This is a genomic window from Peribacillus sp. YIM B13477, from assembly GCF_042787955.1.
Taxonomy (GTDB): Bacteria; Bacillota; Bacilli; order Bacillales; family DSM-1321; genus Peribacillus; species Peribacillus frigoritolerans.
The window spans coordinates 1-57,671 of sequence record NZ_JBHZPD010000005.1; the positions used below are offsets into that span (position 1 = coordinate 1).

A 57,671-nucleotide genomic window follows, 5' to 3' on the forward strand; every position below is an offset into this window, starting at 1 on the left:
ATACGCAAATTTAGTATAACATGAAACATTTTAAGTGTTTATTGAAAAATGTTGACAAACTATTGGCTGGTTTAGTTTAAGTACAGCCCTTCACAATCTTTCTAACCTGCCCCGTTTGTTCCGTAAGAAAAAGGTTGCAACCTCCCAAATTAAGGGTAAAGCACCTTATTGTAGTACAAGTACAGAAATTATTTATTACCTTTTCTGCATCTTTAACTTTCGTTCATCAATATGTATAGAAAAAGAAAGTACAAGTATTGCTAATGTCACAACTATAAATAACCAAGTTAATTCTATATCTGTGAAATAATCAACCGTGAGTATAATGAAATTTAAAAAATTGAGAATTAAGAATAAATTATTCTTTTTATTAGGTATCTTTTTTTCAAAAAATAATCCCATTACATTTTTCAACTTATTTGACATTAAGTTCCCCCTATGAAACTTCAAACTGAACTTAATAAACTATACCATATTTCAAACGGGTCTTCTTCAACTAAACTGCCCCGATAGTTCCATAAAGAAAAAGCTGCCTGAAAGACAGCTCCGATCTATAGCTACGCACCCGTTAGTTCATTAGGAAAGCGATTATTATTAAAGAAACACGTCCAATTATGGAAGATTTATCAAATCATATAGGTTATGGTATTTCAAATCACTGTTTATTTTTCAGACATTTTCATTATCTCATGTGCAACAACCACTTCAGTTCCAGAAAGTCCCACGGAACAAAACAATGTAACATCACTGATTGAAGTTCTACCCGGTGTTTTTCCAGTTATAATGTCCGAAAGCTGTACAATATTCTGTTCATAAGGAGTATTGGCTAAGAAGTGAGGTGTTGAATAGGCACGTAACTGTTCAAGGGAATCTGTAGTAATTACGGAACTTTTACCAGCTACTTCTATGGGCAACTCATGACCATTCATCGATTTTGGTCCAACAGTATTGATATGTACACCCGGTTTTAACCAATCCGCATCTATCACTGGTGAACGACTATTTGTAGCACAGATGATGATATCTGCCTTCTCCACACACTTTTTGGGTGAATCCATAGAAATTACATCCATATCAAGTTTTTCAGACATTTCTTCGGCAAACTTCTTTCGATTATTATCATTGCGACTGTAAACCATAACCCTTTTAATATCACGAATAGCTATAGCTGCTTCTAACTGAGTGCGAGCTTGTATACCTGTTCCAATTATCGCTAGCTGTTCAGCATCTGACCGAGACATGACATTAATGGCAGCTCCCCCAATTGCGCCCGTGCGAAGGGCACCAAGTAAATTGCCAATAATAACGCCTTTGAATACACCTGTCACGGAATCAAACACAGATACCAGTTGTTCGTGACCCGAATGATCGTTTGAATAGGTATCGTAAACTCGAAAGCCTATAACTTTTTCAGTCTCCGTTGCGGCGCCAGCAGTGAAAACTAAGCTTCCATTCTCAGTCTCCAATTGAAATCGAGGTGGTGAAACAAGGGTTGCGTTTGCTTGTTCACGAAAAACACGCTCAATTGCTTCAATGACGGGTTTCATTCTAGTCAATCTCAAAACGTCAGAATCCGTTAGAACTTGATATGACATGTCTTATATGCCCACCTTTCATTAGAAACATAGACTAAAAATTTATGTTCCGTAATTTTTTACAGTTTTTAACTCCATTAACTAATCTTACCTTCCTGCTAGTTTAACATAAATCAGCCTTTCCTTTACTCAACAATCTGGCCCAATTGTTGAATAAAGATTAATCAGCATTCTTCAACTAAGGTAATAATCATTGGTTTAAATAGGTAAATTTAAATTTTCAACCAATGAGGCATTAAATTCAGGAGAATGTTCAATACAAAAAGTATAATTATCCCTAGTTAAAAATAGTTTCTTAGAGTCTAAAAAAGAGTTATCAATTTTTTTGGATAGGTCATTAATAAACTTTCTATTGGGTGTGCCGAATGTCACCACCATCTTTGCTGGTAATGCCTTCATAGCAATAGGGATCCAAGGTCTTTGTTTTGAAACAACTATTGCATGTGCTGTTCCACTTATTACAAAGTTAAACATATCTTGATCTTTTTCCGTTTTCATTCCCAAGTCACTTTTCAACCAATCTCGAAAATTCGGGACCGACTCCACAGGAAATCCAACCTCTCTTAAATACATTGTTTTTAACATACCGGATGTGTTTATTTCATCCTCATTTACATAATCATGTGCAATAATTTCGAGTAGATGACCATCTCCATCACGAAAATATAGATTTTTTCTCCCATTCGTTTCGTCGATAAACTGACCATGTTCTTGTCTTAAAATCAATAATCCAGATTGTTGTACAAAAGATGCTACTTCTTCAAATTGAGAATATGGAACTTGAAAAGCAAAGTGCGCTGGTGGAATGGGTTCATACGCTTCTTTAAAACTTAATGTCGTAAATGGCGTAAGTTGAAACCGAATAAAGTCTTTAGATTCAGATATAATTGGGAGCTGCAGCCGGTTAGCGTAGCATTGTTTTACACCTTCTATAGATACTGTTATTAATTCTAAATCTGAGAAATGAGTAATCAAATTCTTTCCCCCTATTAATAATTGCTGCATATAGTCTAGTTCTCTACACTTGCTATTTTTTATATTCTGCCCGTGAGTACCATAAGAAAAAGGATAGCCTCAGCATCCCTTGTTAAACTCAAGTATCCGTTACTTGAAGCAGAATCAGTTGTGAGCAGTATTTCGTCTATACCAATCCTCTAATGACATGTCTCCAAAGTATTCCTCAAAGTCCAATCTTAAAGGAGCAATCAATTCAAGAGCATTTCCGTCTGGGTCATCAAAATAAATAGCTGCGTGAGCTTGTGGATTGTTATCAAGAACTAAAGGTTGTTGTTCTTCAGTTAAGTCAAAGGTTGTACGAATTTCGATTCCTTTACTATTTAACCAATCTTTTGCTGATGTTATGTCCTCTATATCTATTTGTAAAGCTACATGTCGTATTGAAGGATGGTACGGAATTTCTACATGGTTTGTTTCCCAAAGACCAAGCCAACTTTTACCTTTCTCAATCCAGAAGAAAGCTAATCTATCATTTTGATATGCAATTTCTAAATCTAACTTTTTATAAAATTTTATTGAGTTTTCAAGATTACTTACAGGTAAATGTGCCTCGTAAAGACCCTTTATCATTTCTCGTCCCACCTCGTTATGGTATCTATAAATTCCTTATATTTACTGTATCATACTAATATTTGGATTCTCTAGATATAAGCCTGAATCAAGCTACACTTATAAAAATCGTAGTTTTTGAGTTAAATCATAATTTTGTTGAACTAACCTGCCCCTTTAGTTCCATAAGAAAAAGCTGCCTTAAAGACAGCTCCGATCTTGAGCTAACGCACCCGTTAGCTCAAGTACTTTCTTCTCAACAGTCTCGAACTGTGCATTAAAATTCTGAACTGACTATTCTATTTCCACATTTGTTGCATCGAATTGATACAATGTTTTCGCCGATTCCGTCACCATTAACAACTGCTATATCCCCAGATTCTTTTGAAAAATAATTTTCTAATTCTCCAAGACATCCGCATTCTGAACAAGTAATAGTAAAACTAATTTTCTCCTTCTTTGCGTCTGAAATCCCTGTTATGATTGCACTTAAAGCTGATGTAACAAACGATTTCATCACTTTACCCCTCCGTCGCTTTTTGCTTCAAATACACGCATTATTCGTTTTTCTTCTTCAACTAAACTGCCCCGTTAGTGCCATAAGAAATAGGCTGCCTCACCCAACCTTCCTTTAGTAGAATAAGTGCAGCCAGATATTTCTGGTTGAACCCATTAATTCACCGTCGGTCCACCATTTGGCGAATAATTCAGCATATCTCCACCCAAAAACGGAACCGATTACAAATAAGCAGTATAATCTATAATCCTACTGAGTTAATAATTCCATAATATACTAGATCTTCAAATCGATTTTCTTTCCTCACATGGTCAATTAATATCCCTTCTTTTTTCAAGCCTAATTTTTGCATCACTCTTCCTGAAGCTGGATTTGAATTAAAGTAACGAGCAAATACTTTATGGTATTGCTTTTCTTCAAATGCAAAATGTAATATAGCTTGCGCTGCCTCTGTAGCATATCCATTTCCCCAAAATTTTTCACCAATCCAATAGGCTATTTCACCATTATTAAACTTTTGGTTGTTAGATAACGCTATAGCTCCATATAATTCTCCACTTTCCTTATCTGTTATAGCAAATTCATATGATATATTAGCATTAAAATTATCAAGATGATGCTCAATCCATGATAAAGCATCCTCTATAGAGTATGGATAAGGTAGGTACAATGTATTTTTATAAATATTATAATTATTACAAAGTTTAGTAACAGCTACTGCATCAGATTTTTGAAACAGTCTTAGTACTAGCCTTTTAGAGGTAATTGTTTTATTTAGATTATCAAATATCATAAGAAATCCTCCTTAATTTTGGATACTTATTCTTGTATACATTTACTATAATTATCCAAAATTTCTTATTCAACTAAACTGCCCCGATAGTTTAAGTACTATCATTCACAATCTCAATAGAGTAGAACCTATTGAGACACATTCAAAGTACCTCTAAATTAGGCTATATAATGTCTCATAAGACTTGTATCAAAATGCTTATCGTTGTAAATGCGCATTTTCCTGACTCTACCCCAGGGAGAACAAACAAACATGGCGGGTGTCAATGGTAAATGTCTGACCGAAGGGAATTTAAGGAATTGATACCTTATCTCTCCAAGAAACTTACTCAAATTCATTGGGTTTGACGGTCTTCCAAACCGAATGGAATGGCACGTCCCGAGCGAGCCCCCAAGGATTGGGGGTTCGATGTTGTTATATTTTGGTCTTGAATATTAATTTTCAATCATTTTAAATGAAAACGACCCATTTAAACGTACCGCCACGGCGTTCTAATATTATTAGTAAGGGCTTATGTATTTAATGTGTTAAAACACAGTACAACGCAATTATGGGCGTTTAAGGAGGGGATATCATGTTTGGCAACTATTTGTGGAAACTTCGATTATTATTGTTTATTCCAATTGTGCTGTATGCAATATATACATTTTCAGCGATTGAAAAATATGAGGATTATCCAAGTTATTATTTTTTGATATTGGCAGTCTATACGATTATTTGCTCTATCATCCTGCATAAAATGGAAAAGAAGGAAAAGAAATGAGCGAGATCATGCTCAAAAGAAAAAAACCCTCATTTCTGGGGGCTATAAATTATCTTTAATATTTGATTAGGAGGTCGAGGGTTAACACCGATATTCGGTGCTTTTTCTTACGACTAAGAGATCAGTAAATTATTTTACTTTAATGACTCCACATATGAATGAACCATTTCTGGGGTAACTAATTTACGAGTAGGTATTAGCCTTTGGTTTGCAAGAACATTGATTTGCATAGTGATTTGATTAATATGGTCTGTTGTAAAATCCTTTTCAGCCTTACATAATTCTATAGCTTCTTGAATATAATCTTCACGTTGTTGGTCTAATAGGGAAAATTCAGTAAAAAGTTGATTTTGTTTTTGAGCATGTAACGTAAGGGCTTTATGTACACTCATTGTCCTTCACTCCTATAATTTTTTCTAATAGCTACTTCTATATTAACATCATCATTTTTTTAGCAATAGCAAAAACTATAAAAGATAAATCCAAAAGGTAGTTGATTCACGCATCGGATGTGATTATAAAAGAGGTCTGGAATACTAGGCCTTTTTTTGTTTGTTATCATCTCCTGGCATTGACTAACCTAAAAATGGTCTATTGAGGTTATCAAGTTTAAACAAATTCATCTATTAGTAATGCTGTACTTTAAGCGTGCTTAATTAAGAGGATAGTCTAAAAGATTCATTTTGCTTAGAAGTTTGTATTTCTACCCAAATACTTTCATTAGATTTAGAAGGATAGTAAAAACCTTTTTGATATTCTAAACCCTCTATAAAATCCTCTAGGATTTCAAATGTTTTCAAACTCTCTATAACTTGTTCTTCTTTCCAATCCTCAATAATATCCTCAAAATTCTCATAAAAAAATGAATGATTTCTATTGTCATCCCCTATATTTACACACCAATAATCAGAAACACTCTCACCTTTCACGTTAAAATTTATAACTCTCTGAAACTGTACAGACATTTGATTACTCATTTAGAAACCCTCCTTTACTCGTATGAATAACTAACTAATCGGAAATTATTTTATGTAGCAACAACCTTCAGTCGAAAATGAATATTCAATAATTGTCTCAATAATACAAGGTTTACCAAAAGTTAGGGAGGGTTAAAAAAATAACCCTCCCCTAATAAAAACCGATATGTTACAATTTACGTTTGGATTTTAGATTAACGCTATACTTACCTTTCTGTTACCATGTAGGGGTAGCGTCAGGAAAATGCGGATATACAACGTTAAGGGGTACAACCGACAATTTTAAATCAAAAAATCGATTTCCTGTACAATAAGAAAAAGGCTGCCGAAGCAACCCCTGTTAAAGAATCGCGCCCGATTGCTGAACAAGGGGTACCGCCAGCAAAACGCGGATTTACAACGTTAAGGCTATTCCAGTATTAAATTTTAATTTTGTAAAGTATTGCTCAAGTTCTTCAGTATTAGATTTTGAACTCCAATTATCTTCAATTAAAAAAGCCTTAATTAAGTCACATACAATATTCTCAAGTGAATAAAGTTGATCATAATTTATATTACTACTACCATGATGTACTACCTTAGACCTTGCCGTATATAACTTCTTCATATCACTAAAAAGTGATATCCTTCCCTCTATATCAGTTTTTAAAATGAATGCGACCCGTTCAGATAAAGTAAGTGTAATTGGATCAACAGAATTCGTCTGTACTAAACTCTCTACTGCTAACATTAACTTTAGAAAACGAGAAGGTGCTTCAAGTTCCAGGCGAGATTGTCCAAACCATTCCAGCGCTCTTATTACCTTAGTTTCAATTTCGTTTTCACTAAAATTCAACCTCTTATGTAAGAGTTCTCCAAAATCTTCTAGTCCACAATCAAATAAGTCTTTAATTGTATCTTCATCAATATCATAACTTAAATTTTCCCCTTCAATTAGTCTTGAACTAAAAAGACCTTTATCTCCTTTTTCCATAGCATGAATATATACTCCATGCCCCTGTGCTTCAATTCCAAGTAAGTTAATATTTAGCTCTTCCTCATTCCAAGTTTGACAGTCTACATATCTAATAAAATTAATAAATATTTGTGCAATATCTGCACCGATCTCCATTGCCTTTTCAAAATCACAAGCATTGACTTCTAGTTCAAGTAAACATATATCTGCCTCATCATATTTTTTATATGGAGCAACTGCTTGTGGTTCAACAACCTTAATATAATCATAAATTGGTATTGTTATACTATTGAGACGTAACCCTTTAATTGGAACATATACTGTAAATTTTTTTAATTGAGATAGCATTTGTTTCAAATCATCAATTAAGATATTAATATCTCGGCTTTCTCCCTCTTTATTTAGGATTTTTTCTATAAACGTATTTATTTTATGTAAGAATAAGCTATAAGTAACTGTTCTTTTTATCTCTTCGCTCTCATAAACCAACTTTAGAATAGCTTGATAATCACTGTCATCTAACAGATATTCAGGTAAGTAACACTTAAAATTCCTCCTATAAATACCTGTAGTAGATTGCTTCAGGTCTTTTTTTACGATATTAACTAAAAGTTGTTTCAGCGTACTAAATTTCATTCAATCACTCCTTTTTATTTACTCTTTTCAATATACTGGAAATCTTTACAATGAACAGTCTTTAAATAAATTCTGCTTAATAAATATCCAGTTTTCTTTGAAGGTGTTGTTCAATTATCTGGCCCTTTAATCGAATAACATGCTAAAGTTTTTAAACAGATGTAAGGTTTTTTTCATGTTGTAGCTACTGTCAAAAAGCATACTTTATGACACATAGAATGATAGCTCTAATCTGTATGTCAAAAGGTGAATTATCTTATTTTGACATATGTAATTTCTTTAAAGTACTTTTTGAAATAACTTTTCTGAATGAACTTAATCCTTAGCGTGGTTTTTTCGCGTTTTGCTGGTGGTACCCCAACATGAAAAAATTCTACATTATCACATCAGGATTTTTGGTTAAACTCGAATATGAACTACTTAATCTATCTTCAGCAAGATATAATATTAGGTAGAAAGTTAAGAAAATGAGGTAGCAATAGATGAATATCTTTTTGGATTCAAACGCATTTTACAAAGATCCATTCCTTATAAAAGGGAAAAATCGAATACTCCTAAGTTTAGCAAAACATGATGATGTTAAAATATATATAAATGATACAGTATATGAGGAAATTTTAAGAGCACATAAAAACCTCCTAGAAAAAGAAATTAATATTATAAGTGAGTCATTTGCTAAAATTAGTACATTTTTAGAAATGGCAAAGCAAAAAGTTGAAGTTGATGTAGACTTGGCCTTGGTATTACAGGATTTCTCCTCAAGGTTCGATGAAATACAAGATGCTGAACAAATGGAGATCATTCTGTATGATAGTGATGTATTAAAATATATTGTAGAGATTGATATGTATGAAAAAGCTCCATTTATAAAGAAAACAGAAATGAAAAATAATAAAGATCAAAAAAGAACGATAACTAAAAAAGAAATAAGAGATGCTATTATTTGGTATTCTTATCAAATCTACATTAAAAAAAACAAATTAGATGATTGCTATTTTATTTCTAACAATACTAGAGAATTTGGGGATGATGAAGCGAAAAAAAGCCCAGGAGAGCAGCCTTATAATTTGCACCCGGAAATCAGTAATAATAATCTGATTGCTTACAAAACTGTCCATGATTTTCTTGTACATAATGATGAAAGGGTAAAGAATTTATTTTATGAATTACATTCAATTAAATTGTCTGAAGAGTTGTTTGATAAACTTTATGAAGAATTAAATAAAGGGTTAGCGCAAGAGTTAGTTACCAAATTATTCACTGAAAAAATTATTTCTGAAACTCATCAGTATCTGTCAGAATTTCAACCCGATGATATACATGATGATTATTTTATGGGTGGATATGTTTCCCCATCTATGTACGGGCAGGTGAATAATATCCAATTAGTCGAAGTTGATATATATGGAGGAAACATCACTGTTGCAGTTAATCTTGAAGTGGAGATGGATGTAGAGGTTTACTTGTATAATCCAACCCATGATGACAGAAGTGATAAATTCCAATATGCAGCGACTGATACAATGGAAGTTCAAGAAAGTGTTATATTCCTTATTCCTATTAATGTAGATAAAGAATTAGACGAGGATACATTCTCTTTAAAAGAATATATTAAAGGAACTGAAATCGGCAATCTAAATGTTGAAATAATTGCTACAAAAAACATTGATCATACAGATATGTTCCGTGATTATGAATATGAATAACTAAAAAAGTCGAATTCCTGTACGTGAACTGCACCCCAATTGTTAGACACAACTAACAATTGGAGGTGCAGTTTTTTTATGGCGAGATTTTCTTCAGAAGAAAAAATACAGGCAGTAAGACAATATATAGATGGTAATGAGGGAGGAAAAACTATTGCTAAATCTACTGGTGTTCATCCGAGTTTGCTCCATCAGTGGATTAAACAATTTGAACTTTTTGGTGTTGATGCTTTTGAAAAACGCTATACACCCTACCCCGCACAGTTTAAACTAGATGTACTCAATTATATGAACGAACACGGGACGTCTATCAGGGAAACAGCGGCGATTTTTAATATTCCATCTTATGAAACACTTCGAAAATGGAAAATTGCTTATGAAACAGGAGGATTTGATGCCCTACAATCAAAGAAAAAGGGGCGTCCATCCATGAAAAATAAAAATAATAAGACATCAAATTCTCAAGTGCCCGATGAAGGATCAATAGAGGCTTTACAGGCGGAGAATGAACGTTTACGTATGGAGAATGCCTATTTAAAAAAGTTGAATGCCTTAGTTCAAAACAAGGAAAAATCACCAAACAAGACAAAGCACAAGTAGTCTATGAATTAAGGAATGCATTCTCGGTGAAAGCACTTATACAGCTCGCAGACATTCCGCGTAGCACGTATTACTATTGGGTGAAAAACTTCGGTCGTCCTGATCCAGATGCAGAACTGAAAGGATTGATTAAATCTGTTTTCGATGAACATGAAGGTCGGTTTGGTTACCGACGTATTCGTGATGAACTTAGAAATCGCGGACACAAAGTAAACCACAAAAAGGTACAACGTATCATGAAAGAACTAGGGCTAAAATGTCTTGTCCGTATGAAAAAATATCGCTCTTACAAAGGAACTGTGGGCAAGATTGCACTAAATATTTTAGATTGCAATTTCAAAGCTGAAAAACCAAATGAGAAATGGGTTACGGATATTACAGAGTTTAAATTATTTGGAGAAAAGCTATATGTATCGCCGATATTGGACTTATTTAATGGAGAAATCATTACGTATACAATCGGTTCAAGACCAACCTACTCACTCATTTCAACGATGTTAGATCAAGCTTTTGAACGCTTAACAGACGACGATACTCTCCTTATTCATTCAGATCAAGGCTGGCATTATCAAATGAAACAATTCCGTGATGCCCTTAGGGAACGTGGCATTACACAAAGTATGTCTCGCAAAGGGAATTGTTACGATAACGCTGTTATGGAAAATTTCTTTGGTATCATGAAATCGGAACTTCTTTATCTAAAAGAATTTGAAAGTGTGGAACACTTTAAACAAGAACTAGCAAAATATATAGAATACTATAATCACAAACGAATCAAGGCAAAATTAAAAGGCATGAGCCCGGTACAATACCGAGCTCATGCCCAACAGGCTGCCTAACGATATAACCTGTCTAACTTTAGGGGGTCAATTCAACGCTAAGGAAACGACTTTTTAATTTGGCTTGTTAAGCTAAAGCACCCGTTAGTTAATTAAGAAAAGGCCTGGAAAGAAAGGAATTAGCCATTTCCTGATAACATAACTAAGTCATACAAGTAATTAACAACTTTACCCATTCTCCAGGCTATTATTGCTGAACTAATTGCAATTACAGCTAAACTCACAACTTTTATTAACTCTAATTTGCCTTTATCCACCTATATCTCTCCTCAACCTGTACTATTTATGAGTATATATTCTTCAACGATAATAAATAATCCTTGTGCAACTAACCTGCCCCGTTAGTTCCACAAGAAAAAGGTTGCCGCAGCAACCCTTTATTAAACTAACTAACCTGTTGGAGGAAGAACTTTAATTACTTATTACTTTCAAGTAATGAATAGACATAGGTATCGTGTGCTTCACCATTTTGATGCATATATTTCTTCAAAACTCCCTCTTTTTGAAAACCAATTTTAGTTAGTAAATTATTAGATGCTTCATTGTCAATAAATACAACAGCACCTATACGAGTTAAATCCATAACATCAAAGCCATATGAAAGAACTTTAGATATTGCTTCTGAAGTATATCCTTTTCTCCACTGATCTGGATGGATTTCATATCCTATTTCTGCTCTTTTATGTTTAGGCAACCAAGCATTAAAGCCAATTGTTCCAATTATACCTTTGGTCTCTTTTCTTTCAATCCCCCAACGTATGCCTCTTTTTTCATCGTAGTTTTTTGAAAAGAAATCAACGAACTTCTCTGCCTGTTCTATACTCTGTAATGTTTCTTGTCCATAATAACGTGTTGCATTGTGGTTAGAAAAACAAGCAAAAATACCTTCTGCATCCTCTTTTGTTATTTCTCTTAGTAATAGTCTTTCTGTCTCTAATATTGGAAACATTAATAACTCTCCCTTGGTAGTCTCTCTTATGTATCTTATTACATATAATACCATATATTTTATTAGGTTCCTTAATGAACTAAACTGCCCCGATAGTGCCATAAAAAAAGGCTGCCTCTGCAACCTTCCTTAAAGAACTAACGCACCCGTAGTTCCATAAGGATTTAAGTTTTTATGAAACCCTTTCAACTTAGAGAAAATATCCATGCTGCTATTACTAATATAAAAAGAATTATAGCAACAATCATCATTTCTAAATTAGTCTCTTTATTGTTTGTTTCTTTTCTCATTTTCTTTCTATACTCATGCTGAATTTTATATGTATCTCTTTTATTTTTCTTGCGTCTATCCATATTTGCACCCACCTATTTGTTCCCTTTATTCGGACGGTGTTAAAAATAAGTATTAATGAACTAACGCAACTTTTAGTTCAACAAGAACATTCACAAAGCCCCTCAAAGGCTGATTCAGTAGGGGATTAACATAAATAGAGGAAGTAAAATTATAAGTTTTATTAAACTCTCCAAAATTGTGAACAAATTTAAGCGAACGTTAAGTTCTTGATAATCACCATGATAGATAATATTAAACAGATCATTGCAGGAATAATCATTACAATAGATTGATGCGCTCGAAAAATATGAGCATGTAGGGCTCCTATCATGATAAGTACAAACAATACACCTGATCCAATACCCAAGTATCTATTCCAGATACCCCCAATCATTCCTATTGCTCCAATAAGTTCAATAAATCCAATTACAGACATGAACCATAATGGATATTGATAATGCTGCCAATGTTCAACCTGAAACGGGATACGTAAAAGTTTTATGAAACCTCCGACTAAAATAAAAACTGCTAAAATTACTTGCATAACAATAGCAATCATCTAACCTCACTCCTTTTAAAGATCTATTTAAGGGTATTCTCTATTAACGATTGTATGGATATATATGTATATAATGATTCTATCATTATTAGTATCAAGAGCAGAAGGAAAGGATTAATTTTGCTTTCTTATTTAACTAAATTGCCCCGTTAGTGCCATAAGAAAAAGGCTGCCTCAGCAACCTTCCTTATTGAAGTAAGCACTCGTTAATTTAAGAAGAACATCATTAATCAATTAAAGGGTTCTTTTCAATTTTCTTTTCTTATTTAAATCTGTAATTAATATTAAAACTCAGATTATCAGGCTTATTCCAAGTATAATTGCACCTACCATACTTACTCCCATTCCTGCAAATCCCCCAATTAACATCAATCCAATAAGATGCGTTATGATACCTAAATTTACAAGAATTAATGGAGAAATATATATCTTTCTCTTGTTCTTGATTACCCAAAACAAACCCCAAATACTTAGTAATGAAATAGCAATAGGAAAATAGATAAATAGAACTGAAATAAACAGGGCTACCCCTCCCATCATTTGTTATTTTCACCTTATTATATGCCTGATTCACACTCACCTTACATATTTTAACATGAAATTACATTTCTTTATTGAACTAACCTGCCCCTTTAGTGCCATAAGAAAAAGAGCTGCTGATCAGCTCCTAATAATAAAAAAGTAAAGCACCCGTTAGTTGATTAACTTGGAAATCCATAAACGGTCTGATGTATTAAATAAACCTAAAACACTCAAAGCAACTTTCTCAAAATCTTCTTCTGTTTTTGCATTCTCAAAATCAAACCATATCCCATCTTCGTCTTCCGATTCTGCTCCTAACCTTAAACGTTTGTTTATATGATGGGCAGTAACTTTGTTAGGAGGGATTTGTTCACCCCAATACATTGTTACACCTTCTGTTGGGCAAGTCGCCAATTCAACAATAAATGAACCACCCCATCTGTTGAATTGGAAAGTAATTAAATCTATGTTATTTTCATTTTTTCTTCTAAAGTGAGGTAATGAGCCTTTAAATTCTAGTTTTCTTAAAACTGGTATCACAACTTTTTTCAAGGCATTATCCATCATTTTTCTTTCATTCGAAGCCATTTTTTCTTTCTCCTTCCTTTTGTTGTTCAACTAACCTGCCCCGTTAGTGCCATAAAGAAAAAACTGCTGCCTTAAAGGCAGCTCTGATCTTCAGCTAAAGCACCTGTTACTGTTAATTAAGAAAATTATTTTTTAGGGCTTGTGCATTATCTTTATCTAACTCTCCATAACTTTCGTTTTCATTATTGCTAATAATTGTTGCTGTACCTGAACTTTCATTAAACCAAATTTCATATTCATAAAGTCTTTCAGGTTTATTTTCATCAAAAGTATAAAACAAAGTAGCTTCTACGTCTGGGTTTCTAGCCATTTTAACCACTTTATCATCCCATTTGATTTGTTCAAATGCCTGCCTTAGCAGCTCTATTGATTCTCTATCTGTTATCATTACGACATCTTCGTATTTTCCTTCTGTATCAATTTTTTGAACATCTATTCTTGATAATTGTCCTTTTTCTTCCCCAATACATCCGACCAATAACACCATAAAGACAAAAAGAGAAGTAAAATTTATTATTTTTTTCATCATACACCTCCATAAATTTAGACGTTTACATTACAAAATAGTTCCAGCTTATCTTCAACTATCCTGCCCTGTTAGCTCCATAAGAAAAAGAGCTGCCAAAGCAACTCCCTTATTGAAGTAATGCACCTTCTTCAACTCTTGCATCTTTTAGTTGAACAAGAAATTCAATCTTTTTTCTTTATGTAGAAGAAAAAAATCATAATTAATAACCAAAAACTCCATACCTCAAAAACACCCGATGAAGACCACATTTCACTTATCCCCGGAGTATTAAAAGTAATATACGTAAGAATAAATGAAACTACAACCAACAATATTTTTAATTTCACTTTGCACCTACCCCAAAAGTATGCTTTTAATATATTACATTTTATAGTATCCGATCCAATTTTTACTAAAATCAACAAAATAATTTTATGGAACTAACCTGCCCCGATAGTTCCATAAGAAATAGCTGCCTTAAAGACAGCTCCGATCTCCAGCTAACGCACCCGTTACTTTAATTACAATCCTACTTCATTAGTCAAATTAAAAATGCCTAGCTCCTTATTGAAGCAAAGCATCTTAGCTCCTTAAGTGAGAATTTTATTTTAATACCTTTCAATAGTTATTAAATCATCAGAAGGTGTTAGATGTTTCTTTTCCTCTATTGTGAAATCAGCACCCTGCCTATCTACTTCAATATATTGAACAACCTTATCATCGTTCAAGAAAACTAATAGATATATATCGTCTCTCCAGTCGATATCACTTGGGTCATTAAAATTTACACCTAATTGTTCTTCTATTCCTTCTTGGGTACTATAAGGTGTAAATATGAATGCCTTTTCCCAATCGAAAGTCGTCAATGAGTTAATTCTTATCTCACTATTATTTTTATCTTCTACAATCGAAAAAATAGACTTTTCTAAACCTGTATTGTGTGGAACATTACTACATCCTGCTAAAAATAGTATAAGGAGGATGTAAAAAATTACTTGCTTCAAAAAAATTACTCCTTTCCCTTATCACGTTTGTTTGTATTTAAAGTTTCACTTTCGTTCTTAGTTCTTGAGCTAACCTGCCCCGTTTGTTTAATAACTAATTAAATAATTTGAATGAACTAAACCCCATAACATAACCTCCACCAATACCAATCACCATACCAAAAAGATTCCATTGTGAAATGTAAATACCGAACATAAATAACAATAACCCCAATAATCCCAATAGCCCCATTTTTTTATTCACTAAATTGTCTCCCATTTCCTCGCATATTCTTTCATGCACTACCTATCTCCAAATTATAACAGTTTATTAATGAACTAACCTGCCCCGATAGTTCCATAAGAAAAGAGCTGCCTTAAAGACAGCTCCGATCTTCAGCTAACGCACCCGTTAGCCATCCATGAAGCACAAAAATCAGCGCTTCACCACAGAGAATGAAAATTGGTCTCTATGTCGATAATGTTTTAATGGCTGGCGAAGAAGGTCGTTGAACTATGGTGCCTTTGAGCCCATCCGTTAGTCTGACTCCGACGGCCACGGTGTACCACCGACTGTCGCGCCCTTTATGGGTAGCACTCATGGGAGATTAATCCTTTTTAGGTCGTCGCGCTAGCCTCTACTTAATTTGCTATAATTGGAGGTTTTTGTTTAACGATTAACAAAACTCAATCAGATCACTCATAAGGCTCAGCCTTTTTTTAAAAAGCGTTTTTACTGGGTCTATTTTGTTGTGATTATTTCTGGATTTTGAGCTTTTTTAATTTTCATGGGAGTTGAGAAAGGTACTTACTGTATAACTTTAATTATCATAGTTAGAAACATAATAAACAATAAAACTATATGTATCCATACCATACATTTTACGATTAATCCCGCCCAGACTTTTTTTCGTAAACCATAGTGAAGGACAATAGAAAAAACTAAGAGACTGACTATTCCACGAAGGATACTACCATCTACAAAGAATAAAACTACATTTATCAATACGGATATAATAAATAAAATGACATATACCTTATATACCTTTTCTTTTCTTTGTACCTCGTGTTGGAATTGATACATTACTTTTCACCTCGTGTTACTCATATTCTTGATTAATTGATTATACCTTTTTTCACTAACCTGCCCCGATAGTTGCATAAAGAAAAAGCTGCCTTTTAAAGACAGCTCCGATCCTAAGCTAAAGCACCCGTTTGTTTGCAATGAAAGTGTTTACTCTTTAATCCACTCTAACAATTCCATACGGTTACCAAAAGGGTCGGAAATATAGAACCTTTTAGCTCCTGGAAGTTTATCGTCTTCAATAACATCAATCCCGTTTGTTACCAGATGTTTTTTTAATTCCTCTATATTTTCTATTTCAAAAGCAGGATGTGCCTTTTTGGCTGGATAAAATGGTTCTTCAATTCCTATATGTATTTGATAATTTCCAAATTCAAACCAAACCCCGCCACGTTTCTTTAATTCTTCAGGTTTTTCAACTTCGTCAAAACCTAAAATATTCTTAAAAAACTTTCTTGCAGTTTCCTCACTACCTTTAGGAGCAGCGAGCTGAATATGGTCAATTGATTTAAAAATAAAGGGCATTTATATCCTTCTCCTTTGACTTCAAATGGATATTACTTTTGCTATTTCCAATTTTACGCCAATTGGAATGATAAGGAAATTTTAAAGTTATTATTTATAACCATAAGTCTTCCTTATGGTTATAAATTTTTTTCTTCTTCAACTAACCTGCCCCGATAGTTCCATAAGAAAAAGCTGCCTTAAAGACAGCTCCGATCTTCAGCTAACGCACCCGTTAGTTTAAGTAGAAACCCTCACAATCTCTTATGTGTATCATAAAAAAGGATGGAACCAATGCGATTCCATCCTAAAATCTTTATTGTTTGTGTTGCTTTTCCTCTTGTTGTTTGTGTTTCTTTTCCTCTTGTTGTTTGTGTTTCTTTTCCTCTTGTTGTTTATGCTTCTCTTCCTTTTGTTTGTGTTGCTTTTCCTCTTGTTTATGTTTTTTACCCTCTTTATTTCCACCAATATCCAATGATTTTTCTTTATTATTTTTTGTAACTGGTGGAGCTTCTTCAGGATTTGCACCTTTAATGAACAGTTCATTATTCACCCGGTATACATCACTAGGCTGCTGGAAGCTACTTTGGTCTGTTCCAAACGCTTCCAGCATGGCCTTAAACATTTGGTGCGAGATTTTAGTTGAATTTCCATCCATATAATTTCCTGGACCATTTTTAGTATATCCAGTCCAAACCGCCATAGTGTATTGCGGTGTATAACCAGCGAACCAACTATCATTTACCGCACCGGTTGGATATCCATATTGTGCTCTGGTTTTACTGTCAAAATTGGTTGTGCCAGTTTTTCCAGCCACATCTAGTCCAAGGACATTTGCTGTTTTTCCTGTACCAGATTTTACGACTGTCCGTAACATATCCGTCACCAAATAAGCTGTGTAATCATGCATAGCACGTTTTGGCTTTGGAGTTAAATTAACAACTCTGCCATCAGGATAGACAACTTTACGAACAAAATGTGGTGTATTGTATTCACCATTATTTCCAAAAGCACTATATGCTCCTGTCAACTCTAATGGATTAACCGTATTACTTCCAATCGCATATGATTCGTACACCTTATTATTATTAAAAGTAATACCCAGATTTTCTGCAAAATTTTGTGCTTTATCCATCCCTACATCTTGAAGGGTAAGAAGTGCTGGAATATTGTATGACCATTGAAGTGCTGTTCTAATCGACATCATTCCGTGATATTGATGATCCCAGTTAGAAATAGACTGACCATTTGAGTAGGTTATCTCATGATCATTAATTTGGTGTGCTGTAGACCATTTTGAATTTTCAATAGCCGGACCATAATCAAAGACTGGCTTGAAAGTAGATCCTGGTTGACGTTTAATATCAACCGCAAAGTTGTTGCCTCGGAAGGAAGCTTTATATTGGTTTCGACCGCTTCCAATAGCTCGAATTTCTCCTGTTTTTGTATCTGAAAATACGAAGGCTCCTTGAAAATTGTCATTTGGATAAGAAATAATCGTATCGGTGTTCATTATTTTGTCCGCATAGGTCTGAGCTTTTGGATCTAGCGTCGTATAAATAGATAATCCATCCGAACTGATATCTACATTTTTCAGCTTTCTTTCAACTTCTTTTACAACAGCGTCCAAAAACGCCTCGTACGGCATTCCTTGCTGTTTCGTTTTTGGAACAAGTCCTGCTGTAACTGAAACCTTCTTTGCATCCTCCAATTGCTTTTTCGTAATATACCCTTGTTTATACATAGCTTCTAAAACAATATTACGACGATTTGTTGCAGCTTTCACATGTTCTGGTTCAGTGGGATCGTAATTACTTGGACTCTGTGGGAGCCCCGCCAACATAGCGGCCTCCGGAAGCGTTAATTTATTTAGATGATCGGCATCGATTCCGTAGTAATTTTTGGCGGCAGCTGCTACACCATATGTCCCGTCTCCAAGGTATATCTTATTTAAATACATCATTAAGATTTGATGTTTGGAATACTTTTGCTCAAGCTGATAGGCCAAGCTCCATTCCTGTACCTTCCGCTTTATTGTTTTCTGAGGTGACAAAAAGGAGTTTTTAATGACCTGCTGTGTAATGGTACTTCCGCCTTGAGATCCGAAATCCCCTATTAGGTTCTTGGAGATTGCTCTCGCAGTTCCTTTTATATCAATGCCATTGTGTTCATAAAAATGTACATCCTCCGTGGCAATGAAAGCATGTTCCAACATTTTTGGAACTTGAGAATACTCAATTTTTGTCCGCTTTTCTTTACCATATTCGTAAAGGAAATTCCCGTTTTTATCGTATAATTTGGTAGAAAGCGGATCGACTAGTTTTGAAGAATCTATTTTAGGTGCATCCTTAATCATTGCTGCAACCGTAACTGCCCCTATTCCAATTGAAACAACACCTAACAGTAAAAACCAAAGTAAAACTTTATTCAAGAAAGACCTTCTTTTAGGGGAATTTTTATCTTTTTTTTGATCTTGTTTTGTTTTTTCCACTTGTTTTCGTTCCTGACGAGAACGATACGTTTCTGACATTAATCTTCTCTCCCATATTCAAGTTATTCAACAAAATTTAAGAAAACTATGCAAAGAAATAACCTTTTATTTACTCAATAGCAATTGATGGTCAGTATGGTATTTATAACAATGCATTTCATGCAAAACCTGTATATAACGAATTAAGGAAGAATTTATCCTATACTCTCCTTGGTCGGTTTTCGCAATAAAGTAATCACTTCGTACTATCTCATCTTATGCATCTTGTAGAACGTATTCCTTCTTTACATCTGGCCCTTTTAATATTTTTTCTCGTTTAATATCATTATCCAAGGTATAACAAACAGTGACATATAGTGAACAAATAAAAAAGACAACGTACCACGCTGCCTCTTTTTGTATGGGTTAAAGAAAACGAAGAATTATTTAAACTTATCTAGTGAAATTATTCTATGTTTTAATTCTGAATTCATATCTAAAACACCTATCACAAATTGATTATCTTCCGTCAATGTTATGTATCTGAAATACTCATCATCAGAAATCAACAAATCGGTGTCATTCGTCATTTTTTCTATTTTGGCAAATACATCTTCTGTGTACTCAAGGTGAAAAAAGTTATCCAATCCCTTGCTTGAGCTACCTACCCAGGTATACAGAAAATCTTTCAGTGTGATTTGTTCAAGCATCGATAATTGTTTCTTGAATTTTAACTTATCTACTGTTACGTTTATCATCTTTCAACACTCCTTAACGAGGATTAATTATATACAATGAAGTCTCCTCCAACAATGCTATTTGTATAACAATCCGTTTACAGTTTAGTTACTCTAGGGTATCGCCATCAAGCTAAGAAAAAGGATTATCCCCAAAACGAAAAAATATGCTATTCTTTGTAAATGCTGCTGAAAAGAAATTCCCTATCAATTTATAAATTTTAGAGAATAGGCATTTATATAAATTAGGAGGAAGAAGCCGTTGAAGACTAGTATCATCATTATCGATGACCATCAGCTTTTCCGTGAAGGCGTTAAGCGTATATTAGATTTTGAATCATCCTTTGATGTTGTTGCCGAAGGCGATGACGGAAGCAAGGCTATGGATCTTGTTAGCACACACAAACCAGATGTCGTTATCCTGGATATCAACATGCAGAATATGAACGGTATCGAAGCAATTAAAATGCTTGTAAACCGTTACCCTGAAACGAAAGTCATCATTTTATCGATTCATGATGATGAAAACTATGTACAGCATGCATTGAAAACAGGAGCACAAGGTTATCTGTTGAAAGAAATGGACGCAGATGCGTTAATTGATGCTGTTCGTGTAGTCGCAGATGGTGGCTCATACCTTCATCCGAAGGTGACACATAATCTAGTCAAGGAATATCGCCGTTTAGCTACTGATCGTGATTCAGTGCATGCTGTAGAGATCAGAAGACCGCTTCACCTATTGACTCGACGCGAGTGTGAAGTTCTTCAAATTTTAGCATATGGAAAAAGCAACCGTGTCATCGGCGAAACTTTATATATCAGTGAAAAAACAGTAAAAAACCATGTGACGAACATTCTTCAAAAAATGGAAGTAAACGACCGTACACAAGCTGTTGTTCTAGCTATTAAAAACGGATGGGTAGAAGTGAAATAATTTCAACTTATGTTAAGTCCGGCTCTTCAGTTTTTGCAATGCGTGCTGAAGAGGCGGGCTTTTCTCACGAAATGATCCTTAGAAACAAGAACTAGCAAAATATATAGAATACTATAAAAACAAACGAATCAAGGCAAATTAAAAGGCATGGCCCGGTACAATACCGAGCTCATGCCCAACGGGCTGCCTAACGAAATAACCTGTCTAACTTTATGGGGTCAGTTCAACGTTAAGGAATCGACTTTTTTTACTTTTTCTTAAGGAACTAACGCACCCGTTAGTTCATTAAGAAAATCGATACTTATTAAAGAATCGCGCCCTTTAATGGAATAACTTGATACCGTTACTTTTATAAAATTCCTTCATTTAATCTCTTTAATTCCTCATCGATTCTTTCTAAATCAATCCTTTTAAAAAGTGGTTTAATTCCTTTAAGAGACATAGAAGATATTTCAATTTCCTCCCATCTTAGTTCATTTAAACCTAACATTTCTTTAACATTCTTACTTGAAAAAGGAAGAAAAGGATTAAGAATTTGTGCAAGATTTGAAATGATATAGATACAATTTGCCATTGTATTATCACATAAGGATTTTTCTTCATTAATTTGAATCCATGGCTTCTGCTCATCAAAATATTTATTTGCATATCGAACAAATTCAAAGATTTTCTCTAAAGATTTTTTAAAATGAGCATTCATAATTAGTGAGTCAACTTCTTCATAAAGCTGACCAATTTTAGCTTTAATTTCTAAATTAATCTTACCTTCTGGTGTTTTACCATCATAAGACTTTTCGATAAACTTTAACGTGCGATTGACAAAATTACCATATGCACCTAGTAATTCGCTGTTATGACTATATACAAATTCACGCCATGAAAAATCAGTATCTCGATTTTCAGGTGCATTGATTGTTAAAAAATATCGAATTGAGTCAGCATCATATCTCTCTAAAATATATGGAACCCAGACTGCCCAATTTTGACTCGTCGATAGCTTACGCTTTTCCAGTGTTAAATACTCATTCGAAATTATATGTGTTGGTAAAGCAGGATTATTGATGCCCATTAGAATAGAAGGCCAAATGACCGTATGGAATGGAATATTATCCTTCCCATGAATATAATAAGAAGTGGTTTCTCTATTCCACCAATCTTCTATATTTTCATTATTTTGCTTCGCCCATTCTATACTTGCAGTTAAATAACCTGCCACTGCTTCAATCCATACATAAATTTTCTTACCTTCAAAACCTGATATAGGAACTTCAACACCGTTTGGCAAATCACGCGTAACAGCTCGGTCGGGTACACTCTCTTTTAAATATCTAGTTGTTAAAGAAATCGCATTTTCACGCCATCTATTTTCCTGCTGCGCCTTCCCCACAAATGTTTCTAATTGTTTCTGGAATTGACTAAACGAGAAATAAAAATGCTCCGTTTCTTTAATGGTGGGCTGGTTCCCACAAATCTTACAACGCTTATCGATTATATCAAGTGGATCTAAAATGGCAGAACAATTATCACATTGGTCTCTCCTTGCTTTCTCGCCGCAATTCGGACAAATCCCTTCTACAAAACGATCTGGTAAAAATTGATGATCCGTTTCACAATAAGCCTGCTCAATCGTCTTTTTGTAAAGATAGCCATTTTCAAGCAATTTTAAAAATATGGTCTGTACTGACTTGTGATGATGTTTGGCATCTGTACGAGTGTACAAATCGTAGGAGAACCCTAGCTTTTGAAAACACTCTACAAATTCTTCGTGATAAAGGTTTGCAATTGCTTCAGTTGTCGTATTTTCTTGATTTGCTCGTATCGATATTGGTGTTCCATTACAGTCACTTCCTGAAACATAAAGCACTTTTTCTCCTTTCTGTCTGTAATAACTTGCTAAAATATCTCCTGGTAATAAGGCTGCTACATGCCCTAAATGCAGTGAACCATTAGCATATGGCCATGCTCCTCCAATAAAAATGGTCATATTTCTTCCTCCTTAAATTAAAAAAACCTCGCCCATAGACAATTTGCTTGCCTAAGGACGAGGTATATCTCGTGTTACCACCTTAATTCACTAATAATTCACATTATCAGCCTCAATAAGTACGGAGAGAATGAATCACTCTTATACTTTGACATTTATAACGAGTGCCAAATCTCGTCAAGGTCTAATTCATCAACTGAAAGTCGACTTTGCTGCTCAAAGGCCATTTTCAATCAACTATTTTCTGCTTCTTTTCAGCTACCAAAGCTCTCTGTAAGAAAATAATGGTTGACTTACTTTCCTCATCATCGCGTTTAACAAATGTATTTTCCTAATTATTACACAAAAAATGGAAATTTAAAAGTTTTTAAAGGTAGTTATTAAAAATGGTTCTTCAACTATATGGCCCAATTGTTAAACAAAGATCAAACAGCATTCTTGAACTAAACTGCCCCGTTAGTGCCATAAGAAAAAAGTTGCCGCAGCAACCCTTGTTAATGAACTAAAGCACCTGCTACTATAAGCAAAGAGCTAGCACAGCAACTTTCTTTATTGAAATAAAGATGTTTTGAATATAGCATAGTATTTTAATAAATAGGTAATCAGCGTGTATTATCAATTCGTTCATTAATTATTCCTCGTAATTCATCTACCCTATCCATCATCTTTTGAGTGGCTTGTATTAAAAAGGAATCAAAAGCGATAAACCCATCCTGTGCATTAGTAGCTCGTTCATCTTTAATTTCAAATGCTTGTTGGGTAAAATCTTGTACATAATCATTTAAAACATCTTCTGTCATATAAATCACATTTTCTTGCATTAGGTCATCTATATACCCAACTTCATCAAACTCTAGAAACTCAATGACTTCTGGATCTATCTCATATTCGCAAATTAACTCCTGAAGATTCGCTAACTCCTCGATTAGTTCTTCTTCCTCATCCGTTAATTCTCTATTAGACGAGTTACTTTCAATTTCTCGAATCAACCCCGATACAGTACTTTCTAATTCTTCTTGAAAGTGTTCAAATGATTCAACAATCTTTGTATCTATATAAATATTAGCACCTTTATAATATTCGCCCTGTTCTATCCCATGGAATTCCCATAAGCCCCAAATACTTTCCCTGAGGATAGTTCTGATTTCTTCTAGCTCCCGTGCGAGAAAAATCAAGGGAAGCATATCATAAGCATAGTATGATTCCGCATTACTCTCAATTTCTTCATCAATGATATCCTTTATTTGAAGAATGGCTTGTTCGTCTTCGATAATCACACCAGCTTCAAAATTATTGGCTGATTCCGACGAATAATTTGCTGAACCAATATACGCAATATTATTGGTCATGATAATTTTTGCATGATTGTTAAACACAAAATGACTTTTAAATTTCTCATTGAATTTTTCGGGATCTAATTTTGCTACATAGATATTTATTAGTGTTCTTGCATTTCTTGATGCCCATTCCTGCGTATATTCGTTAAATCTACTAGGTATATTCGTAAACACCTTAATTTCGGTATCTTCTGGGGTATCTTTTAGTTCCTCCAGCAATGTTTCAATCCATTTTGAGATATTGTATGTGACAATATATATAAATTCTGCCGTAGCAAAATCCTCCAAAACGTCACCATAACCAAGTTCGTCTTTCGTCATAATAAATTTTGCTCGTGTAAATTCTACTTCTCTTCGCAAATAAAACACCATCCAATCTTATCAACTCAAATGAACGAGTTATCTATAGGTTAATTATAGCTATATAGAAAAAACAAACAATAACTCCACTTTAAGGGGTAGCGTCAGGAAAATGCGGATATACAACGTTAAGGGGTACCACCAACAATTTTAAATCAAAAAATCGATTTCTAGAAAGCTACAAAACAAGCATGTGCATTCTAGAAATTCATTTTATGTATTTACAAATCACAGAGTCTAAAGAAAGAGACTTTGTTACCAGAGATTGAGCATTTTTCTAGACTCCTTCTATGACTTGCTATCTCACCTTCACTATAGTAACTCACATACCAGCGTGTATTTTCATGACACAGATTTGTTGTTATCTGTTGAATATATGGTAAATCAACATCCGACAAGCTATGTCCCATAATAATAATCTCATTATATTTATCAGGTGAGTTAAAAAAAGACTCATTCTTTGCAATCGCAAAAGCTGTTGACTTGTGTGTAGTTGCATAATACTGCCTAATTGAATCATACGCTTCGTCAGTCCTTACATCACCATAATCCAATCCAAATTACTCTCTGGCTTCCCTACAGCATGACCAAGAAAGATTTCAGAACGTTCATGAACAACACTATTGTGTATATGAAGAACCTTCTCATCATCAATTCCATACAAGCTTTGTAAAGTTGGTGTATAGTTGAAATTCAAGTAATGAGAATCCTTAACCTCAACAAAACATTTAGCAATACCTTCACTCATTTTAGTTGGCAAATCAATACTGCATATCCATTTAACAAATTGCGATAATAAGCCATAGCTCATATACCAAGTATCTTGTTCGATAATGTACTGAAATTCATGATGATACCTGTCACTCCAATTGTCATCTGCATACGAGACAAGACTGTCAGAGTAATAATCAAACATTAGTTGAACATCGATATTAGCCAGATTTGCTTCAAAATCCGACCATAAATCCTCTTGGAACATATTGAACATCTCCATCGTCCTTAATATCTCTGTCTCAGTTTCCAAGAGGTAATCCCTAAAATTCCAGTAACTTGTTTTCATTCCATGATGAAGATCAAAACCATTTCCAATAATAAAAAGTCTTTTCATAATCTCACCTACTTTTCACGTGTTAGTTCTCAAAACAATAGCTATCGCAGTTCAAACGCACTCTTGAACTATCCTGCCCCTTTAGCTGCATAAGAAAAAGCAATCCTCCTTCATGAAGAATCGCACCTGTTAGCTTAATAATTATTTTTCTTTATTCATTGATCCTTGGACCATTTTCAAAAATACTTTCATTAGTAATCGTACTTAAAATATTATTAAAAGGGTAAATCGTCTTCCTCCTGTTCTTCGATAATTGTCACTGGTTTCACTAAAAATTTTTTCAGTGGTTTTAGTTGACTTTGTATAGAATTGTACGGAAGGACTCTTTCGATCACTATATCCTTTGCTCTTTTGAAGTTGAACAAACATAAGTTAAATCCATCTCCACGAGTACTGTTATAAATAATACCATTGTAATTATTCGCCATTAGACATTGGGCTATAAAATTTGGAAATATATACTCGTAAGATAGTTTAAGTCCTTGATTGAAAGAAGGCATTGAATTAAATATTTCAATGTCTAAATCCCTGACATCCCATACTCTCATGTCCTCTAATAACAAAAATTCCGCAAAATCTATCGAATTACCCTCACTATATATAAAGCCAAGTTCATTACATACAACCTCAATGCTGCTTGCCATATAAAGGGAAGATATACCTGGGGGGTTATAACGCCCCTGTGATGGGATTCCTTCCGGTGGGTTCCACAATTCCCCTCGAATATAGTTTGCTATACGCTCATTATTATTTCTTTTTCTTCCACGCAGAAACCTACTTCCAGCTTGTAATGTTACTAAATTAGGTATATCTCCTTTTTTTATTTGTAAGAAAATCTTCTGACCTAATTCATGATTCATCCCTAGCATTGGATTTTTCAGAAGATATTGCATAAAACCTTGTCCTTCTCGTTCAGTTGTTCCACTAAAGGTATTAATAACAATTTCAACCTCATCAGAATACCAGTTCTCTACTTCTCCAGCAGTAACATAAGGATCGTAACTATCTAATTGATTTCCACAATTAGAACAGCAGATATTTGTATAAATTTCACTTGAAATATCAGCTGGAAATCCATAACCTTCCACTAATTCATAAACAGTTTTTAAATCCGAAGAGTCTTCGTGCTTTTGAGTATATAGGATAATGTTTTCATTACATAGTTGGCATTCGCCAATCTCTGTTTCACTAATTCTTTTAGCTATTAACTCACCAATTGAACAGGTAAAAAATTCAACGTCCTCTATTACGTATGTACCGAGCATGATATCATTACCGCATTCTGAGCATTCATCGAGACCATTATATTCATAACCTCTCACCGTTTCAGGAACATCGTATATCTGCCATTCTTCAAGTGCTTCAAAAACCATTCTGTATTCCTTACAATTACTACAGAAAATTTGTTCACAATCATCCATTGTTAAGGACACCTCTGTTAAATTAGTAATTCAATTTATTCTTTATTTTCAATGATACTCTATCCTTCCTAAATTTTAACTATCTTTAATTAGATATTAACATTTTTCAAACTGAAATATATTTCTTATGGAACTAACCTGCCCCGTTAGTTCCATAAGAAAAAGGCTGCCTCAGCAACCTTCCTTATTGAAGTAAAGCACCTGTTAGTTTAACAACTAAACTTAATTTTTTTTCTCTTTTACGAAATAGAAACCTGTCCCATTTTCTTGTGGAACAAACCCTTGTTGAGCCGAACTATTTTCTACTATATTTTGCTCTTCTGCTGTTATAACTGTGGTAACATCTACATCTTTTCCTTCAGCTACCATACCTTCTCTACGATCTTGTTCCTCTCTAGTAACAAGTTTATATGTATCTGTTTGTTTTGAGGAAACTTTTGCAGATGCTTCTGTCTTTTGCAAGTCTTTCGCAAAACCGATTGATACTGCTAAAACTCCTGCAAAACCAAGGGTTAAAACTAATTTCCCTTTCATATAAAAACCTCCCAATAATTTCTATGTTCCAATAACATATTTTACCACAACTAAAACTATGTTACTTTTAAATTTATTTCTTCAACTATACTGCCCTGTTAGTTCCATAAAAAAAAGCTGCCTTAAAGAAAGCTCCGATCTTCAGCTAACGCACCCGTTAGTTGATTAAGCAGAGTTATTATTTTTCTTCTACATTACACAAATCTTCTGCTATCTGCTTTATTCTTTTAAATCCAATTCCTTCTCTTTGCTCTAAGGATAATGGGTGTTCTGTTGGTTCTAATTCTATAGAAGGACGTAAACCTATTGGACGGGTATGAACCATTGTTTTTAAGTTTAGTGTTTCAGGATAACAAGGAATAGAAGTTTGCAGCCAACCAAACATTGGTTTCAAATCCTTTTCTCTGCCTTCAACTTCCCAAAACTCCATCATTTTATCAAAATTCGTTTCACTTAATGAAACCCAAACATCCCAAACAAAAGGATCTTCCCCATCCATTACTGGAAGTTCAATACATCCACGAATAAAGAAATATTCATCATCAATAATACACACATCTTCATTCATCTCTATTCGTTTTTCTTGTTCTTCGAATGGTACTTCCTCATAGTAATCAGGAACAGGACTTCCATAACTCAAGGGAAGTTCATCGTGATAATTTCCACAACATTTACATTGATAACCTACTTTATAATTGCTCATTTTACATCCCCCATATATAAAACAATTGCCTTATCTTATCTCAATATTAACCCAAAAAGACAATACTGAGTTTGATAATTTATCCTGGTCACGTTAGTCGAATAACATAAAACTCTTATGCAACTAACCTGCCCCGTTAGTGCCATAAGAAAAGAGCTGCCTTAAAGACAGCTCCGATCTTCAGCTAAAGCACCTGTTAGTTCATTAAGATTTCTTTGTTACCCTTTTCTAATTTTTAGCATAGAGTTAGCATTTGCCTGAAATTCATATGGTACTTTAACTTCTTCGACTGTACATCCGTTATCAGCGAGATAACTTATTAATTTATCTAAATGTTCATAGCGTTTTCCTTCCAAATCAACTATAGGGAAAATACGAATTTCCTCTTTAGTAACTCTCAATAACTCATTTAGCGTTTCTATATGAAATTGGTAATCTAATCGGTCAGCATACATAAATAGAAAATGTGCAGAAAGAAGAATATCAAATTCTCCATCCTTAAACGGTAAAGAAGGCAAAGTAACGGGAACGTATCGGTCACTCGATTCCCTCATATCCTTAACACAATCTTTTAAAGCATTCAAACGATGTTTTCTAAGACCTTCTATATCTTCGAAATAAGTCCAAATATAATTACTTTTTGCTTTTTGCATATGCTCCATAGCGTGTTCAATATCCTGAAGACCTTTATTTTTTAGGTCTTCACCCGAATGATAATACGCAATATCACAAGCTGTTACACCTAAACCTGATTTGTTACCAACAGCAGTAAAAGAACAAGCCCCTGCTGGACAATCCAGTATTTTTTTTCCCTTTAGTTCTTCTACCGAAAGAGAAAACATATCCAGATACTCTTCAAAGGTTCTCCCAATAAAAATAATTCTTTCTAAATCTAACTTTGTACTCTGCTCAACTCTACTCAACTAAACTCACCTCTTATAATAAGAATTAAATTTATATTATCACAATTCATTGGAAAAATTGACCTTTTTACTTTTCCTTATACAACTAACCTGCCCCGTTAGTGCCATAAGAAAAAGCTGCCTTAAAGACAGCTACTCATATATATTAGTTTGAAATAGTTGGTACAAGTTTTAAAAATTTACGATAACAGAAAATAGTTAAAGTTAATAGTACTAAACTCCATAGATAAAAATATGTTCCATACTGGTTCCATCTTGCGGTTGTTGTAATACCGTCAGCGATTTTTAACCCTAAAAAATTCAACTGCATATTCCCGTCTATTCTACTAGTAGATAAACCGTAACCTTCCCCTGCCATCATAATAAATAATAAGCCTAAACACCCTGCGAGCCCTAAAAACAACCATCCTACTTTGTTTTTGTTCAAGTTACCCCCTCCTAAAAATGTTGGTAACAATAACATTCTACAAATATTGGTAAAAACCTTGTTGAACTAACCTGCCCCTTTAGTTGCATAAAGAAAGAGCTGCCTTAAAGACAGCTCCGATCTTCGGCTAACGCACTCGTTAGTTGAAGAAGAATTAAAGTTTTTTGTATTTAATTCAAGAAAGATTCATTGTCATTAATATTCGAGACTCGTTTGTCACAAAGCCGTTTTTTCTGAAAAACAACTCCGGCTTACCTTTGCCTCTCTCGGTTGATAAATATGCGGCATCAACTTTTCTCTGTTTAAGGATATTCCCTAAATATTTTAGTAAACTCGAACCAACCCCGTTTTGTTGGATATTATTTAGAACGCAGATTTCATTTATGTAAAAGTTCTTGCTATCAGCCCATTGCTCTTCATTTCCGACTAAAAAGCCAATCATTTGATTATTAGAATTAAAATAACCTATTCCTATATAGCCAGGGGTCTTACTTATATCTAACAATCGTTTGTAAGATGTTTGAAAAATCCAAGGTTCGTTCCAAGGATGGGAGCTAAAAACATTGGTGAAAATCTTTGATACTTCTTCTAAATCTTTTTCTGACAATACACGAATTGTATTCTGCATTAATAATTCCTCCTTCCAATCAACCCTATCACAAATTTTTGTTTAATATACTAACCATACTAACTAATGAACTAACTGCCCCGATAGTTCCATACGAAAAAGCTGCCTTAAAGACAGCTCCGATCTTCAGCTAAAGCACCCGTTAGTGAAATAACTATAAACTCTCAGGTAAATGATGTTTATACATTTCCAATGCATCATTATGTTCTTCTAACACAGCTATCGTTTTAGGATGTGGCTTTGCATAGATAACTGGATAGTCCTTTTCATCCAATTCCTCATGAGTGGGAAATGCTAATTTTTCTTCATCAATTGAAAATTGGGCATCAATACCCTTTTTATTTCCACGAGCATCTAATCTTATCCATTTATTAAGTGATTTTAAAAAAACAGCATTTAAAGCGTGAATACAATACCCCTTTTCTGGTGTATCAAACAACATCAATCTTTGATAGCAGAAACCTGTTGGTATTCCTTGCGATCGTAATAAGGATGCTAATAGATTGGATTTTGCATAGCAAATTCCCTCTTTATAGGCTAATACATCTGATGCATTACAAGTAACACGTTTCCCTTTAATATCCCAAGAGTGAGATATTTCGTCACGAACAAATTCAAAAGCTACTTTTGCTTTTTCAATTTCTGTTTGAGAAGGGTTGAAAAGGTCAGCCACCTTTGCTCCAATTATAGGATTAGAATAATTAACTTCACTCAATTCAAGTAGATAATTATCCAATTTTTCAGACTCACAAATCAAATTCATTAAATTCAACCTCCCTTATTATATGTGTAAAAATGTATGTTTTGGTATTATTATACAATAAGAAGAGCTGAATTTATAGGTGTATTGTTAAACCAACCTGCCCCTTTAGTTTAAGTACATTCTTTCACAATCTCAATAGTGTAGAGCCTTTTTAGACACAATCCAATCACCCACAAAATAGAGTTTATAATGGGGTACGAGATATTCGTATGGTACTTTATCCTGTACGAAGAACTTCCAACTATTACTTTTGCATCATGTTATTGTATAATTTAGGTATTACATAAAATGAGGTGGACTTTCATGGAAACTATCAAAAAAGAATTAGTCGATGGCTGGAAACTTATAGCACATTCAGATTTTACAGTGTACTCTAATGACAAAAGCTATGTAGTACTTCATGAAGAAGAAATGGTTCTAAAATTTTCAGTAAACGACGATATCCTTAAAGTGGATAACACTAGCTGGGATACTAAAATTGAAGTAAGCTTGGATAAAACGCTTACCATCACTACTGATCCAACTTATGACGAAGATGAAGATTGAAAAGTAAGGCATCCATTACGGGTGCTTTCTTTTTATCTAAAGCACAACAGGGTAAGATGGGGTGAAACCTTAGAAACTCTATGTTTCTTGAATTTAAAACTTGTGTAAATGGTGTGCAAAATATCCCTTCTATGGTTGGTTTATACAGCACTTCCCCAGAATAAAAAAAATGCACAAAAAAGACGATTAGCTATTGCTAGTCGCCTCTTTCACTTTAGCGTAAATTGTAGAACGTGGAACACCTGTCATTTTAGCTATATCATTAACGCTTAAACCGTTAGACTCTCCTTCCTCATACAACTTTAAAGCCTTCTTAACGTCCTTCTCGTCCTTTCCTTTACGTCCCATATGCTTACCCTGTGCCTTTGCCCTTTCACGTCCCTCTGCTGTTCTATCCTTAATTAAATCACGTTCAAACTCAGCAATAGCACCCAGCATATTAAACATTAACTTTCCATTTGGAGTAGCGTCAGGAAAATGCGGATTTACAACGCTAAGGAAATGTCACCTATTAAAAAAGCCGATTTCCATCTCAAGGAATCGACTTTTTTAGTTATTCTTATGTAGATTTGGAATAAAGTTTGATCATTTCTGTAATTCTTCCTTCATTAAAGCGCCCGTTTGTGGCATAAGGTTTATTGAATCAAGATATTTCCTACGTATTGCGCACTACCTGCTGAACTTTTAAATTCAACTTCTAACACATAATTTCCTTTGTCAGATGGAAATCTAAACTCCCTTGAATCATTCATTTTAATTTCAATTTTTTCTTCACTATTTAATAAAACAGCTGTTATCTCTGGATCTGTCCAAATATCTCCACCATTTTTTTTATTCTCTTTAAAATCTAAAGTGGCTTCTTGGTTTGCAGACACTTTTATTTCATCCTGAGTTAATCCGAATTCCTGAACATCTTCTATTTTTTCTTGTACATCCTCACTTTCTGTATCCCAACTGATATTCGCTTCTGTTAATTGTATATCTATGGACTCAATGTATAAATGAGCAGTTGGGACACCCACATCATAATCTTCTCCAATACACCCTGTTAGTGTTAAAACAAAAAGTAATCCTGTAAATAATTTTAAGTATAATTTCAATACTACACCCCTTTGATAAAATTGCAGTTTTTGTTATTTTTTCCATAATAATCCCCTTTGGACAAATCATATCCAAAGGGGTAAAGCTTCGCAACTTTTTTATAAACATCGCGACTTTATTTCAAATCAACATCTTAATGAACTAAGCACCCGTTAGTTCATTAAGAAAACAAATAGTTGATAAGGTGTGAAATTAAATTCAAATAAAGTGTTAACTTTTTTCTAACTTGTACGTCTTATTTACGGGAGGACAGCGATGAACAATTCGAAAAAAATTCAAGAATTAAATGCCGAACTTAATATTGTTTATCGTTATCTACGTAAATTAGGAGTCTCACATGAAGATGCTGAAGATATTGTTCAAGAATCAGCCTATCGATTTCTTCTTTACTACGATTCAATAGATATATCTAAGACCCGGAGTTGGTTAATACGTGTAGCTTTAAATTTTCACTATGACCAATACAGAAAGTTTAAACGAGAGGAACTCGATTTAAACCAAGAACAAATAGCTTTGCTATCTAAAGATTTACCAGAAGAAATAATATTACAGAAAGAACAGCGTTCAGAAGTTCAAAAAGTGTTATTAAAATTAAAGCCACAATACAGAGAGATGATTCTATTAAAGTATCAGTGGGATCTAAAATATGAAGAGATATCCAAGTTACTTGAAATGAGTATTGGGATGGTAAAGACCAACCTATTTAGAGCGAGGAAACAATTTGTCAAAAATTATAGGAGGAATAACAATGAGTGAAAAAAACACTACTGATGAGATTGATTTTACTAGTAAATCTTCTTTTCAAAATGTAATGAATAAGGCGAAAAGAAAGCAAACTGTTAAATATTTCATAATAACAACAATAACAACAATATTTTTGTTAGCAGTAATTTATATAGGGAGCCAACAGATACTTGAAAAACGTAGATCTGATGATGATTCAGGAAATTATAGTCTAATTCATGGAGCAAATACTCATCAAGGAAGTGCAAGTCCTTCCGATTCAAATCTTTTTAGTTATACTCAGGAAATAACATATGAGAAGCAAATTGGGGATAGAGTCATATTGTGGGATACAGATAGTGTAACAACACCGTTATTTGGAAAAAGAAGGATTAATGAAAATGGTAGTGAAACAAAAATATTTAGTGAAAGAGAAAAAAGGTACGTGAATTTTAATCAGCTTAATGGAGAGAGAGAAATTGAATTTTACTTCCCGCAACTTACATATCCCTATCTTCCAAATGAGATAACTGCTGCGACAGAATTAGGTAATAATAAGATAGTAGAAGTAGCTCTATCATTTAAAAAGCCTCTAACCCTTCATGAAGCATCAAAGATCCTTGGAACAGATAATGTTAATTGGTTGTGGGTAGACACATCTACTGATGCTCAAGTGAAGGAGTATAAAAAGGAAGCACTTATGAAAGAAAACGAAAGACATGCTATTACACAAGGTGGAGGATATGCATATGGTTTTGAAGTACTGGATTCGGATTTTGAAATAGGAGGACAATACTTTCTAAATATCATTAAAACGCTTAGTCTGGAGGATGGAAACTATCAAAACAAGGTAAAGAAATTAGCTAACAGTATTAATGATGAGTCTTCACCAAAAGTTAGCGATATTCGTATTAGTGGAGCCGTAGTTACAGGGACACCAAAAGAGTTAGAAAGGTTTAATAATATTGATATTATTAGAGCCTCTCTTATTGGGGCTACTGTTGATATTTATTAATTACACACTTTTAACTAAGAAAACTTTAGTTGAGGAAACATATTAAAGGATCTTCCAATGGAAGATCCTTTTTCATTATCGATAAAATCGATCTCCTATGTAAACTCGCATAGTATTTTTGTTCAACGCCTCCGTTTTGGCGCTCCTTGTTGAACTATCCTGCCCCTTTAGTTCATTAAGGAATAGGCATTTTTTCAAGCAGCAGAGGATCTTCTAATCAGAGATCCTTCGATTCTATGTTTATTGTGATTTATTAATTGATTTCTTTTCGTATCGTTTTGAAAAGTATAGAGTAAGGATAATACCTAATAAAACGATCCCTATACAGATATAAAGTGGAAAACCCCAACGTATGTAAGCAACTGTTGATGCTCCTAATACCGTGATCCATTCAAAAACTAAAAATGGTTTTATGTATTTATTCAATTAACTAACCTCCCCTTCCTTTATCCATATATTGTTAATTCATATTAACATACCTGGAGTTAATAAAATCTAAAAAAAATGCCTTATAAAACTAACCTGCCCCGATAGTTTATTAAATACAAAATAAAAAGGACCACTGGTCCCTTAAAAATACTTTCTATACAAGTCTCTTCGCATTGCACCACTTAGATATGCATAAATTTTTGTGGTTTCACTTTTTTCATGGCCCATTAAATTTTGAATCACTTCCAAAGGCGCTCCATTATTCAATAATTTTGTGGCGTAACTATGTCTAAGCTGATGAGGATGAATGCTCTTTTTAATGTCCGTTCTCTTTGCTATCAGTTTTATAACGTTTCTCGCTTGAGAAATACTCATTCGATGGGGGGCGCGTGTTGTCACAAAGAGTGCTTCCTCATGATCTTTTCGCTCACTTAAATATCGCTTCAACCATATTTCACAACGAGTATTAAAATATACTTCTCGTTCTTTATTTCCTTTTCCTAATACGATTGCTGATTGATTAGAAAAATTGATTGATGTCCTATCTAGCGTTATTGCTTCACCAATTCTACATCCTGTTGAGTACATAAACTCAAATAAAGCATTTTCGAATGTTGTATGACAAGCTTCCCGCAAATGTTCAATTTCCTCTTCAGACAAGTATTTTGGAACCCTTAATTCTACTTTTGGTTCCTTTATTTTTGAAGCAGGATTTCCATTAATTAAATTTTCATCCTGAGCCCATCTAAATAAAGATTTAATAAATCGAATTCTGTGCCCCAGACTGGATGGCTTAAGCTTTTCAGCTGCTTTTCCCAGATAAACTTTTAGAGAATTAGTTGAAAGTTCTTGAATAGATATATTTCCAAAACTATTCACTAACAAGTTAAATTGGACGTTATAGGCCTTTAATGTTTGTGAAGAATAACCTTGGATTTGCTTATCTGCCTTATATAAACTCCATACCTCAGTTAAGATCATACCTGTTTCTCTCCCATCTATACCCTATTAATAGACAGTATAGACAAAAGAAGAACTATTATACTAGATTAGTAGATTTTTTTATTAAACAATAACACCTGTTAGTTAAAGAAGAAAAAGCTGCCATAAGACAGCACCGATCTTCATCTAACGCACCCTTTAATGGAATAACATGACTGACGTTTTTAAAAAACTTTATTATGTTTTAAACGACTTTTTTGTAAATTAAAAAACTTTATTTTCACTTAACGTCTGAAATAACTCAAATGGATTTCATAGCGAACATATATGTCGGTGAAAAGTGTGTCTGCAGATAGAAAAATAATAATTTTGACCACGATGATATGGGCGAAATATAAAATAACCTGCAAGGCACAAGCACTAATTAATTTCGACCAACTAATTTTATACCTATAACCGTTAAGTAATCGGAGGAGTCGAACGGATCATCGGATTTGTGTAATAGCATTGGCGATATGAACAACGTAATTCACCTCGTCTATAAGTTTAACTTGGCGCAGGGAGAGCGAACTAAGTAGATTATTGGAAAAACCCCGACCTAGTGGCCGAGGTTAGCTAATTATGCGCGATATTTCAGTAAATTGCTCCTTTGTGCACTGAATAAGGGTTTTGTACTCCTCGCCTTCTTCGTCGAATAAATAAAGGTAAGCGTTTGAAGTTTCTTTTTTCATTGCTCGGACTGCTATATCAGTGATTGCACCGACTGAACCTACAAGAGCAGTACTTAGAATCGAGCTGTTTGTAGATTTCCCGACGTTTCGACTTTCACCATGTTCCCACTCAATCCTGGAAAGTTTGAAGTGTTTTTGTCCAAATGCAGTTGTAACCTTGACCTCACCTGGCTGCCCCCACCTCATTATAGTCATTCTGTTAACGCTTTCATTACCTTCGACACCATCAGTTAATACGTGACCGCCTGCCAATACGCTGACTTGAATCCGAGGTTTAATAACCTGTCTCCAAAATCCCATAAAAGCACCGTCCCTCTTAATTTTGTCATATAATTATATATACACATCCGCCTACGAAAGGGTTCATTTTTCCATAGGCTTCCGCATTTATTTCGTTAATCGTTATATATCTTCGTGTTTCTTCGGAAAGAATGAACCCGTGATCTGTCCGAAGTTCATCACAAGCGCTCCGATAATAAGGTTCCGCGTCTGCTCATCGCCGTAAAACACAAATAAGGCCGCCGACAAAACGATCAGCAGTCCGAAGGAAAAGAGATACTGGAATTTAATCCGCTTGATAATCGTCATCATCAGAACATCACCGCCCAAGTCTTCGCGCCAACTATTCCGTCAGCCGAAAGCTTCTTACGTTTCTGATACACTTTGACCGCTGCCGGCGTCGCTTTACCGTAGATACCGTCAGGCTTAACGCCGACCGCGAATCACTTTGGGGGGCAGTATAATAATTTAATTGTTGCTTGCTATATTGCCATATAATTATTATTTTTTAATTGTTTTAACAATGCAGCTCGGCTGCTTGAACCGTACACGCCATCGACTTCTCTCGGAAGATATACACTCTGAAATCTTCTCTTAGCATCAGTAGTATGTAGTCCCCAATGCGAATCAATTTCTCCGACGGCTTGCTTAGTAACTCCAGATTTTACTGGTACGTCCTTAAATACAGGTCGACCATTTTGTAAATCCTTTACTGTTAATCCACCTGTCATTTCAAAATGCGGTGGATAGCAGAAACCTTTCCAATCTCCACCCCCTGCGAAGCAAGTGAATTGTTTACCGTTTTTCATTTTATTTTTAATTTGATATTGATTACTGCATCAGTTTGAAATATAACTTTTCCGTTCTTCGCTATTTCATTTTCGATTAACCATTTTTTATGTGACCGTAACTTGAGTAGCTCAAGTTACAAAGAAATCATACCGACATATTCATACTTGGTTTTATTCCCCAATCCGTGTTCACTCATATCGAAGATAGTTTCTGCTTCAATACTCGGAATGTATACAGACTTGTCTACCTTAACATTTTTACCATTAAATCATTCTCCCTTAATGTCCAATACTCAATTAGTCTCTAGCCTTCTGTCATACGGATTATATCATGCATGGAATGATTCACGGTTAACACTCCCTTAGTTAATAAAAAAGCGTGAGCATTGTGCCCAGACTCCTATACAGAAATCATTTTTGGTATGTTGGTTTCTTAATTGCTATCAAAAGCCAAAAGACCATGATTATTGGAATAAAAAATAAATTTAAATTAATTCTTTTATCAACGATAATTGAAAAAACATCGTTGATAATTAAACAAACTAAGCTTAATAAAATGCATAAAAGCAAAGAATGTAACGATAATTTCAGCATTTTTATTCTCGCAAAGTCAGGTATGTCAAACAATGTGTTTCCCCCTTAGTTTCGGATATTTTACCAGTATCCTAGTGCTTTACAAGCCTTTTTAACTTTAGGCTTCTTTTTACCCCATTTGTGGCAAGCGGAATAAGCTCCTGATTTATACAAGTCTTGAACTATTAAAGTAGCAACAGTCATCCCAACAACAGCCCCAAATACAAGTTTTAAAGCCTACTTCGTCTATTTGAATAAAATCGTCTTGTTTAAGTATTTTCCTTCTCTAATAATTCTTTTGCGTTTTAATTTCTCTTTAATTATCCGAATAAATCCCAATAAATTCCTGTTTGAGATTGTTAACTTCGCCAGTAGGGCATTATTCATCAAATCTTTACATGATTAGTACATTTATTAAACTTATCTATTTTATAATTAAATCACAATTTAATAATTCACATCATATGGAGGATACAATCATGGAAATAAATGAAAGGCAACCATTTGAGTCTTTTTTATCTCCTCGTCAACTTACTGAGCTAAAAATCTTATCTATTAAAACAAACATAGCTTTCCATGAATTATTAGCAATGCCATCAATAATCTCACTTCTAGAGAAACTGAACAATACTACCGAACTAAATAATGAGCTTAATAATAAAGAAATGATATTAAGAAATAAAGTTTTCATTAATAAAAATAAAGAAGTATTAAAAAAGACACAAAAAGCACTCGACCAATTAGGTTAAGTGCCTTTTCTATGTATTACATTCTAAAAAAGAATAAGACATCACTTGGTTAAAGTGGATGTCTAGTTTTTCTTATGTTTTCCGTCTCTTTCATTACATAATAAAAAGCCGCCCTTTTGGGACGATTGGATTTTGTAAATAATAAAATTTAAGACTTAATGGTTCCAAAACACTTTTTATTTAATTTTCTCAATCGGTATATTTAACACATTCCATAAAATTAAAATCCATACTATAGATACCCCCCAAGCTAATAAGGGTTTTTTATAATGTATTCGAAGTATTGAAAACATAGCGATATTAAACAACACAGACCACCAAATATTCCAACCATTGTAATGGTTTATCAAGTCTAAATACTTAAGGTTAATTAATTCGATTAACGAATACAGAAAAACCCAAAAGGCAATCCAAAATAACTGTTTCCGTTTCGATTGAGGGAAACGACCAAGGTATATCATAATTGTTGAAGGATACGCCAAAAACATAATAATCAGCGAAATAATTAGGTCATTTCTCAGGATGTGTACACCAAAAAATATTTCTTGGTAAGCCCACAGTTGATGGTTATAGAGTAAACAACTATATAGAAGATCACCGATAATAAAGAATAAGATGGTCGGATAATAATCCCTCCATCTCCTCCAATTGCCCCATTTAATCCCTGCTAATAAAAAAGAACAGTAAATACAAAATGCATTTTATTCTCCAATGTTTTTTACTACAAATTATTCCCATCCTGTTAGAAAGGTATGCAAAAAAGCACTCAAGTTATGAGCGCTTCCTATGGTAATTATTAATGAATATCTCTCTTTTTGAACCTTCCTCCACGTACTTCCGCGATATTTGCCATTGCTAAGAAAGATGAAGGGTCGATTTCTTCAACAATTGTAGTTAACTTGGATTCTTCAAGTCTGGTAATTACACAGAAAATAACCTTCTTGTCTTCTCCAGTAAAAGCACCCTCACCATGTAAGTATGTCACACCTCGTCCTAAGCGGCTATTGATTGCATCACCCATCTCTTTTGCTTCATCGCTAATTATCCACACTGACTTTGTTTCTTCCATTCCAGTAATAACAATGTCAATGGCTTTAGCAGCTATTACATAAGCTAAGATTGAATACATAGCCCTATCCCATGTGTAAACGAATCCGGCAGAACCAAGTATAAATAGATTGATGAACATAACAATTTCGCCAACAGAAAAAGGCACTTTTTTACTTATTACAATCGAAAGTATTTCTGTACCATCAAGAGCACCACCGTTACGAATTACTATTCCCACACCTATACCTAAAAAAATACCGCCAAAAATTGTAGCAAGAAGGATATCTTCAGTGAAGGGCGGGATAGGATGAAAATATGTCGCAAAAATGGAAAGCATTATAATCCCATATACAGTAGATATAGCAAAAGTTTTTCCAAACTGTTTATATCCCAGAAATACAAATGGTAGGTTCAAAAGGAATAGAAAGATTCCCAGTTTTATTCCGGTAATGTGAGAAAGCATAATGGAAATGCCTGTAATGCCTCCATCAATTACATGATTGGGAATTAAAAAGATTTCCAATCCAGTGGCCATTAGCAAAGCACCAATTGTAATAAGAATGATCCGTTGGATAATTATCAAACGAGGTAACTTTCTATGCTGCTTTTTTAGTGCTTCCGTCAGAAAAATCACACCTTTTATTATTCATTTATTACTATTATACTCTAATATTAAATCAGGAAAAATAACTTTGAATAATAGAATTCCTAATCTACCGCATAGTTTCTTCCGACTGTTTGTTACATCGCTCTCCAAGCTGTCCATGTGGTCATGTCTGAAACGGTATGCCTTAACATAATTGAACCTGTAGAACCGTGGTAAGGGAATGCTATTTGTAGAGCTGAAGCAGCTCCCGATTGGAAGTGCAGGACTCCCCAAGAGTTTGCAATAGATGGTGCATTCAATGCAGTACCCGCACACCAATAAAAGTTCGATTTAGTTATAGTGTAGTATGTTTTATGATAGAAGCTGACACAATAGAGTTCGAAAAAGGAGTTTCGCCGATTTTTCTCATTTATAATTAATCAAAAAAGACAGTGAGTTAATCTTTGCTTACTGTCTTTTAATGTATAACTAAACGATAAGTTATTCAGATGTTCCTTCTTCCCTTGTTCCCATTGCTAATTCTCCTTTGTAGAAAAGGAACAACCCTAAAAAAGACAATAAGAAACAACTTTATTGCATTTTTAAAAAAACTTACAATTATTCCTGTACCATCATTCTGAGCTATCACTTGGAATTTTCTAAAATTAATCTGGAATAATTCAATCATCTACTTCTTACTTCCTTTGCGAAAGGTTCTATCGAGAAATGTTTTCTTTTTCTCAGGAGGCACAGGAAGAAAGAAACGATTCTTACTTGTTACATCAAGATAAGGCGTTAATATGTCAGTCTTCTCCTCTACAGAAGTTGCGGTATTTAACTGTTCTTCAATTTTTGCAAAATGTTTTGCTGTTGAGCCTTTTGACTTAAAGACAAAACGCCCATCCGGGAATTTTTGTGATTCTGCTGTTTCTTTTTCAGAATATGCATGGACAGACGGACGTGCCCAAAAAACATTTTTCCGCACCACACGTGCAGGACTTCCTGCAGCTGATACATTTGATGGGAGCGATTTTGTCACAAGTGACTTTGCACCTAAAATTGAACCTGTACCAACTTCTACTCCTTTAAGAATCATGACGTCCTGCCCAATCCAAATGTGGTCACCTAAGTACACACTTTTTGTTGGGTTAATCCGTTTTCGAGTTGTTCCATCGTAGATCAAATGTGGATCTGCCAAACGAACGACTACACCACTTGAAAACATATTATCATCACCGATGAACAGATTCTTTTGCTCAGAGAGAATAAATCTCGCTGCTCCATTAAATGAATAGTTGCGACCTAGGAAAAATGTATTGTCATTCCAAACATTGACTCTTATCGTTGCATTGCGTTTGGATTTCCCAATGATCATGAGCGAGTTGTTGCCATTAAAACTTAGCGTCGCATCTTTAAATTCCGCTCCACGTTCAATAATTAACCGATTTCCTTCACCAAACAATTTGATTTTACTATTCACAAACGAAATCTCATCTTCGGTATTTCCTATAAAGAGTATTTCATTATCCGTTTCTGGTTTCTGTAATATATTTGAAATGATTTCCATACTATTCGTACCCTCTTTTTCAAAGTGTTGAAAACGTGTTCATTATACATCATTTTTTACTCAACACAAAGACTGCCTAAGAAACCTGAGGAGATGTAAAGCTGAAGCCTTCGGATTTACTATTGATTATCACTATTTTGCGGAATGGAAATAATATCTTAGTTTTATATTGACTAAACGTTCATTCAATAATAAAATAAATCTGAAAATTCAGTGATAAAAAAGGAGGGGTTGCATTGGATTTACATTTCGAGGTTAATGGCAAGGGTCTTCCTGTTGTTCTTATCCATGGTGGCGGGGTTGATTTGAGGCAATGGACATTTTTAGCATCTCTTTTAACTAAAAATTACCAAGTGATCGCTTTTGATGGCCGTGGTGCCGGTAAATCACCATCCCCCATAAAACATGCAAACTATGTAGAGGATGTATTGGCACTAATGGATTACCTGGAACTTAATCAGGCAACGATTATAGGTCATTCCTTGGGCGGACAGATTGCCACTGATTTCGCCCTTAATTATCCAGAAAGGGTATCGAAACTTGTATTAATTGCTCCTTCTTTAACTGGTTTTCCCTATTCAAAGGAGTTTGAACAATATCATAACAAGATATTGGAAAGTGCCCCCAATATAGATAAAATGTTAGAGCTTGCCCTTCATTCACCAACATACCAAGTTGTTGTCGATAGTCCGCACAAAGATCTCACTGTTCAAATGCTCAGGCATCATTTCGGGCGCATGCTTAAGTGGCCCGCTGGTTTCTGCATGATATGGCCGCGGCCGCCGGCAATGGAACGATTAGAAGAATTGAACACCGAAACTTTATTTTTTATCGGCAAAAAGGACTTGGCAGATAATTTCCGGGTTGCCGATTGTTTCCGAAAGGTTCCAAACATCCGTTTCATCGAAATAGAGGATGCCGATCATATGCTGCCCCTCACCCATTCTGAAGTTTTATATCAAGAATTCACTGCTTTTATGGAGGATTGAAGATAAAATGCCACGTACATCCGAAGAGAATGACCGTATTCGCCAAGCATCCAAAGAAAAAATTCGCGCTGCAGCCATGGAGTTATTTATAAAGCAAGGCTATTACGCTACTTCCATAAGCGATATAGCCAAGCAGGCGGGCATTTCGAAAGGGTTACTCTATAACTATTATAAAGGAAAAGAAGAACTGCTTTCTGAAATGGTCGAGGACAGAATCAAGGAGGTGGCGGAAGTCATGGAAGAAGCTTTCACCTTAAATACACCTCGTGAACAGCTTGAACATATAATCAATGGTGCCATTGATAATATCCACCAAAAACCAGAAGTCCATCGGTTCTATCTACACCTTCAAACTCAGCCAGAATCAGATGAAGAGTTGATAAAATACAGTCATCTCATAATAGAAGAAAATGCTAGACAATTTGAGTTTCAATGTAAAATATTTGAAAGTATGGGTGAAACGGAACCAAGGAAACGATCGTTATATTTTTCATCTGTGCTACAAGGAATTATGTTGATGATATCCACCTATCAACAGGGATTTCCGATAGAAGAAATAAAGAATCAGATTATAAGCGAGTTTTGTAACTAATCTTGAATGAAGGTTTAAAAAGAAACTTCCATAATCGGGTGCTTAAGGAAAATTCATTGGAGCTATCTCCATTTCCGGGCCTTTCTTTCGCTGGCATGAGGAATCGATGGCACAACATATCTCTTTATTGTTAAAAACTGCTGAAAGTATTTCAAATTCCCTATATTAAATTATTTCAAAATATCACAGAAAAAAATCTCTTCAGAAACCTAACTGAAGAGATTTTTTTCATGACGACCAGCTTGAACCAAAGCGATGAATGTCCCTGTCCATCTATTCTACTAACAGAATACCGTCGGCAATCGGGCGTTCACCTGCTGCATCAGATGGTCTTGTGACTCGGTCATCCCCAACTGTCATGGTCGTCGATCCGCCGCCGTCAAGATTGATGGCATCGGCTGCCCCTAATGACTTCATGACTTTCGCACTTTCTTCAAAATTAGCCCCCACGCTCCATCCGGGTGCGCGTCCATCAATGGTGACCAATAATAGATTGCCATTCTCTTTGATTCCTGCAAGCGTTCTTGGATTACGTCGTTCCCCAAAACGATAATAAAAGCCTGGATCTTCTTCCCAGTGAAAGCCTTCCTCTACGGCATTAATGGAAATTTCTCCGTTTTCCAATAATCGAGGACCCCCATTAATCATACTTGTAGTTTGGTCTAATTTTAATTGTTTTCCATCTCTGATGATTTTACTTTTCACTTGAATCTTCATTCCTTGTCGGGCATGGTCACGAAGCCACTCTGCCGCCTCACCCGTTCCTGCAAGAACAGAACCACCGCTTGGAATGTCTCCCCCACGCTTGTTACGGATTTCCGCCACTACCCCGGCATGATTTACTACCACTTCCATCCCGTCGCCCGATTCTGTCTTTTCTCCAAATACGGACGTATATTGGATAAGTTCACTTCCATCTTTACAAGTAAAATCATGTTTTGCCCGTTCTGTTGTCGTATCTCCTCCAACACCGCCACAATTGCGGATTAATCCTGGCTTCCGATTCAATCCATCCACTTCCCTAACCGCCCCATCAGATGAAGTAGCCTGAATTGACGTGGACACAGATGCAATGTTTGCCTTCCCTTCAGCAGAAGATAAAATCAGAGCTGAACGGCCATTTATAGCTTCACTGACAAGTTGACCTTTGCTTGCGAATATACCGGCAAGATCGCCTGGTGTTCCATCCTTCTCTCCCATAACAAAGTATCCTGCATTAACTCCTGCAATGGCATCATTTCTATCAGCGATTTGGGTCAATGTTTCTTTTCCTGTCACTGCATCATTTGCTAATTCAGGCACCACATGCCCATGAAATCGATCCTGATCCACTTCAAGGACGTTCACTACCCATGGCCCTGTTGTTTTCTCTCCGTCTTCACCCGTATACACAGTCCGAAGTCCCGAATATCCCTTTTCAGATAACTTGTTTTTCATTTCGGCTGCATCTGCTTCCAGCTGATATTGACCGATGCGAACAATGTACCCAAGCGGTCCCTTTTTCCGGTCATCCTCGGCCCGATCCGATTCTTTTATGATATGAGCATTTTTGAAACCGTCTTTCTTTAAACTTCCCAACAATTCCTTTGCCTGCTTTTGTGTTTCTACAAATGCCACATCCACTGTGTAAAAGTCTTTAGAAGATGTTTCACCACGATTGATTTTGGTATACTTCACTCCTGGTGCTAGATTCATGGAAGTTCTTTTCTCCTGCAAATTTGGGGTTCCAAGTGGAAGCAAATGATTTTTCGTTTGCACTTGTGATTGAACATTCAATTTTGCTTGAACTGGAGTTTCGGGAATGGCATTTACAAACATCACAGATGCCAGACTAATAGAGGCGATAGGCAAAATTGGGTTTTTCCATATTTTTTTCATTTTTTTCCTCCAATAAAGTTATGTCTTCCTTTAACTTTATTGGAGGAATGTGATGGAAAATTAAAAAAACTATTATATTTCAGTCAATTTTAAGTGAACAAAAATGAGCATAAATACTCGATAAATATTACAATTCAGATTTGTGAATGGATAAATTTGAGTATTTTGTCTTTGTTTACAGTTAATCAAAGGTTTTGCTGGATAATCGTGAATATTATAAGATATGTGTGGGGTTATCTCCTAGGAGGTGAAATTTATGGAAACAGTAAAAAAGAACTCGTTGTTAATACCAACCATCTTGTCGGTTATCAATGTCATCTGCCTTGCTTCATTCCTTATTGGACTTAGTGTTATGAACCACCCAATTTCAGGAATTTTAACTGATCTTGGCTTGTTATGCCCACTGATCGCAATTTCATCATTCTTCTATTTAGTGATTAAAGTCAAAAAGCATTCCGCATTAAAGTACTTTCATTTCGTAAATGCGGTTACATTTCTTGTCCCCATATGTATTCTTACGTTTCTTATACTTCGATTCTTAAACGATTGGGATATTTACTTTTAAAATGACTGCTATATTTTCATTTATACAAAAAAAGCCCTCATGGGGCTTTTTTGCTAAGCTAATTTTAAGCATAATAATTCTATTACATTTCTAATATCATCCAAATAGTTTTGCAAAGGTATTTTCACCGGCGATGCCGTCTGCAGATAATCCATTGGCCCTTTGAAATGACTTCACAGCTATTTCCGTTCCGCTTCCAAAGATACCATCCATGCCATGTGGATTATGTCCTTCCAAATAAAGTGCAGCTTGAAGGATATAGGTGATATTCCCTTCCGCCCCTTCCCTAACATTAGGTGAAGCCGCTTTTGTTTGGGGTCCCCATATTCCATCAACATTGATCTTTGCACCATATTGTTTATTCAATTCGGTTTGAAAACCCTTGATCAGCGCTTTTTTAGTATTGGGACCATAATATCCATCAACATCTATTTTTGTTCTATATCTGCTATTTAATGTCCTCTGAATGGACTTGATAGTTTGGTTGCCGCTGTCCTTTGCTGGTGTATCTTTTACAATGACTTCGGATTCGACTTGTGTAGGTGGTGGAGTGGTTCCATTCACTTTTGATATCAGTTTAGGCTTTGTTCCCGCATTTAACTGAGAATACGTCAGTCCGCCCGTCATATCCAAGTGCGGATAATCTTTAAAGCTTGACCAATCCCCGCCCCATGCAAAGCCCAAGGATTTACCAATAGCCGCTGCACGTCTCCATTTTGCATCAACTGTCCATATGCCATTCTTTCCATCATCGCTGACTATGACATAATCAATGGCTAGTCCATAGTTATGGTAAGATTGACCTGGCATCGCGTTGGTCACTCTCGGCTTCGATAAATCACTATAGTTTTTACCATCGTATATATAACCTAGGCGACCTTGACCATATAGCTTTGCTTGCTCTTCCATAGACCGATAACCTGCGCTGATTTGCACGAAAATGCCTTCTTGGTATGCCCGTTTAACCATTTCCAAAGCTGATTCTTTTACGACTGGATGAATTCCGCTGCCCATATTCTTTTCTGAACGATCCAATAAAGTTTCTAATTTAACTGTCAATTCAATCACCTCCTAATATGTTATGGTGCTAATTAGGAAATGCTTGTACCCCTACCTCGACGTTACAAAAAAACCGCCCTTTTTATGTGGATCTAGTAAGCTTTCATCGTTCTTAAATAAAAAAAGCACAACCCCTAATGGAATTGTGCTTTTTTATATTGGCTGTTTTCGCATACTTTGTTGCTATTTTCGAAGTAGTGCAGTGTGGTTGATTTCCCCTCCAGGTGCTCGCTTTCCGCGGGGCGGGCGGTGAGCCTCCTCGGCGTAGGCCTGTGGGGTCTCGCCTGTCCCGCTGCTCCCGCAGGAGTCTCGCACTTCCGCTCCAATCAACCTAAAATAGTTTCGTTTTAAAAACAACAATCTTTACGAAAAGGGCCTTTATATTATAGTGGCTTATTCTGATCTTCCTTATCTTTCCAATGACTTTTATCAATTCATCCAGCTTTTCATTTCTTTCCTGATCTAATCTTGTCTTTACATTGATGAATTTTATGATCTTAATAATGAAATAAACACTTAAAACAATAAGTCCCAAATAAAACAAAATCGGTATGATTGCAAAAAGCCCTATTAAACTGCTAGCTTCGTCCATGAATAATCCCTCCCAAATGTAAAATATAGTATTATTATACAGGAAAAACAAAGAAGGCGTCCGATAACGATTTATTATTTCAATAATTATGTTGCGAAAAAAAACTGAAGCTAGTTATTAATAGCTCCAATTAGGGATCAGATAGGGGTAAAACAATATTCAAGGCTTTGGTTCAGAAAAAGGAAGAAATTTAAGTTACCCATAATAAAAACCCCTATTTTTTCTATTAAAATATAACCATATATTTCTTAGCGATCTAATCAAAAAATCCCTCGTATTTCTTTTATACATGACCCCTTTTTATAATAAGGCTTTCCATATTATCAAGGAACGTTGTCGGCCATTTCCAGGTATAAGAGGTTCCTGTATACGAAAGACCGAGAGTTTCCAAAGTCTTGAACCCCCAACAAGTGTATACCACTCTCCTCATTCCTGTTCAAGCTCAGACAATTTTCAGCTAAAGTGTAATTCTTTAATTCGAATAAGGTTAGTGTTACCATATAGTAAGTATATCTTCTAAATGAAGGAGCCAATCATGAATTCCAATATTTTATTGCGTAATAATGTAAAGATTAGAGGAAGAGGTACACGACCAATGATATTTGCACCAGGTTTTGGTTGTGATCAAAATGTCTGGCAATCAGTTGTAAAAGATTTCGAAGATGAATACCATATTATTCTATTTGACTATGTTGGGTCAGGTAATTCAGATATACAGGCATATAATGTGGAAAGATACAGTACTCTTGATGGGTATGCACAAGACGTACTTGATGTTTGTTCCGCATTAGACCTAAGAGATGCTATATTTGTTGGACACTCTGTTGGATGTGTGATTGGCATGCTGGCATCCATTAAACATCCTGAATATTTTTCTAAACTTGTCCTGGTTGGTCCTTCCCCTTGCTACCTGAATCTCCCTAATGATTATTACGGGGGATTCGAGAAAGAACAACTTTTAGGATTGATTGATATGATGGACAAAAATTACATAGGCTGGGCAACCGCTTTTGCGGGAACGGTCATGAGTAATCCAGATCGCCCAGAGCTTAAACGGGATTTAGAGAATCGTTTTTGTTCTACTGATCCCATTATCGCACGACAATTTGCGGAGGTTACCTTTTTTGCAGACAACCGTAAAGACTTAGCAAAAGTAAAAGTACCATCACTCATTTTGCAATGTTCCAAAGATGTTATTGCTCCGTCAGCAGTAGGTGAATATATTCATAAGCATCTTCCCGATAGTACATTGAAAATGATGAAAGCAACTGGACACTGTCCACATATGAGTCATCCTGAAGAGACGATATTCTTAATTCGACAGTTTTTGGATGGATTCCGACAAACGATTTATAGATAGAGATGGGTGTGAATTTTTGTGAATGAACAACTAAATGAGGCACCCTGCGGATATTTAACTTTATCAGAAGAAGATGCTATTTTATCCGTTAATCAAACCTTACTTAAATTATTGGGGTATAATCTCGATCAATTGCAAGGGCAGCCTATTAATTATATCCTTTCGGCTTCAGCTATACTCTTTCATCAGCTTTATCTGGTTCCTCTGATTAAGTTAGAAAATCAGATTGAGGAAATATATATATCCTTAAAGTCTGTAGATGATGAAGAAATACCTGTGTTACTCAACGCTGTTCAAAGAGAACGAGATGGGAGAACCATTATTGAGTGTGTGGTGATTCCAATGCGAAAAAGAAACGAATTAGAAAATGAGCTTCTTAAAGCGAAAAAAGAGGCAGAGACCGCACTAAATGCTAGGAATAAGGCTTATGCTGATTTAGAAATCGCTCATGAAACGATGAAAATGCAAAAGAATAAGCTGATTGAATTGAACGAAAAAAATGAAAAATACAAAGTAGATACAGAAAGAGAGCTGGGTCTTGCCAAAAAAATCCAAGAGACACTATTACCAGTTCCTATTATTAATGAACATCTTGAAATTCAAGCGTATTATAAAGGCTCCAATCAATTATCGGGTGATATATATGGTTTTTACCAAATTGACGCCAAACGGTATGGCCTTATCCTACTTGATGTGATGGGGCACGGGCTTTCTTCTGCCCTAATAACCATGTCACTACACTCCATATTTGAAAGATTAATTTTAAAAGGTTCAGAAGTGAAAACGGTGATGAAGGAATTAGATGACCATCTCCATTCTTTATTCAAAAACACAAGTAAATCTTCTCATTACTGCACAGCCGTCTACCTTTTAATCGATACTGATAAGAGAGAAATTAATTATATCAATGCAGGCCATCCATCCGTTCTTTTACAGGAAATAAACGGAAAACAATATGAGTTGCGCTCTAATCGGCCACCACTCGGGATGTTTGAAGATATAATTTTTAAAACAAATACCGTTACATACAATAAGGAAAGTATGCTGTGCCTTTATACAGATGGAGTTGAAGAACCTATAGGTCCAGACCGTTTATGCTCATTGTTAAAGACCTTTTCCGCTGCCCCTTTATCTGCACTTAAGGAGGAAGTTATACAATCGCTTAGATATGAAGAGGACACTCTCCAACGTAAAGATGACCAATGTCTTATTTTAGTTAAACTAAAATAAAACATTGGGGTTGTGCTATCTGCTACATAACTAATCCAAGTTACTGTTCAATTTCTTGGGAGTTCGTATAATGAAAACTATGTTCGAAACGCTTCTATTTAGGGATAAACTTTAGTTCAATGAACTTTTATTTTCTATATCCCAAGCTTAAAAACACTCTGCCATAATGGTTGAGTGTTTTTTCACCTTTATATATTTCAGCTCAATTCCACTAATATATATCACGCATGTCCAAATAAAAAAGGCAGCCACTGGGCCTGCCTCTGTTGAACAACTTATGTCCAGTCATTCATTTAGTGATTAATGAAAACGGCGCTTGTTTTTTTTGCATTTGCACTTACATTTACAACGCTTTCCAGGAAACCATACTGTACTTGGGTCATTGTTCTCAAAACATTTTTCTTCATAACAACAATTTATCTCCATCCTAACACCCTCCTTACTATTGTATATGCATGGACTGATGGAAGGTGTGGACAAGTTGCTAAAAGTTTAGACTGAATGCAAATCAATTCATCATGATTCTGGACAATTTCCAATGTATGTGGAAGCAAACTGAAACCTCCCCCAGTTTTATGGCTAGGAATAACAATTTTCGCATCATTATTTTCGTTCAAATATATATGACTTCTCAACGATTAAACCATAATATAGTTATGTAAACAAATATTCTTCAAAATTTTAAAAAGAGCCCATCAGAAGACCTCAATATCAAGTATTTAACGACGCATGTGGAAAATGTTGAAATGAACCGAGCTATTTTATTCCTCTTCTTAGGATGCGGCTCCCGGTTGAATGTGCTATCCACCTTTAACTACTAGACTTGGTTTACGAAGAAAAACAACAGATTAGCAGGGGGGACGGTTTAGTTCACGGAGTTTAGCAATCTGGCGAAAGTTATTGACAATGATTATCATTCCTATTAATATATTGATGTAGTCATTGAAAATGAATATCATTATTAATTAGACTTTTTTTGGTATATTTTAACCTACACTATAATCAGTAAGGAGAAAATCAAATGAAAAAGCTATTCCTACCCTTCCTGCTCTTGTTCGTACTTATCCTTAGTGCCTGTGGGAACAACGAAAAAGCGAACGAAAATAATGATTCCAAGACAAAATCAGAAACAATTACATATCAATCAGAAACTGGTCCTGTTGAGATTCCTAAAAACCCAAAAAGAATAATTGCTCTCTCCAATGGACCTAATGTATTGGCTTTGGAAGGTAATATTGTTGGAATAGATCAATGGACTAATATGAATCCCCTTTTTCAAGATAGACTAAAGGGAGTGGAAGTCGTTTCAGAAGATGACCTGGAGAAAATCATTGAACTGGAACCGGACCTAATCATAGCCGGATCCGAGATGAAAAATATCGGAAAGCTTAATGAAATTGCTCCGACTGTTGTATTCACTTGGGGGAAATTAGATTATTTATCACAGCAAATAGAAATCGGAAAACTTCTAAACAAAGAAAAGGAAGCAAAAGAATGGGTTAAAGATTTCGAAACTCGTGCAGAAACAGCAGGAAAAGCGATACGTGCAAAAATTGGTGAAGATGCAACCGTTTCTGTTATTGAAAATGATGCTAAAGAGTTTTATGTATTTGGAAATAATTATGCTCGCGGAACAGAAATATTGTATCAAGCAATGGACTTGAAAATGCCTGAAAAAGTAAAAGAAAAGGCAATTAAATCCGGCATTTATGTCCTCTCCTCTGAAGTGCTTCCTGAATATACTGGAGATTATATTATCTTTAGTAAAAACCCGGATGTGGTTAATTCATTTGTGGAGACCGAAACATGGAAAAATATACCTGCAGTTAAGAACGATCGCATATTTGAAATAAATAGTAAAGCATCCACTTACAGTGATCCAATCACTCTAGAGCATCTTCTGGAATTTTTCGAAAAATCATTTCTTAACAAATAGTATGCAAAGAAGGAATTCTTTAAATGAGAATTCCTTCTTTAATGTGTTTTATTCTTGTATCTTCGAAAAAACAAAAAGCACTTTTGCCTAAAAGGCAATCAAGTGCTAAATATAAATTCTAGCTGATCTTCATATCAACAATGTAAAGACCTTTGCGTTGAGGTCTTACAAAAAATTCTATTTTGATTTCACAGCTTCTTTTATTTGTTTCACGACATTATTAAGCCACATTCACATTATAGGAGTTAATCCAATAGCGGGAAAATAAATTTCAGCATTAGTTTGAATATAGTTTTCCTTTTCCTGCTTTGTTCTATTACTAGTTAAAAATTCGTCACAATACCTTATTGTAAAAAGCAAACATTCTTTATTAGCTTCGTTTATAAACTCATCCAATGCTTGTTCAGGCGAACTAATATCCTGGTGGAATGTTCCCCCTAAAAAATCTCTTAACTCTTCAAAGTAATCATAATCTTCGTCCATTTAAATTCCTCACTTCATTGTTTTCCTGGATGCCTGTTAGAATAATATTACCATTTGAATTCTTTTTAAGTACAATTATTGTCTAGTTAAATTTAAACTCACTTGGTCTAGCTGATTGCGCCTCAAAAATGAATTTAACTTTAATAGTTACTTTTCTTTATCCTCAACTAAAGCCTTCTTTCATGGACTTTCAGCTTCGGGTAGCTTGCAACTCGTTAACTGGATGCCTCCGTTATTTGATTGCATTACTTTTAATTTTAGATAAACAACCACTTTATGTGATTACTTAACCTTAAAGCAATTAAAGCAAAAAGCCTCGAAAGGCAAAAGCCAATCAAGGTCTTATTTACAATTCCTATGTTTCATTTCTTCGTACCATATATCAAATATATCATCAGGCAATAATCCGTCATAATTAGAATATCTAAATCATTTTTGTATTGTCCTTTTAACCTGTTATGTTTTAGTATTATAATGTAATTTTATTTCAGTAGGCATTTCTTTATTATACTCTTCACACTTTTTATGGTTTTGACTAACCTTATTAAGATCACTTTGTGATTGGTAGACTAGTAAATATCGCTATTTCCAAATTTATTTTTCAATTGTCTTGAAGCCCTATTACAATCCATTCATCTACAATATCCCAGAAATCCACATTATACTCAGGCTTATCATTAGTAAACCATAATGTCGCTAAGTCATCGATACAGTTTTTTAAATCTATGGCAACATATCCTCCCATGCCATTTTCAAAAAAACCATATGTTGATGCCATATTAATTCCTAATGGTTCATCTAATTCTTCAAGTATTCCCCATTCGTAATCCTCAAAATGAGTAATGCGGTCTACTGGTACAAGCCCCATAGCTCTACTTGGCAGATAATAAAACCCATTGTGTAACTTTTCATAAAATCCCTTAATAGATACTGGAACATTAGACCAATTTTGTTGCATTTCTGAAATATTAATTGAATTGGTCGGAATACCACCTTCATAATAAAGAATTTCGTCATTTTCACTCATTACGCTATATAATACTGCATATTGTCCATTATCTACAATTAGTTCAATTTCTAATAAATTCTCTTTCAAGTATGATATAGTATTACTCAATTCTTTTTCACATACATTATTCCATAAAGCTATTAGTTTATCTTTCTTTCTAGTTTTATCTGTTTCTTTAAATATCTCAATCCATTTTTCAGGCATATTTTCCTTTTCAATATTGAGTAAGTCTTTGTTAGATACAAACTCGATGCTTTTTCTGTATTGTTTTAAAAAAGATAATTTATCCACCCGAAATCACTCCTTTTTATTTACCCTATTAAATTCATCTATCATCTTTTGTATCTCAATTTCTAGTTCTTTTTCTTTTAATATCATTTTTTCCCTAAATTCAGGATTCAAATTCAGGATTCACCGGAATTTTTTCCTTTTTATGGATGTACCAATCTGCAAATGACTTTGAACCTTTAGATGTATTAGCGGCTTCACTAAGACCTATAAAATTCTCTACAAGTTAATGAATCAAAACCTTCCATACGAGCTATTTTCTCTAGGGAAACAATATGGTCTGCATGCAGTTTTTTATCAATTATTTTTCCAGGTAAAGCAAAATCCTCAGTTCCTAAAATATCATCTATATTTTTGTTAACTTCTCTTTGTATTTTAGAAGACGGCGATGCTCTTCTTAATTTAGAATATGTCTCATTGGGAATTTTCCTTTCGCCGTATCTTGGGCCTTGCGTAATGTTATTACCCGTACCCTTAGAAATACTCTCCCCTGAAACACCCTCTACTTTACTATCCTTCACCGTGAATTTCTGATAGGCTTCTTTAATTGTCTGCTTTTCCATTACAATTTGGGGAAGGCTTGGTCCTCCTGCGAGGGATACTTGTTCCACACTTATACGTTTAGGAATTTCTTTTTTACCGATTTCTTCTCCTATATTTTTTAACGTGGTTTTTCCTGATCTCGCGATGTCTGTTATTGTAGCTTGAACCTTCTGAACCTGCTTTTGCGCAAATTCCTTGCTGTAAGGGACGAACTTTGTACCACTCGCTAATTTTTTCCTATGCCACCTTGCCTGAAGTAATTCTATATGATTTTAAGTCCTCACGGCCTATTATCTGAGAACCGATAGATGATACATATTCTATTTCAACAATGAAAAGACCTTAACTTTTGCGTTAAGGTCATAAAAAGAACAAGCTTTACTTATCCTCCATTATTCTTTCTTGAGGTATTCTTCTAAAATCCTCTTATCATATTCAGATTCGGGTAAAAGGCCTAAACGAGTATATTCCCAAATAACCCTTCTTTCGTGATCATCTGCATTGGATAAATCCTCATAATCATAGTCAACCTTAAATTTACCGGTACTTTCTAAAGTAAAAGTTAAATTGGTCCATTGTTCTTGATTATTATTTTTAAATTCATCTGATAATAATTTTAATTCATCTAATAATTGATACCATAATTTATCATATTCTTCTTCGTTTAAACTATATATTTCGGGTATATCATGACTATAAATAGGCAATTCACTATTAGGATTATAATAAAAAAAGAAAGCCATACCGGTACCGTCAGCAATTTCACCGTACATTAATACCTTTGACCATTCCTCTGGTATAGTTTCATTAATAGTTTGGGCTATTTTTTGATAAATACTATTAAGTTTAATATCATTCATACTTACTCACCTCCTGCTCAATTTTCAAATGTCCATATCTCCAATATTCCTAACTGGTAGGGGAGGATTTTAGTTTCTTTGTTACTATGTCTGTCTTATCCTTGGAGTGTTACTTGGGGATTTAATATTTCTTTTCTACTTTCTCATATAACCAGTTTCTAGTATATAGGATTCTTTTTTCACCAAATTAAAAGAGCTTATCGAAAAAAACGATAAGCCCCTGAGTTTTATGCTTTTTGACTTAACCCCAAAAAAGACCCTGAATTCATTTACTTTTGATAGTCACTTGTAATCATCAACCATCTTTTCAACTTCATTGACTCTTATTCGATTGGTCCCATGAATTGAGTAATTAGATAAATATGCTCAATAAGTTTCACCTTTTTCAAGTTTTCCACATTCTCAGTTCCACCTAATCCAAGGAGAGGGGTATAACCAAAGCATTCATCAAAATCTGGTTCTCCATATTTATCAACTGCTTCAGGATAAGGATTCCAATCTAAAATTTCTTGGTAAAATGATTCATCTTCTAAATCAGGAAAGAAATATTTGAAACCGGACGATATCCCTTTAATTTCACCCTTTCTAAAATTAAGTAAAATTAAATATTTATTATCTTCCCAAACAACAAGATCCCCCATTGATGTAGTAAACAATACTAGAGCATCCTCGTTTCTTACATATACATCCTTTAATAGTTCCTTATATTTTTCTGGGTTAACAATATTTAAATACCCGTTTAAAATACTACCAAAACCATATTTATTCCACACTTCTAATACTTGTTCAGGTATGTAACCATTGAAATTATTAATAGTTTCTGCTTGTGCTTTTTCAAATAATTTAAAGTTATCAAAAATGTTAGTTGACATTTTTATAATCACCTCTATTTCATTGTATTAATTTCACATTTAAGTATATTGATTTTTTATCCACTTCCGTCATACTAGCTGCAATAGTTTTTATTTGTTCATCTATAACATCAATTCTATATCTCCATTGCGAACCAAGGGATGAATTAACCCTTTTATCTCCCATTCCACCAATATCAAGTGGATTGCCACCCGCAATTTGATCTGGATTATGTAAAGCAGCCTGTTCATTTATCCATACTGTAGCCTGCTTTTCTGATTCTTTTCTAGATAAGCCTGTCTCCCTTAACTCATCAACTTTATCTAAATAAGCTTTTACTCTTGCAGCCTTTTGAGCTGCATTCCCTTCTAAAGCTCTTCCTTCTTCTATATATCTTTCTCTATTCTTTAAATACTCATCAATAGTTAAACCATTCAACCCTTTTTCTTGGTCTTTTAACTGTCTTGCGAATTCTTCTGCATTGTGTTTAGGATTTTGCTTGAACTTGACTTCTATTTCTGAGATTCTTTGGACATGGTACAAAACACCCATGCCCTTTCCACCATCACTCTTCACCGCAAACTTCTGCACGATATCCTTAATCGTCGTTTTATCAAATGTGACATGTTTATAGTTGTTTCCATACGCCGTCGCTAATTCTTCGACCCTAATCCGGAGAGGTACTTCCACCTTGCCGATTTCCCTGCCGAAGGCTTGAACCTTCTGAACCTGCTTTTGCGCAAATTCCTTGCTGTAAGGGATGAATTTTGTACCACTCGCTACTTTATCTGCGACTTTAGCCGCACCTGCCACACCGCCGATTCCGAGTGCCATCAACAGCCCGTTCTGGCGCTGTTCCTCGGTTAGCTGGTTGCCGAACATGTCTTTGCCTGTGGCCGCTTCACCGAGGCCGTTGGCTGCGAGGAGTCCGTATATCCCGTATTCGGTTTTTTGGAGGAGGCTAAAGCCTTTTGTCGTTTTATAGGCATCGAGCGCGTGGTCCGCTGCGTTGAGCCCTTTCGCCGTTTTGTATAGGGCGCTGCCGCC

The 57,671-nt window shown here is 34.8% G+C and carries 63 protein-coding genes, 2 pseudogenes and 1 other annotated feature (1 of these 66 running past the window's edge); of the genes and pseudogenes, 14 read left to right on the forward strand and 51 right to left on the reverse strand.

Annotation, left to right across the window (positions count from 1 at the left end; translation table 11 throughout):
* Nucleotides 1–195 precede the first annotated feature (195 nt).
* The 6 genes from ACFX4H_RS15840 to ACFX4H_RS15865 form a co-directional block, all read right to left on the reverse strand.
* Nucleotides 196–426, reverse strand: coding sequence for a hypothetical protein (locus ACFX4H_RS15840; protein WP_328138864.1), 231 nt, complete (start codon nucleotides 424–426; stop codon nucleotides 196–198).
* Nucleotides 427–662: 236 nt separating this feature from the next.
* Nucleotides 663–1,595, reverse strand: a complete 933-nt coding sequence (locus ACFX4H_RS15845; protein WP_377435822.1) for an ornithine cyclodeaminase family protein — start codon at nucleotides 1,593–1,595, stop codon at nucleotides 663–665.
* Between the two features lie 198 nt (nucleotides 1,596–1,793).
* The gene (locus ACFX4H_RS15850) at nucleotides 1,794–2,570 is read right to left on the reverse strand and encodes a VOC family protein (protein WP_328138866.1); all 777 of its coding nucleotides are present in this window, start codon (nucleotides 2,568–2,570) and stop codon (nucleotides 1,794–1,796) included.
* Between the two features lie 144 nt (nucleotides 2,571–2,714).
* Entirely contained in the window at nucleotides 2,715–3,182 is a 468-nt protein-coding gene (locus tag ACFX4H_RS15855) for a VOC family protein (RefSeq protein ID WP_328138867.1), read from the reverse strand.
* 256 nt (nucleotides 3,183–3,438) lie between these two features.
* Nucleotides 3,439–3,678, reverse strand: coding sequence for a hypothetical protein (locus ACFX4H_RS15860; protein WP_328138868.1), 240 nt, complete (start codon nucleotides 3,676–3,678; stop codon nucleotides 3,439–3,441).
* Between the two features lie 241 nt (nucleotides 3,679–3,919).
* The gene (locus ACFX4H_RS15865; RefSeq protein ID WP_328138870.1) at nucleotides 3,920–4,471 is read right to left on the reverse strand and encodes a GNAT family N-acetyltransferase; all 552 of its coding nucleotides are present in this window, start codon (nucleotides 4,469–4,471) and stop codon (nucleotides 3,920–3,922) included.
* Between the two features lie 574 nt (nucleotides 4,472–5,045).
* On the opposite strand from ACFX4H_RS15865, the gene ACFX4H_RS15870 reads away from it, so the two are divergent.
* On the forward strand, nucleotides 5,046–5,234 hold the full coding sequence (locus ACFX4H_RS15870; RefSeq protein WP_328138871.1) for a hypothetical protein: 189 nt from the start codon (nucleotides 5,046–5,048) through the stop codon (nucleotides 5,232–5,234).
* 134 nt (nucleotides 5,235–5,368) lie between these two features.
* On the opposite strand, the gene ACFX4H_RS15875 is transcribed toward ACFX4H_RS15870, so the two are convergent.
* The 3 genes from ACFX4H_RS15875 to ACFX4H_RS15885 all read right to left on the reverse strand — a co-directional run bounded on the left by ACFX4H_RS15875 (nucleotide 5,369) and on the right by ACFX4H_RS15885 (nucleotide 7,802).
* Nucleotides 5,369–5,626 (reverse strand): DUF2533 family protein, encoded by a 258-nt coding sequence (locus tag ACFX4H_RS15875; RefSeq protein WP_095396634.1) that lies wholly within the window; start codon nucleotides 5,624–5,626, stop codon nucleotides 5,369–5,371.
* Nucleotides 5,627–5,890: 264 nt separating this feature from the next.
* Complete coding sequence (locus ACFX4H_RS15880) at nucleotides 5,891–6,211, reverse strand: hypothetical protein (RefSeq protein ID WP_377435823.1); 321 nt, start codon at nucleotides 6,209–6,211, stop codon at nucleotides 5,891–5,893.
* Nucleotides 6,212–6,605: 394 nt separating this feature from the next.
* Nucleotides 6,606–7,802, reverse strand: a complete 1,197-nt coding sequence (locus tag ACFX4H_RS15885; protein ID WP_328138874.1) for a hypothetical protein — start codon at nucleotides 7,800–7,802, stop codon at nucleotides 6,606–6,608.
* Between the two features lie 482 nt (nucleotides 7,803–8,284).
* On the opposite strand from ACFX4H_RS15885, the gene ACFX4H_RS15890 reads away from it, so the two are divergent.
* Nucleotides 8,285–9,508 (forward strand): PIN domain-containing protein, encoded by a 1,224-nt coding sequence (locus ACFX4H_RS15890; protein ID WP_328138875.1) that lies wholly within the window; start codon nucleotides 8,285–8,287, stop codon nucleotides 9,506–9,508.
* Between the two features lie 78 nt (nucleotides 9,509–9,586).
* Nucleotides 9,587–10,947, forward strand: a protein-coding gene (locus ACFX4H_RS15895) for an IS3 family transposase (RefSeq protein ID WP_328138876.1) whose coding sequence is annotated in 2 segments (ribosomal slippage) — nucleotides 9,587–10,043 and nucleotides 10,043–10,947 — 1,362 coding nt in all. Because the reading frame shifts where the segments join, the coding sequence is not laid out codon by codon here.
* 119 nt (nucleotides 10,948–11,066) lie between these two features.
* Here ACFX4H_RS15895 and ACFX4H_RS15900 read toward each other — a convergent pair.
* From ACFX4H_RS15900 to ACFX4H_RS15955, 12 genes are all read right to left on the reverse strand, one after another.
* On the reverse strand, nucleotides 11,067–11,204 hold the full coding sequence (locus ACFX4H_RS15900) for a hypothetical protein (protein WP_157830938.1): 138 nt from the start codon (nucleotides 11,202–11,204) through the stop codon (nucleotides 11,067–11,069).
* Nucleotides 11,205–11,362: 158 nt separating this feature from the next.
* On the reverse strand, nucleotides 11,363–11,896 hold the full coding sequence (locus ACFX4H_RS15905; RefSeq protein ID WP_377435824.1) for a GNAT family N-acetyltransferase: 534 nt from the start codon (nucleotides 11,894–11,896) through the stop codon (nucleotides 11,363–11,365).
* Nucleotides 11,897–12,081: 185 nt separating this feature from the next.
* Nucleotides 12,082–12,249, reverse strand: coding sequence for a hypothetical protein (locus tag ACFX4H_RS15910; protein WP_275727201.1), 168 nt, complete (start codon nucleotides 12,247–12,249; stop codon nucleotides 12,082–12,084).
* Between the two features lie 188 nt (nucleotides 12,250–12,437).
* A complete protein-coding gene (locus ACFX4H_RS15915) occupies nucleotides 12,438–12,788 on the reverse strand; it encodes a DoxX family protein (protein WP_377435825.1) in 351 nt (116 codons plus the stop codon).
* 291 nt (nucleotides 12,789–13,079) lie between these two features.
* Complete coding sequence (locus ACFX4H_RS15920; protein ID WP_377435826.1) at nucleotides 13,080–13,328, reverse strand: hypothetical protein; 249 nt, start codon at nucleotides 13,326–13,328, stop codon at nucleotides 13,080–13,082.
* Nucleotides 13,329–13,481: 153 nt separating this feature from the next.
* Entirely contained in the window at nucleotides 13,482–13,898 is a 417-nt protein-coding gene (locus ACFX4H_RS15925) for a DUF4304 domain-containing protein (protein WP_268565484.1), read from the reverse strand.
* A gap of 112 nt (nucleotides 13,899–14,010) precedes the next feature.
* Nucleotides 14,011–14,424: a YhfM domain-containing protein gene (locus tag ACFX4H_RS15930; RefSeq protein WP_377435827.1), complete on the reverse strand. Its 414-nt coding sequence runs from the start codon at nucleotides 14,422–14,424 to the stop codon at nucleotides 14,011–14,013.
* Between the two features lie 590 nt (nucleotides 14,425–15,014).
* Complete coding sequence (locus tag ACFX4H_RS15935; protein WP_377435828.1) at nucleotides 15,015–15,410, reverse strand: membrane lipoprotein lipid attachment site-containing protein; 396 nt, start codon at nucleotides 15,408–15,410, stop codon at nucleotides 15,015–15,017.
* Nucleotides 15,411–15,504: 94 nt separating this feature from the next.
* On the reverse strand, nucleotides 15,505–15,654 hold the full coding sequence (locus ACFX4H_RS15940) for a hypothetical protein (RefSeq protein ID WP_253350062.1): 150 nt from the start codon (nucleotides 15,652–15,654) through the stop codon (nucleotides 15,505–15,507).
* Between the two features lie 969 nt (nucleotides 15,655–16,623).
* Complete coding sequence (locus tag ACFX4H_RS15945) at nucleotides 16,624–16,998, reverse strand: VOC family protein (RefSeq protein ID WP_098937224.1); 375 nt, start codon at nucleotides 16,996–16,998, stop codon at nucleotides 16,624–16,626.
* 295 nt (nucleotides 16,999–17,293) lie between these two features.
* Complete coding sequence (locus ACFX4H_RS15950; RefSeq protein ID WP_377435829.1) at nucleotides 17,294–19,507, reverse strand: transglycosylase domain-containing protein; 2,214 nt, start codon at nucleotides 19,505–19,507, stop codon at nucleotides 17,294–17,296.
* A 383-nt stretch (nucleotides 19,508–19,890) separates the two neighbouring features.
* Nucleotides 19,891–20,205, reverse strand: a complete 315-nt coding sequence (locus ACFX4H_RS15955; RefSeq protein ID WP_377435830.1) for a hypothetical protein — start codon at nucleotides 20,203–20,205, stop codon at nucleotides 19,891–19,893.
* Nucleotides 20,206–20,446: 241 nt separating this feature from the next.
* Between ACFX4H_RS15955 and ACFX4H_RS15960 the strand changes: the two genes are divergently transcribed.
* Both ACFX4H_RS15960 and ACFX4H_RS15965 read left to right on the forward strand, forming a co-directional pair.
* The gene (locus ACFX4H_RS15960; RefSeq protein WP_377435831.1) at nucleotides 20,447–21,118 is read left to right on the forward strand and encodes a response regulator; all 672 of its coding nucleotides are present in this window, start codon (nucleotides 20,447–20,449) and stop codon (nucleotides 21,116–21,118) included.
* Nucleotides 21,119–21,200: 82 nt separating this feature from the next.
* Nucleotides 21,201–21,309: pseudogene (locus tag ACFX4H_RS15965) on the forward strand (IS3 family transposase); the annotation flags it as partial.
* Nucleotides 21,310–21,467: 158 nt separating this feature from the next.
* Here the strand turns inward: ACFX4H_RS15965 and metG are convergent.
* From metG to ACFX4H_RS16020, 11 genes are all read right to left on the reverse strand, one after another.
* Nucleotides 21,468–23,102, reverse strand: a complete 1,635-nt coding sequence (gene metG, locus ACFX4H_RS15970) for a methionine--tRNA ligase (RefSeq protein ID WP_377435832.1) — start codon at nucleotides 23,100–23,102, stop codon at nucleotides 21,468–21,470.
* Between the two features lie 50 nt (nucleotides 23,103–23,152).
* Nucleotides 23,153–23,420 (reverse strand) — a binding site (T-box leader).
* 284 nt (nucleotides 23,421–23,704) lie between these two features.
* Nucleotides 23,705–24,799, reverse strand: a complete 1,095-nt coding sequence (locus ACFX4H_RS15975; protein ID WP_377435833.1) for a phospholipase D-like domain-containing protein — start codon at nucleotides 24,797–24,799, stop codon at nucleotides 23,705–23,707.
* Nucleotides 24,800–25,020: 221 nt separating this feature from the next.
* Entirely contained in the window at nucleotides 25,021–25,353 is a 333-nt protein-coding gene (locus tag ACFX4H_RS15980; RefSeq protein WP_377435834.1) for an AbiH family protein, read from the reverse strand.
* Nucleotides 25,335–25,907, reverse strand: a complete 573-nt coding sequence (locus ACFX4H_RS15985; protein ID WP_377435835.1) for a bacteriophage abortive infection AbiH family protein — start codon at nucleotides 25,905–25,907, stop codon at nucleotides 25,335–25,337. The genes ACFX4H_RS15980 and ACFX4H_RS15985 overlap by 19 nt, the downstream gene beginning before the upstream one ends.
* A 215-nt stretch (nucleotides 25,908–26,122) precedes the next feature.
* Nucleotides 26,123–27,328, reverse strand: coding sequence for an RES family NAD+ phosphorylase (locus ACFX4H_RS15990; protein ID WP_377435836.1), 1,206 nt, complete (start codon nucleotides 27,326–27,328; stop codon nucleotides 26,123–26,125).
* Between the two features lie 222 nt (nucleotides 27,329–27,550).
* Nucleotides 27,551–27,862, reverse strand: coding sequence for a hypothetical protein (locus tag ACFX4H_RS15995; protein WP_377435837.1), 312 nt, complete (start codon nucleotides 27,860–27,862; stop codon nucleotides 27,551–27,553).
* A 178-nt stretch (nucleotides 27,863–28,040) separates the two neighbouring features.
* Nucleotides 28,041–28,565, reverse strand: coding sequence for a DUF2199 domain-containing protein (locus ACFX4H_RS16000; RefSeq protein WP_377435838.1), 525 nt, complete (start codon nucleotides 28,563–28,565; stop codon nucleotides 28,041–28,043).
* Nucleotides 28,566–28,783: 218 nt separating this feature from the next.
* A complete protein-coding gene (locus tag ACFX4H_RS16005) occupies nucleotides 28,784–29,488 on the reverse strand; it encodes an SAM-dependent methyltransferase (protein ID WP_377435839.1) in 705 nt (234 codons plus the stop codon).
* A gap of 145 nt (nucleotides 29,489–29,633) precedes the next feature.
* Nucleotides 29,634–29,915, reverse strand: a complete 282-nt coding sequence (locus ACFX4H_RS16010; RefSeq protein WP_377435840.1) for a hypothetical protein — start codon at nucleotides 29,913–29,915, stop codon at nucleotides 29,634–29,636.
* Nucleotides 29,916–30,090: 175 nt separating this feature from the next.
* Entirely contained in the window at nucleotides 30,091–30,543 is a 453-nt protein-coding gene (locus ACFX4H_RS16015; RefSeq protein WP_377435841.1) for a GNAT family N-acetyltransferase, read from the reverse strand.
* A gap of 154 nt (nucleotides 30,544–30,697) precedes the next feature.
* On the reverse strand, nucleotides 30,698–31,306 hold the full coding sequence (locus tag ACFX4H_RS16020; protein ID WP_328138882.1) for a transglutaminase-like domain-containing protein: 609 nt from the start codon (nucleotides 31,304–31,306) through the stop codon (nucleotides 30,698–30,700).
* Nucleotides 31,307–31,609: 303 nt separating this feature from the next.
* Between ACFX4H_RS16020 and ACFX4H_RS16025 the strand changes: the two genes are divergently transcribed.
* Nucleotides 31,610–31,852 carry a hypothetical protein gene (locus tag ACFX4H_RS16025; protein WP_328138883.1) on the forward strand — a complete coding sequence of 81 codons (243 nt, stop codon included), beginning with the start codon at nucleotides 31,610–31,612 and terminating at the stop codon, nucleotides 31,850–31,852.
* Nucleotides 31,853–32,038: 186 nt separating this feature from the next.
* On the opposite strand, the pseudogene ACFX4H_RS16030 reads toward ACFX4H_RS16025, so the two are convergent.
* A pseudogene (locus ACFX4H_RS16030) lies at nucleotides 32,039–32,320 on the reverse strand (recombinase family protein); the annotation flags it as partial.
* Nucleotides 32,321–32,487: 167 nt separating this feature from the next.
* Nucleotides 32,488–32,952 (reverse strand): hypothetical protein, encoded by a 465-nt coding sequence (locus tag ACFX4H_RS16035; RefSeq protein WP_328138884.1) that lies wholly within the window; start codon nucleotides 32,950–32,952, stop codon nucleotides 32,488–32,490.
* 256 nt (nucleotides 32,953–33,208) lie between these two features.
* Here ACFX4H_RS16035 and ACFX4H_RS16040 point away from each other — a divergent pair, with 256 nt between their 5' ends.
* Nucleotides 33,209–33,709, forward strand: coding sequence for an RNA polymerase sigma factor (locus ACFX4H_RS16040; RefSeq protein WP_328137557.1), 501 nt, complete (start codon nucleotides 33,209–33,211; stop codon nucleotides 33,707–33,709).
* Nucleotides 33,702–34,691, forward strand: a complete 990-nt coding sequence (locus tag ACFX4H_RS16045; protein ID WP_377435842.1) for an anti sigma factor C-terminal domain-containing protein — start codon at nucleotides 33,702–33,704, stop codon at nucleotides 34,689–34,691. Before ACFX4H_RS16040 ends, ACFX4H_RS16045 begins: the two co-directional genes overlap by 8 nt.
* A 570-nt stretch (nucleotides 34,692–35,261) precedes the next feature.
* On the opposite strand, the gene ACFX4H_RS16050 is transcribed toward ACFX4H_RS16045, so the two are convergent.
* From ACFX4H_RS16050 to ACFX4H_RS16070, 5 genes are all read right to left on the reverse strand, one after another.
* Nucleotides 35,262–36,101 (reverse strand): tyrosine-type recombinase/integrase, encoded by an 840-nt coding sequence (locus ACFX4H_RS16050; protein WP_061462506.1) that lies wholly within the window; start codon nucleotides 36,099–36,101, stop codon nucleotides 35,262–35,264.
* A gap of 572 nt (nucleotides 36,102–36,673) precedes the next feature.
* Entirely contained in the window at nucleotides 36,674–37,093 is a 420-nt protein-coding gene (locus ACFX4H_RS16055; protein WP_048683880.1) for an acetate and sugar kinases/Hsc70/actin family protein, read from the reverse strand.
* Nucleotides 37,094–37,195: 102 nt separating this feature from the next.
* Complete coding sequence (locus ACFX4H_RS16060; RefSeq protein ID WP_048683874.1) at nucleotides 37,196–37,384, reverse strand: hypothetical protein; 189 nt, start codon at nucleotides 37,382–37,384, stop codon at nucleotides 37,196–37,198.
* Nucleotides 37,384–37,488, reverse strand: a complete 105-nt coding sequence (locus ACFX4H_RS16065) for a peptidoglycan-binding domain-containing protein (RefSeq protein ID WP_377435942.1) — start codon at nucleotides 37,486–37,488, stop codon at nucleotides 37,384–37,386. The genes ACFX4H_RS16060 and ACFX4H_RS16065 overlap by 1 nt, the downstream gene beginning before the upstream one ends.
* 66 nt (nucleotides 37,489–37,554) lie before the next feature.
* Entirely contained in the window at nucleotides 37,555–37,881 is a 327-nt protein-coding gene (locus tag ACFX4H_RS16070) for a hypothetical protein (RefSeq protein WP_328137555.1), read from the reverse strand.
* Between the two features lie 1,034 nt (nucleotides 37,882–38,915).
* On the opposite strand from ACFX4H_RS16070, the gene ACFX4H_RS16075 reads away from it, so the two are divergent.
* Nucleotides 38,916–39,185, forward strand: a complete 270-nt coding sequence (locus ACFX4H_RS16075; protein WP_054395944.1) for a hypothetical protein — start codon at nucleotides 38,916–38,918, stop codon at nucleotides 39,183–39,185.
* A 176-nt stretch (nucleotides 39,186–39,361) separates the two neighbouring features.
* On the opposite strand, the gene ACFX4H_RS16080 is transcribed toward ACFX4H_RS16075, so the two are convergent.
* The 3 genes from ACFX4H_RS16080 to ACFX4H_RS16090 all read right to left on the reverse strand — a co-directional run bounded on the left by ACFX4H_RS16080 (nucleotide 39,362) and on the right by ACFX4H_RS16090 (nucleotide 42,388).
* A complete protein-coding gene (locus ACFX4H_RS16080; RefSeq protein ID WP_377435943.1) occupies nucleotides 39,362–39,874 on the reverse strand; it encodes a CBO0543 family protein in 513 nt (170 codons plus the stop codon).
* 107 nt (nucleotides 39,875–39,981) lie between these two features.
* On the reverse strand, nucleotides 39,982–40,860 hold the full coding sequence (locus tag ACFX4H_RS16085) for a YitT family protein (protein WP_034315255.1): 879 nt from the start codon (nucleotides 40,858–40,860) through the stop codon (nucleotides 39,982–39,984).
* 649 nt (nucleotides 40,861–41,509) lie between these two features.
* Complete coding sequence (locus ACFX4H_RS16090; protein ID WP_328137554.1) at nucleotides 41,510–42,388, reverse strand: acyltransferase; 879 nt, start codon at nucleotides 42,386–42,388, stop codon at nucleotides 41,510–41,512.
* A 236-nt stretch (nucleotides 42,389–42,624) separates the two neighbouring features.
* Here ACFX4H_RS16090 and ACFX4H_RS16095 point away from each other — a divergent pair, with 236 nt between their 5' ends.
* Both ACFX4H_RS16095 and ACFX4H_RS16100 read left to right on the forward strand, forming a co-directional pair.
* The gene (locus ACFX4H_RS16095) at nucleotides 42,625–43,377 is read left to right on the forward strand and encodes an alpha/beta fold hydrolase (protein ID WP_328137553.1); all 753 of its coding nucleotides are present in this window, start codon (nucleotides 42,625–42,627) and stop codon (nucleotides 43,375–43,377) included.
* 7 nt (nucleotides 43,378–43,384) lie between these two features.
* Entirely contained in the window at nucleotides 43,385–43,969 is a 585-nt protein-coding gene (locus ACFX4H_RS16100) for a TetR/AcrR family transcriptional regulator (RefSeq protein ID WP_328137552.1), read from the forward strand.
* A 273-nt stretch (nucleotides 43,970–44,242) separates the two neighbouring features.
* Here ACFX4H_RS16100 and ACFX4H_RS16105 read toward each other — a convergent pair whose 3' ends face one another.
* The 3 genes from ACFX4H_RS16105 to ACFX4H_RS16115 form a co-directional block, all read right to left on the reverse strand.
* Nucleotides 44,243–45,847 carry a phosphodiester glycosidase family protein gene (locus tag ACFX4H_RS16105; protein WP_377435843.1) on the reverse strand — a complete coding sequence of 535 codons (1,605 nt, stop codon included), beginning with the start codon at nucleotides 45,845–45,847 and terminating at the stop codon, nucleotides 44,243–44,245.
* Between the two features lie 661 nt (nucleotides 45,848–46,508).
* Entirely contained in the window at nucleotides 46,509–47,471 is a 963-nt protein-coding gene (locus ACFX4H_RS16110; RefSeq protein ID WP_328137550.1) for a peptidoglycan-binding protein, read from the reverse strand.
* Nucleotides 47,472–47,802: 331 nt separating this feature from the next.
* A complete protein-coding gene (locus ACFX4H_RS16115) occupies nucleotides 47,803–48,063 on the reverse strand; it encodes a hypothetical protein (RefSeq protein ID WP_377435844.1) in 261 nt (86 codons plus the stop codon).
* Between the two features lie 535 nt (nucleotides 48,064–48,598).
* Here ACFX4H_RS16115 and ACFX4H_RS16120 point away from each other — a divergent pair.
* The 3 genes from ACFX4H_RS16120 (at nucleotide 48,599) to ACFX4H_RS16130 (ending at nucleotide 52,589) form a co-directional block, all read left to right on the forward strand.
* Complete coding sequence (locus tag ACFX4H_RS16120) at nucleotides 48,599–49,423, forward strand: alpha/beta fold hydrolase (RefSeq protein WP_377435845.1); 825 nt, start codon at nucleotides 48,599–48,601, stop codon at nucleotides 49,421–49,423.
* 18 nt (nucleotides 49,424–49,441) lie between these two features.
* Nucleotides 49,442–50,653: a SpoIIE family protein phosphatase gene (locus ACFX4H_RS16125; protein ID WP_328137547.1), complete on the forward strand. Its 1,212-nt coding sequence runs from the start codon at nucleotides 49,442–49,444 to the stop codon at nucleotides 50,651–50,653.
* A gap of 1,021 nt (nucleotides 50,654–51,674) precedes the next feature.
* A complete protein-coding gene (locus ACFX4H_RS16130; protein WP_377435846.1) occupies nucleotides 51,675–52,589 on the forward strand; it encodes an iron-hydroxamate ABC transporter substrate-binding protein in 915 nt (304 codons plus the stop codon).
* Nucleotides 52,590–52,820: 231 nt separating this feature from the next.
* On the opposite strand, the gene ACFX4H_RS16135 is transcribed toward ACFX4H_RS16130, so the two are convergent.
* The 6 genes from ACFX4H_RS16135 to ACFX4H_RS16160 form a co-directional block, all read right to left on the reverse strand.
* Nucleotides 52,821–53,072 (reverse strand): contact-dependent growth inhibition system immunity protein, encoded by a 252-nt coding sequence (locus tag ACFX4H_RS16135; RefSeq protein WP_328137545.1) that lies wholly within the window; start codon nucleotides 53,070–53,072, stop codon nucleotides 52,821–52,823.
* A gap of 601 nt (nucleotides 53,073–53,673) precedes the next feature.
* A complete protein-coding gene (locus ACFX4H_RS16140) occupies nucleotides 53,674–54,372 on the reverse strand; it encodes an SMI1/KNR4 family protein (protein ID WP_328137543.1) in 699 nt (232 codons plus the stop codon).
* A 197-nt stretch (nucleotides 54,373–54,569) separates the two neighbouring features.
* Complete coding sequence (locus tag ACFX4H_RS16145) at nucleotides 54,570–54,980, reverse strand: hypothetical protein (protein ID WP_328137541.1); 411 nt, start codon at nucleotides 54,978–54,980, stop codon at nucleotides 54,570–54,572.
* Between the two features lie 324 nt (nucleotides 54,981–55,304).
* A complete protein-coding gene (locus tag ACFX4H_RS16150) occupies nucleotides 55,305–55,772 on the reverse strand; it encodes an antitoxin YezG family protein (protein ID WP_328137539.1) in 468 nt (155 codons plus the stop codon).
* 323 nt (nucleotides 55,773–56,095) lie between these two features.
* A complete protein-coding gene (locus tag ACFX4H_RS16155) occupies nucleotides 56,096–56,644 on the reverse strand; it encodes a T6SS immunity protein Tdi1 domain-containing protein (RefSeq protein ID WP_034312184.1) in 549 nt (182 codons plus the stop codon).
* Between the two features lie 19 nt (nucleotides 56,645–56,663).
* Nucleotides 56,664–57,671 carry the 3' portion of a polymorphic toxin type 15 domain-containing protein gene (locus ACFX4H_RS16160; protein WP_377435847.1) on the reverse strand. 951 nt of this gene lie beyond the right edge of the window, so 1,008 of the gene's 1,959 nt are visible here — the last part of the coding sequence; its start codon lies off the right edge, out of view; its stop codon occupies nucleotides 56,664–56,666.

What these genes read in the sequence shown, in the direction of transcription:
- ACFX4H_RS15990 (WP_377435836.1), bottom strand. Translation starts at nt 27,328, where the DNA reads ATGGATGATTGTGAACAAATTTTCTGTAGTAATTGTAAGGAATACAGA.
- ACFX4H_RS16045 (WP_377435842.1), top strand. Translation starts at nt 33,702, where the DNA reads ATGAGTGAAAAAAACACTACTGATGAGATTGATTTTACTAGTAAATCT.
- ACFX4H_RS16060 (WP_048683874.1), bottom strand. Translation starts at nt 37,384, where the DNA reads ATGATGACGATTATCAAGCGGATTAAATTCCAGTATCTCTTTTCCTTC.
- ACFX4H_RS15945 (WP_098937224.1), bottom strand. Translation starts at nt 16,998, where the DNA reads ATGCCCTTTATTTTTAAATCAATTGACCATATTCAGCTCGCTGCTCCT.
- ACFX4H_RS16015 (WP_377435841.1), bottom strand. Translation starts at nt 30,543, where the DNA reads ATGCAGAATACAATTCGTGTATTGTCAGAAAAAGATTTAGAAGAAGTA.
- ACFX4H_RS15915 (WP_377435825.1), bottom strand. Translation starts at nt 12,788, where the DNA reads ATGATTGCTATTGTTATGCAAGTAATTTTAGCAGTTTTTATTTTAGTC.
- ACFX4H_RS16020 (WP_328138882.1), bottom strand. Translation starts at nt 31,306, where the DNA reads ATGAATTTGATTTGTGAGTCTGAAAAATTGGATAATTATCTACTTGAA.
- ACFX4H_RS16040 (WP_328137557.1), top strand. Translation starts at nt 33,209, where the DNA reads ATGAACAATTCGAAAAAAATTCAAGAATTAAATGCCGAACTTAATATT.
- ACFX4H_RS15860 (WP_328138868.1), bottom strand. Translation starts at nt 3,678, where the DNA reads ATGAAATCGTTTGTTACATCAGCTTTAAGTGCAATCATAACAGGGATT.
- ACFX4H_RS16055 (WP_048683880.1), bottom strand. Translation starts at nt 37,093, where the DNA reads ATGGGATTTTGGAGACAGGTTATTAAACCTCGGATTCAAGTCAGCGTA.
- ACFX4H_RS16130 (WP_377435846.1), top strand. Translation starts at nt 51,675, where the DNA reads ATGAAAAAGCTATTCCTACCCTTCCTGCTCTTGTTCGTACTTATCCTT.
- ACFX4H_RS16100 (WP_328137552.1), top strand. Translation starts at nt 43,385, where the DNA reads ATGCCACGTACATCCGAAGAGAATGACCGTATTCGCCAAGCATCCAAA.
- ACFX4H_RS16025 (WP_328138883.1), top strand. Translation starts at nt 31,610, where the DNA reads ATGGAAACTATCAAAAAAGAATTAGTCGATGGCTGGAAACTTATAGCA.
- ACFX4H_RS16155 (WP_034312184.1), bottom strand. Translation starts at nt 56,644, where the DNA reads ATGTCAACTAACATTTTTGATAACTTTAAATTATTTGAAAAAGCACAA.
- ACFX4H_RS15920 (WP_377435826.1), bottom strand. Translation starts at nt 13,328, where the DNA reads ATGATGGGAGGGGTAGCCCTGTTTATTTCAGTTCTATTTATCTATTTT.
- ACFX4H_RS15855 (WP_328138867.1), bottom strand. Translation starts at nt 3,182, where the DNA reads ATGATAAAGGGTCTTTACGAGGCACATTTACCTGTAAGTAATCTTGAA.
- ACFX4H_RS15955 (WP_377435830.1), bottom strand. Translation starts at nt 20,205, where the DNA reads ATGATAAACGTAACAGTAGATAAGTTAAAATTCAAGAAACAATTATCG.
- ACFX4H_RS15905 (WP_377435824.1), bottom strand. Translation starts at nt 11,896, where the DNA reads ATGTTTCCAATATTAGAGACAGAAAGACTATTACTAAGAGAAATAACA.
- ACFX4H_RS15880 (WP_377435823.1), bottom strand. Translation starts at nt 6,211, where the DNA reads ATGAGTAATCAAATGTCTGTACAGTTTCAGAGAGTTATAAATTTTAAC.
- ACFX4H_RS16105 (WP_377435843.1), bottom strand. Translation starts at nt 45,847, where the DNA reads ATGAAAAAAATATGGAAAAACCCAATTTTGCCTATCGCCTCTATTAGT.
- ACFX4H_RS15870 (WP_328138871.1), top strand. Translation starts at nt 5,046, where the DNA reads ATGTTTGGCAACTATTTGTGGAAACTTCGATTATTATTGTTTATTCCA.
- ACFX4H_RS16070 (WP_328137555.1), bottom strand. Translation starts at nt 37,881, where the DNA reads ATGAAAAACGGTAAACAATTCACTTGCTTCGCAGGGGGTGGAGATTGG.
- ACFX4H_RS16000 (WP_377435838.1), bottom strand. Translation starts at nt 28,565, where the DNA reads ATGAGCAATTATAAAGTAGGTTATCAATGTAAATGTTGTGGAAATTAT.
- ACFX4H_RS16115 (WP_377435844.1), bottom strand. Translation starts at nt 48,063, where the DNA reads ATGGACGAAGCTAGCAGTTTAATAGGGCTTTTTGCAATCATACCGATT.
- ACFX4H_RS16050 (WP_061462506.1), bottom strand. Translation starts at nt 36,101, where the DNA reads ATGATCTTAACTGAGGTATGGAGTTTATATAAGGCAGATAAGCAAATC.
- ACFX4H_RS15995 (WP_377435837.1), bottom strand. Translation starts at nt 27,862, where the DNA reads ATGAAAGGGAAATTAGTTTTAACCCTTGGTTTTGCAGGAGTTTTAGCA.
- metG (WP_377435832.1), bottom strand. Translation starts at nt 23,102, where the DNA reads ATGACCATTTTTATTGGAGGAGCATGGCCATATGCTAATGGTTCACTG.
- ACFX4H_RS15890 (WP_328138875.1), top strand. Translation starts at nt 8,285, where the DNA reads ATGAATATCTTTTTGGATTCAAACGCATTTTACAAAGATCCATTCCTT.
- ACFX4H_RS15930 (WP_377435827.1), bottom strand. Translation starts at nt 14,424, where the DNA reads ATGAAAAAAATAATAAATTTTACTTCTCTTTTTGTCTTTATGGTGTTA.
- ACFX4H_RS16120 (WP_377435845.1), top strand. Translation starts at nt 48,599, where the DNA reads ATGAATTCCAATATTTTATTGCGTAATAATGTAAAGATTAGAGGAAGA.
- ACFX4H_RS15985 (WP_377435835.1), bottom strand. Translation starts at nt 25,907, where the DNA reads ATGAAAAGACTTTTTATTATTGGAAATGGTTTTGATCTTCATCATGGA.
- ACFX4H_RS15950 (WP_377435829.1), bottom strand. Translation starts at nt 19,507, where the DNA reads ATGTCAGAAACGTATCGTTCTCGTCAGGAACGAAAACAAGTGGAAAAA.
- ACFX4H_RS15910 (WP_275727201.1), bottom strand. Translation starts at nt 12,249, where the DNA reads ATGGATAGACGCAAGAAAAATAAAAGAGATACATATAAAATTCAGCAT.
- ACFX4H_RS15845 (WP_377435822.1), bottom strand. Translation starts at nt 1,595, where the DNA reads ATGTCATATCAAGTTCTAACGGATTCTGACGTTTTGAGATTGACTAGA.
- ACFX4H_RS16135 (WP_328137545.1), bottom strand. Translation starts at nt 53,072, where the DNA reads ATGGACGAAGATTATGATTACTTTGAAGAGTTAAGAGATTTTTTAGGG.
- ACFX4H_RS15840 (WP_328138864.1), bottom strand. Translation starts at nt 426, where the DNA reads ATGTCAAATAAGTTGAAAAATGTAATGGGATTATTTTTTGAAAAAAAG.
- ACFX4H_RS15885 (WP_328138874.1), bottom strand. Translation starts at nt 7,802, where the DNA reads ATGAAATTTAGTACGCTGAAACAACTTTTAGTTAATATCGTAAAAAAA.
- ACFX4H_RS15875 (WP_095396634.1), bottom strand. Translation starts at nt 5,626, where the DNA reads ATGAGTGTACATAAAGCCCTTACGTTACATGCTCAAAAACAAAATCAA.
- ACFX4H_RS16150 (WP_328137539.1), bottom strand. Translation starts at nt 55,772, where the DNA reads ATGAATGATATTAAACTTAATAGTATTTATCAAAAAATAGCCCAAACT.
- ACFX4H_RS15925 (WP_268565484.1), bottom strand. Translation starts at nt 13,898, where the DNA reads ATGGCTTCGAATGAAAGAAAAATGATGGATAATGCCTTGAAAAAAGTT.
- ACFX4H_RS16090 (WP_328137554.1), bottom strand. Translation starts at nt 42,388, where the DNA reads ATGGAAATCATTTCAAATATATTACAGAAACCAGAAACGGATAATGAA.
- ACFX4H_RS15865 (WP_328138870.1), bottom strand. Translation starts at nt 4,471, where the DNA reads ATGATATTTGATAATCTAAATAAAACAATTACCTCTAAAAGGCTAGTA.
- ACFX4H_RS16075 (WP_054395944.1), top strand. Translation starts at nt 38,916, where the DNA reads ATGGAAATAAATGAAAGGCAACCATTTGAGTCTTTTTTATCTCCTCGT.